This window comes from Herbidospora solisilvae, assembly GCF_009901565.1.
In the GTDB taxonomy this organism is placed as follows: domain Bacteria; phylum Actinomycetota; class Actinomycetes; order Streptosporangiales; family Streptosporangiaceae; genus Herbidospora; species Herbidospora solisilvae.
The window spans coordinates 1-56,516 of the sequence record NZ_WXEW01000008.1; the positions used below are offsets into that span (position 1 = coordinate 1).

Sequence of the window (56,516 nt, forward strand, 5' to 3'; positions counted from 1 at the left end):
TCGACGCCGTTGGAGCTGGGGCTGCGGCCCTGGTAGAGCAGCTGCAGGTTGCACGGGTCGACCGTCATGGTCTGGTCGGCGCTGGTGCGCAGGAGCTCACCGTGGCTGATGTCGTTGGTCCAGGTCGCGCCACTGTTGGCCTTGCCCGCGAACGGGTTGGACTCGGTGGTGGCGTTCGGGGTCCACGTGCCGCCCAGGCTGGTGGCGGTGAAGGAGCGGAAGTAGCGGCCCTGCGAGCCGATCGCCTCGACGATCATCAGGTAACGCTGCTGGCCGGCCAGCTTGTAGACCTGGACCGCCTCGAACAGGTTGTTCGTGGTGTCGGTCATGATGGTCTGGTAGCTGGTGCCGAAGCTGCCCGGGAAGTTGCCGATCGGCATGCTGGCCCGGTAGATGCGGCCGTTGTCACCGGCGAAGAACAGGTACATGTTCTGGTCGTCGCCGATGAGCGCCTGGTCGATCGGACCGGTCTGCGAGTTGGAGATGCTGCCCGAGAACAGCGTCTGCGGCGAGGACCAGCCGTTGGCGTTGGTCGGGTTGGAGGAGGTCCGGTAGGAGAACGCCGGGCCACCCCACTGGTAGGCCAGCACCCAGATGCTCTTGGGCGCGAAGTAGAACAACGACGGCGCGACCGTGCCCGAGGTCATCGCGTTCTGGCTCGCCGAGGCCATCTGCGAGTAGTTGGTGAACAGCCCGAAGTTCATCGAACCCCAGCTCGACCCGAAGTCGTGCGTGGTGGCGTACACGAGCTGCTGCCCGTTGTAGGGCGCGACGGTGAAGTCCTTCAGCGACACCCAGCCCGAACGCGGCTGCGCCAGCGCGCCGGTGGACGTCCACCGGTAGGTCGTGGGCAGGTTGCAGCCGCCGGTGGGCGAGGGCGACGGCGAGGGCGACGGGCTGGGGTTGCCGCCGCCGACCTGGACGAGCTGCCACTGCTGGTTGTTGCCGCCCCAGTCGTCGTACTGGACGATGTTGGCGTTGTCGGCCGTGGACGCGCCCTGCACCTCAAGCGCCTTGTTGCTGTGGCGCGCGATGAAGCGCACGTAGCCGCCCGCGCTGTCGGCCAGGCGCCACTGCTGGTTGGTGCCGTTGCCGTCGCTCCACTGGATGATCGCCGCGCCGTTGGCGGTGGAGACGCCGGAGACGTCGAGCACCTTGCCGCTGTGGCGGGACTTGATCCGGTAGTAGCCGCCGCCGGAGTCGACGAACTGCCACTGCTGCTGGTTCTGGTCGTTGCGGGTCCACTGGGTGATGCGGGCGCCGTCGTTGGTCGCCAGGTTGTAGACGTCGAGGGCCTTGCCGCTGTTGCGGTTGACCAGGACGTACCAGGCGTTGGTGTCGACGGTGGCCGCGTTGGCCGACGGTAAGGCCACGAACAGCGCCGCCACCAGAGCGGCGATGACGGCAATGGGTTTGAACTTCACTCTTTACTCCGATTTCATCCGACTTGGACGAGTTGCCACTGCTGGTTGGCGCCGTTCCAGTCGTCGTACTGGACGATGTTGGCGCCGTCGGCCGTGGAGGCTCCCTGAACCTCCAGGACCTTGTTGCTGTGCCGGCTGACGAGGCGGACGTATCCGCCGCTGTCGGCCACACGCCACTGCTGGTTCGTGCCGTTGAGGTCGGTCCACTGGACGATCGCCCCGCCGTTGGCGGTGGAGAAGCCGGAGACGTCCAGCACCTTGTTGCTCAGGCGGGACTTGAGCCGGTACCAGCCGCTTCCGGAGTCCACGAACTGCCACTGCTGGTTGGTGCCGTTGTTGCGGGTCCACTGGGTGATGCGGGCGCCGTCGGCCGTGGACAGGCCGTAGACGTCGAGCGCCTTGCCGCTGGTGCGGTTGAGCAGCACGTACCACGCGTTGGTGTTGATCGGCCCGCCCGGCGTCGGGGTGGGCGTCGGGGACGGGGTGCTGCCGTTGTTGAGCGCACTCAGGACCGAGTTGTACGCGGCCTTCTTGTTGCCCGAGGAGTCGAACAGCAGCGGGTTCTCGCCGGTTCGCCAGGAGTCGCTGTCGCGGATGCCCCACACCGTGATGCCGTTGCACCGCGCCACGTTCAGGCAGGCACGGGTCACCGTCGCGAAGATGTTGGCCTGGTTGGAGCCCTGCGCGACGTCCAGTTCGGTGATCTGGACGTCGACGCCGAGGTCGGCGAAGCGCTGGAGGTTGGCCTGGTAGTCACCGGAGATCGAGGTGCCCAGGTGGGACTGGAAGCCGACGCAGTCGATCGGGACGCCGCGCTGCTTGAAGTCGCGCACCATGTTGTAGATGCCGGTGCTCTTGGCGTTGATCCCGTCGGTGTTGTAGTCGTTGTAGCAGAGCTTGGCCCCGGGGTCGGCCGCCCGCGCGGCCCGGAAGGCCGCCTCGATCCAGTCGTTGCCGGTGCGCTGGAGGTTGGAGTCGCGGCGTCCGCCGCTGCCGCCGTCGGCGAAGGCCTCGTTGACGACGTCCCAGGAGTGGATCTTGCCCCGGTAGTAGGTGGCGACCCGCGTGACGTGGTTGATCATCGCGCTGCGCAGGTCGGAGCCCTCCATCCCGCGCGCCCAGGTCGGCTCCTGCTGGTGCCAGAGCAGGGCGTGGCCGCGGATCTTCATGCCGCGCGAGATCGCGTGGTTGGCGATCCGGTCGCCATTGCTGAAGTTGAAGCTGTTGCGCGACGGCTCGGTCGCGTCCCACTTCATCTCGTTCTCGGCGGTGACCTGGTTGAACTCCCGGTTCAGGATGTTCATGTACGTCGAGTCGCCCATCCGGCCCGCGGCGATGGCCGCGCCGAAGTAGCGCCCGCCGCGTTCGGCCGCCGAGGCGCCCAGTGTCGAGGCGGCGTCGGCCGGCCCGGTGAGCGTCACCGACAGGCCGGCGCCGAGCAGCGCCGCGGTGACCAAGGACAAGATTCGTTTCATGAACGGGGTCGCCTTTCTTGGGTAGGTGGTCGCCCGGTCGCCCGGTCCGTCGTCCTGCCACGAACGGACCGGGCGGCTGAGAACGGCTAGGGAGTGGTGAGGTCGAAGCGGTTCACGGTCACCGCTCCGCCGAGCGCGCTGGTGGCGTAGTTGAAGATGCCGAACCGGTAGCCCATGAAGAACTGCCAGGCGTTGTTCAACGTGAAGGCCGGGCCGAGCGTGGTGAAGTTCGTCCCGTCGGTGCTGTAGGAGAAGCGGGCGGTGCGTCCGGAACCCGGCCGGATGTCGGCGTTCACCCGCAACCAGATCTTGCCGCCCGAGATGTTCGCGCCCGCCTGTTCGCTGCCGGTGCCGGTGGTCGCCCAGCTGCTGTTCATCGTCAGCCCGTTGGTCATCGAGACCCGGTAGGCGCCGTTGTCGCGTCTGACCCCGATCCAGGCCGACTGGTCACGCAGCATCGCCAGGCCGGCCCGGTCGCCGTTGGCCATCTGCGAGTAGTCGAGCTCGATCGTCGCCGTGGACGTCGGTCCCTGGATGCGGTGGGTCAGCGTGTTGCGGGCGTTGTAGAGGTCGTTGGTCACGGTCGCGGTCTGCAGGCGCAGGCCGTTGCCGGTGGAGAAGCGGCTCGTGTCGGGGTTGTGGTTCCACTCCCACCGGTGGCCGAGGCTGCTCCCGGAGAAGGTGTCCGGGCCGATCATCGAGGCGACCGTGCGGTTGGTCTGGATGTTCGGCTTGGGGTAGTTCACGCCCCAGCCGCCGTTCACCGTCTGGATCACCGGCCAGTCGTTCACCCAGTTGATCGGCGCGAGCGCCGGCACCCGGCCGCCCGGGTAGGCGTCGACGAAGGACATGTAGTACCAGGCGCCGCTCTGGGTCTGGACCAGCCCGCCCTGGTGCGGCGTGCCGCCGCCGGAGATCGGGCTGGGCATGTTGAGCAGGACCTGCTGCATCGTGTACGGGCCCCACGGCGAGGTGGAGCGCAGCACGTACTGGCCGTTGGCGGGGCGGGTGAGCCAGATGTAGTAGTAGTTGCCGCGCTTGTAGAAGCGCGCGCCCTCCAGGGTGCCCACGCTGCTCGGGGTCTGGAAGACCTGCTGGGCGCGCACCTGGCTGAGGCCGTCGGCCGAGAGCTGGGCGACGCTGATCGTCCCGTTGCCGTAGGCGACGTACATCGTGTCGTTGGTGTCGATCAGCAGGCCGGCGTCGTAGTAGCACTGGTTCATCCGGGCCCGCTTGGTCCACGTGCCGTCGACGGCCGAGGCGGTGTAGACGTAGGTGCGGTTGAACTCGGTGCAGCCGTACCAGTAATAGGTGCTGTTACTGGGCCGGTAGTTCAGCGTCGAGGCCCAGATGCCCTTCACGTACGCGCGCCCGCCGTTGAGGTCGTAGGCGTTCGAGTCGAAGTCGAGGCGCGGGACCGAGTGGCCCGCGTACTCCCAGTCGACCAGGTTGTAGGAGCGCAGGATCGGCGCGCCCGGCGAGTAGTGCATGGTCGAGGCGGAGTAGTAGTAGGCGTCGCCGACCCGGATGATGTCGCCGTCGGCGAAGTCCTGCCAGACCACCGGGTTGGTGTAGTTGCCGCCGGGGTTGGGCGTGGGAGTGGGCGTGGGGGTCGGGGTGGCACCGCCGACCGGCACGAACTGCCACTGCTGGTTGGCGCCGCCCCAGTCGTCGTACTGGACGATGTTGCCGCCGTCGGCCGTGGAGGCGCTCTGCACTTCCAGGGCCTTGTTGCTGTGCCGCGCGATCAGCCGGACGTAGCCGTCGGGGGAGTCGGCGAGCCGCCACTGCTGGTTGGTGCCGTTGAGGTCGGTCCACTGGACGACGGCCGCGCCGTTGGCGGTGGAGACGCCGGAGACGTCGAGCACCTTGCCGCTGAGGCGCGACTTCACGCGGTAGTAGCCGCCGCCGGAGTCGACGAACTGCCACTGCTGCTGGTTGCCGTTGTTGCGGGTCCACTGGGTGATGCGGGCCCCGTCGTTGGTCGCCAGGTTGTAGACGTCGAGGGCCTTGCCGCTGTTGCGGTTGATCAGCACGTACCACGCGTTGGTGTCGACCGTCGCGGCCGACGCCTGCTGGGTGGTGATGAACGCACCCACCAGCAGTAACGAGGAGAGGATCGCCAGCAGGCGTCTCACAGGAACCTCCAGAGGTTGTTGGCCGAGCCGTTGTCGTCCGAGAGCACGACTTGTGCGCCCTGCGCCGTCCCGCTGAGGCCGAGGACCCGGCCGCCGTTGGCGCACTGGATGCGGAAGGCGGCGTTGGACCCGTACCGCAGGCGCCAGCGGTGGTCGCTGGTGCCGTTGTCGGCCCACTGCACGACGCGGGAGCCGGCGGCGGTGGCGGCGTTCTCCACGCCGAGCACCTTCTGGCTGTTGGAGTTGCGCAGGCGCAGGTAGCCGCCGGTGTCGACGATCGCCGTCCACAGGTGGTCGGCGGTGCCGGTGTCGCCCCACTGCACGACGAGCGCGCCGTCGGCGGTGGACATGTTCGTGACGCCCAGGACCATGCCGGTGCCGACGTTCTGGATGCGCCGCGCGCCGTTCGGCACGAACCGCCACAGGTTGTCGCCGCTGCCGTTGTCGGAGTCCTGGACGGCCTGCGCGCCGTTGGCCGTGGAGCCGTTCTGGGTGCCGAGCAGCTTGGAGCTGTTCACGTTGCGGATCTTGACCGCGCCGTCGCCGTTGTCGGTGATCGTCCAGCGGTGGTCGGCGGTGCCGTTGTCGGCCCACTGGAGCACGCGGGCGTTGTCGGCCGTCGACATGTTCTCGACGCCCAGCACCTTGTTGCTGTTGACGTTGCGGAAGCGCAGGGCGTTGCCGTCGACGATGGGCACCCAGTCGTGGTCGGCGGTGCCGTTGTCGGTCCACTGCAACGCGAGGCCGCCGTCGGCGGTGGACATGTTCTGGATGCCGAGCGCCAGGCCGCTGGCCGCGTTGATCAGGCGGAAGCTGGCCGAGCCGCCGCCACCCCCGCCGCTGGTGGCGAAGTAGACGACGTAGTTGTGGTTGTGCGCGTCGTAGAACGGGCCGAGGTTGATCGAGCCGTTGGCGGTGAACGCCAGCGACGACGTGCTCGTGCGGGTGATCGTCGAGGGGGTCAGGGCCGGGGCCGCCGACAGGGAGGTGTTGCCGTAGTTGCCCGACAACACGACCGGGCCGTACACGATCGCCTGGAGGTTCGGGTTGTCGTTGGCGGCCTTCATGACCACGCGCATCGGGAGCTGCACGGTCACGGTGTCGCCCGAGGTCCAGGTGCGGGTCAGGGCCGCGTAGGTGCCCGGGGTGGTGGTGATGTTCTGCTGCACCCCGTTGACGCTGATCGTCGCGCCCAGGGTCCAGCCCGGGATGCGGATCTGCATCGTCCACGAGCCGCTCACGTTGCCGGTGACCTGCAACGACGTGGTGTCGGTGACCGGGTAGGAGGTGGTCTGGGTGACCGTGATGCCGCGCTGCGACCAGTTGAGCGTCGAGGGCTGGAACAGGTTCACGAACAGCGTGGTGCCGTTGTGGAAGTAGATCGAGTCCATCAGCTTGGTGTTGGTCTCGATGCCGGTGCCCTGGCAGCACCACATGGAGTTGTAGTCGGTGCTCCAGGTGCCGCCGCCCCAGGCCGGGCCGACGCCGCGCCGCCCGCCGGGGTTGAGCGGGGTGAAGTAGGTGACGTGGCCGCGTGCGTCGGCCGGGTTCTGCTGCCCGATCAGGTGATTGATCAGCGCGTTCTCGTAGAAGTCGAAGTAGTCGGCCCGCGACGGGTTGAGCTGCCAGAGCTCCCGGGTGAGCTTGAGCATGTTGTAGGTGTTGCACGCCTCCCCGGTGTCGCGGCTCAGGTAGCCGGCGATGGCGTTGGGGGCGCGGAAGTGCTCGGCCTGGCTGTTGGAGCCGTTGACGTAGCTGTGCGCGTTGACGGTCATGGTCCAGGCGTTGGACGCGATGTCGCGGTAACGCGTCGTGCCGGTGGCCTTGTACTCGCGGGCCGCGCCGATCCACTTGGGCACCTGCGTGTTGGCGTGCAGGCCGTTGAGCTGGTCCTGGTTGTTGGCCAGCGGGTTGAAGACGGCGGCGTGGTCGAACCGCTGGGCGGTGGCCAGCCAGCGGGAGTCGCCGGTCATCTGGTAGATGTCGGTCAGCACGGCGTTCATGCCGCCGAACTCGGTGCCGAGCATCGACTGCATCTGGCTCGACGACAACCGCGCGGTCCGGGTGTCGACCCAGCCGGCCAGGTTCAGCAGCACCGTCCTGGCCTCGGTGTTGCCGATCAGCCGCCACACGTCCAGCAGCCCGGCGAGCGTCTTGTGGATGCAGTAGTAGGGCACGTTGCCGTTCGACAGCGTGCGGTTCTCCACCGCGGTGATGTCCGACTCGGGGAAGCCCGACAGGTAGCCGTTGGACGCCTGGCACTTGGCCAGCTCGGCGACCATGTAGTTGGCCTTGTCCCGGCAGGTCGTGTCGCCGAGCACGGCGTAGGCCTGCGCCCAGGCGGTCAGGAAGTGGCCCTGCATGTGGGAGCGGAAGGGGAAGTTCGGGGCGTCCCACCCGCCGTTGGACGCGGCCCCGTTCGTGGATCGGCCGTGGTTGGCGCGGAAGACGTACAGCAACCGGTCGACGTCGACGAACCGCAGGTAGGCGAGGGTACGGTTCTGGTTGTCGAGCCAGCGGCCGGAGGTGAGCCGCACCTGGCCGAGGTCGAATTCGTAGGCGGACACGCCGATGTCGGCGCGCGCCCAGGGAAGTGCGGCCTGGGCGGCGGAGGCACCGATCACCTGGCCGGCGGCCGAGAACGCGACGGTCGCGCCCGCGGCCTGGAAGAGCTGGCGACGGCTCAAGGACATGGGGGAGCTCCTCGGGTATGGGGTGAGACGACCGGCGGGTTGGTGGTCCTCACAACCGGTCATCGGCTTTCACCTGGTCAGGCCGGGTGACGGCCGGTGAATTCTGTTAGCGATAACATTCAGCGCCGGAAAGCGCCCGGCGGAATATTGCCGTTCGTGCGGTGCTCAGACGGGGAAGCGCCTGCACCGGTGGGGTGCGAACGTGGCCGGCGCGGCCGCGTCGCGCTCGGGGACCGTCTCGGGGCCGGCCTCGGCGGCGGCCTGGTGTGCGTCCGCCGAGTCGCCCCGCCTGTCTGTGGCGGGGGTGGCGCGGACATAACCGCCGTTCGGCGGGGTGGTCGCCGGGACGCCGGCCTTGCGGGCGTGGACGACGGCGAGGACGGGGGTTCGTCGGGAAGAGGGCGCGATGGTCAGGATCGCGGTGGGGAGCATGCCGGTTCCTTGGGGGGTGAGGAGTCAGCAGGTAGGGCGGTCGGGACGACGCAGATGATCACTGAAAATCTGTTATCGCTAACATTCGTGATCTCAGAGATCCATGGTCTGCTCCTGCGGGGGTTCGCGGGTCGCCTGAGTACACCCAACTGCCGATTCGGCGTCAACAGTGCCGCCACCCTCGCTGAGCTGGGCATTACCGGCAAGACAGCGCCCGGCCTGCTCATTCGCCCCGAGGGGGGCCGCACCTTTCGGTCCGTGCATGTGAAAATTTCATAGAAGTTACCAGTTGGCAACCGTAGATTTCCGCGAGGGTTCGGACGGATGTCAGGGAGGGTCCGGGCAGGTCGCTAAAAAGTTTCAGACAAATTGCGAAAAGTTTCGGCCGCCGGGCCGCGCCGCGATGGGAACGGTTGGCGCCAGCAGCGCAAACGACGCCGCGTGACGTCCGAAAACACCCATAGAATTCCGCTATGACCTCGACCGACGATGCCCCCCACGCCGGTCCGGCGTCCTCCGAAGCCCTGACTCTCTCACAACTCGCCGAGATGGCCGGCGTCTCGGTCGCCACCGTCTCCAAAGTCGTCAACGGACGGTCCGAGGTCGGCTCCGACACCCGGGCGTTGGTCGAGGGCCTCATCAGGGAACACGGGTTCCGGCGGCAGCGCCGCCGGGTGAAGCCCGCCGGCCTGATCGAGCTCGTCTTCCACGAACTGGCGGGCGACTATCCGATAGAGATCGTCAAGGGCGTGAAGTCGGTGGCCGGGCAACACGGCCTGAGCGTGGTGGTCTCCGAGCTCGGCGGCCGGCACGTCCCCGGTCAGCAGTGGATCCAGGACGTGCTCAGCCGCCGTCCCGCCGGAGTCATCACGGTCTTCTCCGGGCCGACCGAGGAACAGCGTGTGCTGCTCGCGACCCGTGAGGTCCCGCTGGTCGTGCTCGACCCGGCCGGAGACCCCGGCCGGGGGGTGCCGTCGGTGGGCGCCACCAACTGGAGCGGCGGGCTTGAGGCCACCCGCCACCTCCTCGAACTGGGGCACCGGCGGATCGCCATGATCACCGGCCCCGGCTTCGCCCTCTCCAGCCGGGCCCGCCTCGACGGCTACCGCGCCGCCCTCGACGCCGCCGGAGTGCCCGTCGATCCCGACCTGATCTGCCATGGCGACTTCCAGGTCGAGGACGGCGTCGTGCACACCGAGCGGCTGATGGAGCTGCCGCAGCCGCCCACCGCGATCTTCACCGCCAACGACGGGCAGGCGATCGGCGTCTACCACGCCGCCCACCGGCTGGGCCTGCGCATCCCCGACGACCTCAGCGTGGTCGGTTTCGACGACATGCCTCCGTGGAGGTGGGCCATCCCGCCGCTCACGACCGTGCGCCAGCCGTTGACCGAGATGGCGGCGACGGCGGCGCTCATGCTGATCCACCTCGCCGAGGGGGAGCCCCTCCTCCAGCGGCGGGTGGAACTCGGCACCGAACTGGTGGTCCGGGGGAGCACCGCCCCGCGCCGGGGCTGAGCACACGTCACTTCCGCAACGACGACCAGGCGCCGTGGCCGGCCACGCGGAGCACGGCCGACAGGCCGGCCTCGTCGAAGGCGGTCTCCACCTCGGCCCGGCCCTCGGTGAAGTGCGTCCACCCGTCGTAGTGGGCGGGGATCACCACGTCGACGTCCAGCACGGCGGCGGTCGCGGCGACCCGCCGGGCGTCCATCGACACCGGGCGTTCCCGGAACTTGCCCGTCACCCGCGCCGCCCCCGCGTTCAGCACCGCGGCGTCGATCTCCGGCACGCGGCGGGCGATCTCGCCCACGGTGCGCATCGAGGCGTTGTCGCCGCTCACGTAGACCGTCGGCAGGCCCCGGCCCGACAACACGAAGCCGGTCACCTCGCAGTTGACGAAGCCGTCGGCGTCGCGTTCGCCGTCCTCCGGGCCGTGGACGGCCGGCACCGCCAGCACGAACAGGTCGCCGCCGCCGTCGGGACGCGGCACGGTGAAGGTCGTCCAGGGCGCGAGGCCGGTCGCGCCCAGCCGGGCGGCGGCGCCCGGCGTCGTCAGCGTGAGGACCGCCTCGGAGGCGAAGGCGCGGCCCCGGTCGTCAAGGTTGTCAGGATGCGCGTCATGGCTGACCAGCACCATGTCGACGAAACCCAGTCCCGTCTCATCGACCACAGGGGGAAGGGTTTTGGTCAGGTAGCCGTGCGGTCCGGGAGCGTCGAAAGTGGGATCCACGACTATCCGCAGGCCACCCATGTCGATGACGGTCGTGGGACCGCCCAGAACCGTCGCCGCGCACTCTTGCCTCGGCAGGTTCTGCTCATTACCTCGCTCGCTCACGGTCCAATGCTGCCGGTCGGCGCGTCCCCCCAGCGGCCGACACACCGCCCTGGTCGACCACCGAACCGCAGGTGGAAGGCCATTTATCAGCTAAAGCGCGCGGCGTCCCAATCTGGACAGCCCACTTGGCAATATCTCATCTAGCGGGACAAATAAGAGCTAACTAAACTCCCTGACAGATCGGAACGTTCTAAGCCGAACGGTCCGGTTATCGTCAACCAACCGGGGAGGGTTGCAGCCCTTTTGCGCGTCCATTTTCGGACGCTGCCCGGGGGGTGGCGCGATTCCTCCTTGTGCGGTGACGAGTCCCCCAGCACCCATGGAGGTTTCGTGTCAAGGTTAAGACTGACCGTCGCCACGGCCGCCGCAGTCGGCCTGGTGGCTGCGTTGGTCCCGGCGGGTTCGGCGATCGCCGAACCCACCCCGACTCCCACGCCCTCGTTCACCGCCGTCCCGCTGACCGACCCCGAGGTGGTCACCGGGGCCAAGTCGCTGACCGGCCAGCTCGCCAAGAGCGACGAAGCGCTGCTCAAGGCGACCTCGACGAAACCGGTGAACGTCGTCGTCAAGCTCGACTACGACTCGCTCGCCGCCTACAAGGGCGGGGTCAGCGGATACGCCGCGACCAGCCCCAGCGCCACCGGCAAGGGGCTCGACCCCGAGAGCGCCGCGGCCGAGAAGTACGTGAAGCACATCGAGGGCATCGAGAACAAGTTCCTGGCCGCGCTGCCGGGCGAGGTCGCGGGAGCCAAGGTCGGCCAGAAGCTCCGCACCGTCTACGGCGGCGTCGCGCTGACCGTCCCGGAGAACGAGGCCAAGGACCTGCTGAAGCTGCCCGGTGTGGCGGCCGTGCAGCGGGACGGCCTGGAGCAGCCGCTGTCGACCGACGAGAGCGAGGCCATCGACGCCACGCCGGTCTACAACAGCCTCGGCGGTGCGCCGAATTCGGGCAAGGGCGTCATCGTCGGCATCCTCGACTCAGGCCTCTGGCCGGAGCACCCCATGATGGCCGACACGCCCGGCCTCCCGACGCCCCCGGCCAAGGCCGACGGCACCCCGCGGACCTGTGACTTCGGCGACAACCCGCTGACCCCGGCGGCCGACGTCTTCGTCTGCAACAACAAGCTGATCGGCGGCCAGCCGTTCCTGGACACGTACAACCTCGTGGTCGGCGGCGACGTCTACCCCGACTCGGCGCGTGACTCCAACGGCCACGGCACCCACACCGCCACCACCGCCGCCGGCGGCCCGGTCGCGGACGCCAACCCGCTCGGCATCTCCCGCGGCGCGACCCACGGCATCGCCCCGGCCGCGCACGTCTCCGTCTACAAGGTCTGCGGCGCCGAGGGCTGCTACCAGACCGACTCGGCCGCGGCCGTCGGCCAGGCCATCCTCGACGGCGTCGACGTGATCAACTTCTCGATCTCCGGTGGCGCGAACCCGTACACCGACCCGGTCGAGCTCGCGTTCCTCGACGCCTACGCCGCGGGCGTGTTCGTCGCCGCCTCGGCCGGCAACGCCGGTCCCGGCGCGGCCACGACCGACCACCGCTCGCCGTGGGTGACCACCGTCGCGGCCAACACCCAGAAGCGCACCTTCGAGTCCACCATCACCTTCAGCGGTGGCGGCCCGACCATCAAGGGCGCCTCGATCACCGCCGGCGTCCCCTCGGCGACCCCCGTGGTGCTGGCCTCGGCGCCGCCGTACAGCGACGCGCTCTGCCTCACCCCCGCGCCTCCCGGCCTGTTCAGCGGGAAGATCGTGGCGTGTGAGCGCGGCCCGAACCGGGTGCTCAAGGGCTTCAACGTGAAGCAGGGCGGCGCGGTCGGCATGATCCTTTACAACAGCACGCCGCTCGACATCATGACCGACAACCACTGGCTGCCGACCGTCCACATCGACAAGCCGGCGACCGACGTCCTGCTCGCCCACCTCGCCGCCACTCCGGGGGCGACGGCGACCTTCACGCAGGGCACCAAGACCAACTGGCAGCGCGACGTCATCACCACGTTCTCCTCGCGCGGCCCCGGCGGCGACTTCCTCAAGCCCGACGTCACCGCGCCCGGTCTGCACATCCTCGCCGGTCACACCCCGACCCCCGAGTCCCCGCTGGAGGGCCCGCCCGGGAACCTCTACCAGGTGATCGCCGGCACCTCGATGTCGTCCCCGCACGTCGCGGGCGCGGCGGCGCTGGTGTTCGCGGCCAACCCCGGCTGGACCCCCGGCCAGGTCAAGTCGGCCCTGGAGACCACCGCCCGCACCAACGTCACCAAGCAGGACCGGGTCACCCCGGCCGACCCGTTCGACATGGGCGGCGGTCGCATCGACCTGAGCCAGGCGTACAACTCGGTGCTGACCATCGACGAGAGCGCGGCCGACTTCGCGATCTCCGCCGACGACCCGCTGAACCGCATCGACCTGAACATCCCGTCGGTGAACGCGCCCACGATGCCGGGCCAGATCACCACCACGCGCACCGTCAAGAACGTCACGGGCGAAGAGGTCGAGTACACCTCGCGCGGCAAGACCACCACCGCCGGCACGCACATCACCGTCACGCCGGAGCGTTTCACCGTCCCCGCGGGCGGCACCAAGGAGCTGACCATCACGATCAGCGCCCCCGACGTCCCGGACGGCCAGTACTTCGGTGAGATCGACCTCCGCCAGGAGGACGGCAACAAGGACCACCGCATCCCGGTGGCCTTCTACCGCCAGGAGGGCGCGATCCCGGTCGACCAGACCTGCGCCCCCTCGACCATCGCCAAGAACGCCGAGTCGACCTGCACCGTCACCGTCTCGAACGGCACCCTGAACGACACCGAGGTCACCGCCACCAGCGTGCTCGACGGCCGCCTGCGGCTGAACAGCGTGACCGGCGCGACCCAGGTGAACAGCCAGGAGGCCACGGTCACCACCACGCTCGACGGCCGCCAGCCCGACGCGCCGGTGATCACCCCGGGCGGTCTGTTCGGCTACCTCCCGCTCGACGCCTTCGGCACCGCCCCGACGCCGGTCGGCGACGAGCAGGCCGTGAACTACAACGTCCCGGCCTACCGGTTCGCCGGTCAGACGTTCACCCGGATCGGCATCACGTCCAACGGCTACCTCGTGGCCGGCGGCACCAACGGCTCGGCGGACATCCAGTTCAGCCCGCAGACGCTGCCCGACGACACCCGCCCGAACGGCGTGCTCGCGCCGTTCTGGACCGACCTCGACGGCACCGGCGCCCCCGGTGTCTACGCGACCACGCTGACCGACGGCGTGTCCGACTGGATCGTGGTCGAGTGGCGCCTGCGCCTCTACGGCACCAACACGCTCCGCACCTTCCAGGCGTGGATCGGCGTCAACGGCGTCGAGGACATCAGCTTCGCCTACCCGGGCCCGCTGCCCTACCCGGGTGACGCCTACGGCCTGACCGTGGGCGCGGAGAACTCCGACGGCACCGCCGGCAGCCAGATCCCGGCGGGCACCGGAGTGACGTCCGACTACACCATCACCAGCACGCCCGGCGCCCCGGGCGAGACCCTCACCTACACGATGAAGGTCAAGGGCGCCATCACCGGCGTCGGCTCGGTGACGACCTCGGTCGTCACCGACCAGGTCAAGGGCGTCACCGTGGAAGTCGACAAGATCACCGTCCAGTAGCACCGGAGCGGTGGGCGGGCCCGGCGGTTCTCCGCCGGGCCCGTTTCCCTTGCAGGGGCGCATCGTAGAGTCCTGCTATGACTTCCACCCGGTATGCACCAAACGGCATGGTTTGCACCATTGACCACCTCGCGTCGGCCGCGGGTCTGGTCGTACTGGAGAAGGGCGGGAGCGCCGCCGACGCGGCGGTGGCGGCGAACGCGGTGCTGGCGGTCACCGCGCCGCACATGTGCGGCCTGGGGGGTGACCTGTTCGCCCTCGTCCACGACGGATCGGGGGTGCACGCCCTGAACGCCTCGGGACGCGCCGGCAGCGGCGCGGACCCCGCCCGGTTGCGGGCGGAGGGGCATGACCGGATGCCGCACCTGTACGACATCAGATCGGTCCCCGTGCCCGGATGCGTCGACGGCTGGCTCGCCCTGCACGGCAGATTCGGCCGGTTGCCACTCGCCGAGGTGCTGGCCCCGGCGATCCGCCTGGCGGCCGACGGCTTCCCGGCCTCGCCGCTGCTGGCCCCCGGCGCCTCGTTCATCGGCACGATGCAGGGCGACTACGCCTACGTGCGGAACGTCGGCGACCCGATCAGGAGGCCGGGCGCGGCCCGGGTGCTGGAGGCCGTCGCCGCGACGGGCCGGGCGGGCTTCTACCAGGGCGAGTTCGGCCAGGGCCTGCTGAAGCTGGGTGGCGGCGAATACACCCCCGACGACCTCGCGCGGGACCAGGCCGAATGGGTGACGCCGCTGTCGGCGAGCGTCTTCGGCCACGGCGTCCACACCATTCCGCCCAACTCCCAGGGGTACCTGCTGCCGCTCGCCCTCAAGATCCTGGAGGGCCTCGACGTCCCGGCCGACCCCGCCGACCCGGCCTGGGCCGCTCTGCTGATCGACGTGGCCGTGGCCGCGGGGCACGACCGGCTCGACGTCCTGTACGAGAACGCCACCGCCCCCCTCGACACCGCCGAGGCCCGCCGGGCCCTGGTCGGCACCCCCGGCCTGACCGCTCCGGCGAAGAAGGGCGACACCACCTACCTCTGCGCCGTCGACGCGGACGGCATGGGCGTCTCGCTGATCCAGTCGAACGCGGCCGGGTTCGGCAGCCTCCTGTTCGAACCGTCGACCGGGATCAACCTGCACAACCGCGGCATCGGCTTCTCCCTGACCGAAGGCCACCCGGCCGAATACGGCCCCGGACGCCGCCCGCCGCACACCCTCGCCCCCGCCCTGATCACCCGCCCGGACGGCTCGCTGCGCACCGTCATCGGCACCATGGGCGGCGACGCCCAGCCGCAGATCCTCCTGCAACTGGTGACGCGCCTGCTCGTCCACGACCAGACCCCCGGCGAGATCATCGGCGCCCCGCGCTGGGTGCTCGGCTCGGAGACCGGCTTCGAGACCTGGCGGAGCACCGAGCACGTCGTCGAGGTCGAGGACGGCGCCCCCTGGGAGGCGGGCCTGGGCGAGCGGGGGCACCGGACCGTGCGGGAGAACTACGGCGACGGGTTCGGGCACGCCCACCTGATCGACGTGCTGCCCTCCGGCGTGCTGGCGGGGGCGGCCGACCCCCGGGCGAAGATCGGCGCGGCCCTCGGGCGGTGAAACAGGGATGATCCGTGAGGTTCGTGGCGTTCGCGTTGTCGACGCCACTTACCCCGCGTACACGGAGAACCCCACTCATGACCGACCAGGCGACCAAGACCCTGCGTTCCACCTTCGACGAGCTCGCCGCGCAGGTCCGCGCCTTCGCGCCGGAGGACCTCGTCCGCCAGTCGGGTGCCTCCGACTGGGACGTCTCCCAGGTGCTCAGCCACCTCGGCAGCGGCGCCGAGATCAACCTCGCCGCCCTCGAAGGCGCCCTGGACGGCACCGGCGCCCCGGAGAACGACACGATCCGCGCCATCTGGGCCCGCTGGGACGCGATGTCGCCCGCGGAGCGCGCGAACGCCTTCCTCGACGCCAACGAGAACCACATCGCCCGCCTGGAGGGCCTCGACCCGGCGACCCGCGAGAGCCTGCGCATCGCCCTGTGGTTCCCGATCGACCCGCTCGACGTCGAGACCTTCGCCAAGTTCCGGCTGAGCGAGCTCGCCCTGCACGCCTGGGACGTCCAGGTCACCTTCGACCAGGCCGCCGGGTTGCGCCCGGACGCCACCGACATTTTGCTCGACCGGATCGGCGGCATGCTGGGCTGGACCGCCAAGCCCGACCGGCTGGGCCGCGCGGCCACGCTGGCCGTCCACGTGACCGCGCCCGAGCGGTCGTTCGGACTGGTGATCGGGGAGCAGGCCGAGATCGTGGACGTCCCGGCCGAGCCCGACGCGGTGCTGACCGCGCCGGCCGAATGGTGGTTGCGGCTGGTGACCGGGCGGCACGCGCCCGAGCACACCCCGCCCGTGGTCGAACTCACCGGTTCGATCACTTTGGCGGAACTCCGTCAGGTTTTCCCCGGCTTTTGATCATTAGAGCGGGCCCGGCGAAACTTGTGACACCTGTGACTCCACTGACAGGATGGTCAAGGTGGAGATCAGATATGCGGTGGGCGCGTTGTTCGTGGCCGCCAGTGGTGTTTTAGTCGCCGGGCCCGCTCAGGCTGCGCCGACCGGCCCGGGGATGGTGAAATGCCCGCCCGCGACGAAGACCGTGGGCACCGCGAGCCAGCTCAAGACCGCGCTCGCCAAGGCCCGCCCGGGTGAGGTGATCAAATTGCGGCCCGGCCTCTACCGGGGCAATTTCGTCGCCCAGAAATCGGGCACGCAGAGCCGCCCCATTTTCGTCTGCGGCACCGCCGGATCGGTCATCGAAGGCGGCGGCCCGAAGGGCGGCTACGGTTTCCACATCAACAAGGGGAACTACTGGCGCCTGATCGGTTTCACCGTCAGGAACAGCCAGAAAGGCGTGATGGCCGACCGCACCCGCGGTTCGGTCATCCAGTCGCTGACCGTGCACTCCATCGGCGACGAGGCCATTCACCTGCGCGATTTCAGCACTAAGAACATCGTCCAGTACAACCGCATTTACAACACCGGTCTGCGTAAGCCGAAATTCGGCGAGGGCGTCTACATCGGCACCGCCGAGTCGAACTGGAAGAAATACACCGGCGGCCGGATGGACCGCAGCGACGGCAACTGGGTGCGCGGCAACGAGATCAAATCGACCGCCGAGGCGATCGACGTCAAAGAGGGCACCAGCGGCGGCTGGATCGTCGGCAACGTCTTCGACGGTTCCGCGCTGGTGAACGACGGCACCAACGATTCCTGGGTCGACGTCAAGGGCAACGGCTACGTCATCGAGAACAACCGGGGCCGCCGGACGCCGCTCGACGGATTCCAGACCCACGAGATCGTCGACGGCTGGGGAACCGGAAACGTCTTCCGGCGGAACGTCATCAACCTCTCCGGCGCGAAGGGTGTCGGAATCAACGACACCGTCGGCGGAAACACCATCGCGTGTGACAACAAGGTGACCGGCGGGCCACTACTCAAAAAGGGTGCATGTTCGTAATGGACACTTACGATCGGGTTCGGGAGGTTGCATGAACCTGATCGAAGTGGAAGTCCCGGACTTCCGGGGCATGCAGGCACTCAACGCATGGCTGGTGGGTCACGACGCGGGCGTTCTCCTGATCGGCCCGTCCCCCGACGGCCCCGAATCGGTCATGCACGGCATCGTGACCAGACAGGAACCACTCCCCGGCGCCCGGGTGTCGCGCTGGGACACCGTCAAGGTGTGGATGAGAGACGGCGGTGGCGGCTCGGCGGGAGTCCGTGAACCGCGCACCCCGAAACCGCCGGCCGGCGGACTGGCAGAGGAACTACCGGACCACTGAGACGACCAAGACGGGGAGCCTCGGCTCCCCGTCTGTTTCAGCCCAGACCGTCGTAATAGGGCTTCATCGCCGGGTAGTAGTCGGCGAAATCCGGTGCGGGCGCCCCTTCGCGGGCCGCCACCAGGCAGTCGAGGTAGTACTCCCAGCCCGGCCCCACCTCCCCGGCGCTCGCCGGGTCGATCCTCTGGTGCACGAACAGCAACTCGCTCACCCCGTCGGTCTCGGTGACGGTCAGCTCCACGTGCCAGGCGCCGTGTTCGTCGAGCGACGAGAGGGCCAGCCGCCGGGGCGGCTCACAGGCCTCGACCCGCACGTCGACCCAGGGCGCCCCCTCCTCGGAGGTGAGCTGGATCTGGATCATCGGGTCGGCGTCGCCCCGCCAGGGGCCGAACCAGCGGGCGGTGCGCTCCGATTCGGTGATGCTCGCCCACACGTCGGCGGCCGGGGCCTTGAAGGTGCGGATCAGCTGAAGGTCGGCGCCGAGAAGGCGGCCGGTCGGGTTCACGCGGTCTCCCTGTTGTCGCGGCGGGCCCGGTAGACCTCGGTCTCCAGCGCGTCGAGGCGCTGCTCCCAGCCCGCGGGTGTCATGAGGTCGGTCAACCATCGGTGCAGTTCGGTGAGGCCCTCGGGGTTGAGCGAGTAGTAGCGGTGCCGGCCGGACAGATCGTCGTCGACCAGCCCGCTCTCCCGGAGCACCCGCAGGTGCCGGCTGACGGCGGGCCGGCTGACGGGGAACCGGGCCGCGATCTCACCGGCGGTGAGCCGCTCGTCACGCACCATGCGCAGAATCGCCCGTCTGATCGGGTCGGCGATCGCCTCCGCGGCCTGGTCCATACGAGAAAGCGTAACCCATAGGTTACGCGTTACATAACCCTCGCAGAGGGGGTAGGGGACCGCCATGGGCCGGACATTCGGGGTCGAAGAAGAGTTCCTGCTGGTCGACGGGGTGACGGGAGAACCCGCCCCCGAGGTCGAGAAGGTGCTGGCCGACGCGGGCCCCCATCCCGGCCCCGGCGGGACCTTCAGCGCGGAGTTGTTCCAGACCCAGGTCGAGGCGGCCACCGGCGTCTGCGCCGACCTCCCCGCCCTGCGCGCCCAGTTGTCGGGCGCCCGCACCCGCCTGGCCGAGGCCGCCCACGCCCACGGCCTGCGCCTGGTCTCGGTCGGCACCCCCGTGCTCCCCGGCTCCACGCCGCCCGTCTCCGAGGGCGACCGTTACGCCGACATCGTCGAGGTCCACCGGGCGACGATCAGCGACTACCAGTGCTGCGGATGCCACGTCCACGTGGGCGTGCCCGACCGGGAGACCGGGGTGGCGGTGCTCAACCACGTCCGTCCGTGGTTGCCCACGCTCGTGGCTCTGGGGGCCAACTCCCCGTACGACAAGGGCCGCGACTCCGGCTTCGCGAGCTGGCGGATCGCCGAACAGCTGAGATTCCCCGGCGCCGGCCTGCCGCCCCGCTTCACCGACCTCGCCCACTACGACGAGACCGTCGCCCAGTTCGTCGAGTGCGGCGTCCTGGTCGACCCGGCCATGACGTTCTGGGTGGCCCGCCTGGGCGTCCGCACCCCGACCATCGAAATCCGCGCCGCCGACGCGGCCGGTGCCGTGGACGACGCCGTTGTGCAGGCGCTACTGACCCGAGCCCTGGTGACGACCGCGCTGACCGACCTGGCGGCCGGCCGGGAGGGCCCCGACCTGCCCGAGCCCGTCTGCACGGCGGCCCTGTTCAACGCCGCCCGCAACGGGCTGGCCGGCGCCGGTATCTGCCCGGCCGAGGGGCGCGAGGTCCCGGCGACGGAACTGGTCGACCGGCTGCTGGTCCACGTACGGGACGCGCTGGAGGAGTCGGGGGAGATCGGCGAGGCGCGGCGGCTGCTGGGGTGGATCCGGCGGGAGGGCACGGGAGCCGACCGGCAGCGGCGGGCGGGACGGCGGGGACCGAAGGCGGTCGTCGAGATGCTGGCCCGGCAGACGACGTATTCATAATGTCGGACGCATATTCCTGAGATATCGTCATCCGGTCGAAGCTGCGGCCCGACGGGCTTTCTCTTCTGAGGACACGCCCCCATACCGCACGAAGTCATTTCGTGCTGCCTGGGGGAAATCGTGGCGAGCGTTCCGGCTCCCGCCGAGCGGTTGTCTGCCAAGAGTCTCTATGACCTGATGCTTCAGCAGCGGTCCGTGGTCGAGCGGACTTTCGTCGCGGCTCTCGCGGTGAAGGTGAAGGAGACGACCGGCCGCGTCGCCCGGGAATCCGAGAAACGCGCCTGGGTCAACAGCCTGACCGATCTCTCGCGGTCGCTGATGGACGCGGACCGGGGCAGGCTGGAGGTCTTCCTCGAATTCCCGATGCCGGGCAACAAACGCAGCTCGGCCGACGTCGTCCTGGCCGGATACGATTCCGCCGGCCGGGTGACCTATGTGGTCGTGGAACTCAAGCAGTGGAGCGAGGCCACCCTTTTCGAGGGCAACGACACACTCGTCGACGTGCCGGGGATGCGCCCGCACCAGAGTCATCCGGCCGTACAGGCGAAGGGCTACCGCGACCAGCTGCGATCGACCTGCTCGGCGCTCGACGGCCGCCCCGAGGCGGTGAGCGCCGTCGTCTACCTGCAGAACGCGCGGCGGGACGACATCCGCGACCTCTACCAGAGATCGGTGACCGAGGAGGTGCCGCTCTTCTGCCGAAGCGAACGCGGCGCCTTCGTCCAGTACCTGCGACGGCGGTTCTCCGACGAGCCCGGTCAGTCCGCCGGTGACATCCTGGAGAACGGGGCGATGGTGCCGACCGGCGAACTGCTCGACCGGGCCGCCGACGTGCTGCGCGGACGCGACCAGTTCGTGCTGCTCGACGAGCAGCAGGAGGCCCTCCAACTGGTGCGCCACGACATCCGGACCGCCTTCGAGGCCAACACCAAACGGGTCGTCATCATCACCGGCGGCCCCGGCAGCGGGAAGACCGCGATCGCGCTCTCGTTGCTCCGCGAGTTCGCCGAGGCCCGCGACCGAGTCGCGTATGTCACCGGTTCTCGCACGCTCACCAGGACCTTCCGCCGCGCGATCGGCGGCCGCGACAAGGACGTCGCCGGGCTCTTCCAGTACTACAACGACTACGCCAACGCGCCCAGGAACCGGCTCGACATGATCATCGTGGACGAGGCCCACCGGGTGCGGGCGAAGTCGCAGGACCGCTTCAACGCGGCCCGGCGCAGCGATCGCCCGCAGATCGAGAGCCTGATGGAGGCGGCCCGGGTGCCGGTCTTCCTCCTCGACGAACACCAGGTCGTCAAGCCCGGCGAGGTCGGGACCGTGGCGGCGATCGAGGCGCAGGCCCAGGCACTGAACATCAGGTATCACCGGGTCGACCTCGACGGGCAGTGGCGCAGCGGTGGCAGCGCCGTCTACGACGCCTGGGTCCGCGGCCTGCTCAACCTCGGCGCCGCCGACAGCCAGTGGGACGGCGACTCCCAGGCCTGGCCCTGGCCGGGCGACGAGCACTTCGAGGTGCGGCTCGCCGACTCGCCCGCCCAGATGGAGGAGTTCCTGCGCGCCCGCATGGTCGAGGGCGACACCGCACGGATGACCGCCGGCTACTGCTGGCCGTGGAGCGACCCGAACGACGACAAGACCCTGGTCGACGACGTCGTGATCGGCGACTGGGCCCGGCCCTGGAACGCCAACGGTGACGGTGTCCGCGTCGGCAAGGCGCCCACCAGCCAGTTCTGGGCCACCCTTCCGGGCGGGTTCGACCAGATCGGCTGTATCTACACCGCTCAAGGACTGGAGTTCGACTGGGCCGGGGTCATCGTCGGCCCGGATCTGATCGCCCGCGGCGGTGGGCTCCGCACGGTCCGCGAGGCGAACAGGGACGGCGACCTGGTCAAGCGTTCGGTCACCGACGAGCAGTTCGACCGGCTGGTCCGCAACACCTACAAAGTGTTGTTGACGCGCGGCCTCAAGGGGGTCGTCATCTACGCCTGCGACGACCAGACGAGGGAGCACCTCAGGGCACTAGTTCCGCCAGTAACTCCCTGACGGCGGGGTCCACCGCGTACAGGACGGTTCCGCGCATCCCTCTGGTCAGCAGCACCTTGTAGACGTTCCGGACGAGCTGGTCGAACTCGGCGTCCGGGACGCTCTTGGCGCTCTTGAAGGCGGGGTCGCGGTTGGCGTTCCGCACGGTCGCCAGCGCGCCGTCGCGGACGGTCAGGTCGGGCCCGAGGATGACCCCGGCCCAGTCGTACTCGAAGCCCTGGGCCGTGTAGACGCAGCCGACCTGGCCGAACCCGGCGGGCTCGGTGGCCCACAACATGCTGGGCGGGGCGTCGCCGACGGCCCGGTCCTTCTTGACGTTCCAGGGCCGGGCCCAGTCGCCGATCACCACGTCGTCGACCAGGGTCAGGTCGGAGTTCGGGTTGCTCCACGGCCAGCAGTATCCGGCGGTCATCCGGGCGGTGCCGGGTTTCCCGCGCAGGATCGACTCGAGGTCCCCGGGGCTGCCCGCGAGACGCACCTCGAAGTCGGGGTCGCCCGTCCACGGCGACGGGTTTCGGCCCGACAGGCCCATGAGGTCGAGCACCCAGCGTTCGTAGACTCTGCTGCCGCCGCAGCGGAACTGCTCGTCGAGGCTGACGTGGCTGACGGCATACCCCTTGGATCGGGCGAAGGCCTCGATCGCCTGGACGGTGCCGAGTTCGCCCGGCCGTACGACCTGGCGCTCGTCCAGCAGGAAGACGGGTACCCGGGCGGCGCTCAGCAGCTCGTCGAGCTGCGGGCGGCCGGTCCTCTTGGCGGCCGGGGTGTAGCGGTACGACGAGGTCTCCCTGATGCGGTGGGCCTCGTCGCAGACAAGCACATCGAGCGCGTCGGGCTTGGCGTCGGTGAGGCTGTTGAAGTAGACGAACAGATTCTTGATCCGGCTGCTGCCCTTGCCCGGGTAGCGCCGCATGGTCTCGGTGAACGACTGTGAGCCGGTCGCGTGCAGGGCGGTGCGGCCCTGCCGGAACAGCTCGCCCAGCAGCGACAGGGCGATGACGCTCTTCCCGCTGCCCGGACCGCCGGTGACGATGACGACCCGCTTCTCCTCGGTGTCGACGGCCCGCATCACCAGTTCGAACGCGACCTGCTGCTCGTCGAGGAGGGTGAACTGCTCGCGCTCCCGGATCTCCTTGGCGGCGTGTGCCATGAGCTGGCGGCTCGGCGCGACCGGGCTGCTCAACAGCCGCTCGGCGGCCGCGTCGCCGGGCTCCGGAGCGAGCCTCGACCGCAGGAAGGACCGGAACTTCCCGCGCCGGCTCATGGTGAAGACGTCACCGAGATCGGCGACGTCGAGATCCATGGCGTCGTGCAGGTAGGCGGTCGTGGCGACCGACTCGGGGCTGAGCACGTCGAGGAAGTCGACGAGATACTCGCCGTAGCGGCGTGCCTGCTCGGCCGGGTGGAGGACCTCCCGGCCACCGGTCAGCACGAGATGGCCGCCGAGCTCGGACAGTTCGGCCTGGGTCCACTGCTTCAACTCGACCACGACATACGAGTCGGCGCGGGTCTCCGGATGCACCCCCGCCAGCACGACATCGACGCGGCGGCTGGTGAGCGGCAGTTTGTACTCGGCGAGCAGGGTGACCTCGCCCAGCCCGGCCTGGAGGAGATCCTCCGCCAGCACGGGCAGGCTGTTGCGCCACGATAGCACCTCGGACTTCGACGGCCCCCGGCCGGTGGTGGCCCTCACATGGTCGGCCAGCGCTTCGGCGAACGCCGTCTCAGCAGGGGAAAGCAGGTTCTCGACTGACAGCCGAATCGCCGACACGGGCGTCCCCCAGGCAGCACGAAGTCACTCGTGCGGGTGGGGGCGTATCCGGTCGCCGGAAGCCCGTCGGGCCGCATCACATGGTCATCTTGAGGTTAGCGGAGGGTAGCGTTTGTCGACCTCGTCGATTTTGGCGTGGATCGCGTCGATCAGGTCGACGCCGAGGACGTCGGCCAGCCGGATCAGGTAGGTCGCCACGTCGGCCATCTCCGACTTCACCCGGCCCAGTTCCTCCTCGCCCAGCGACGCCGACTCCTCCGGCGTGAGCCACTGGAACTCGGCGAGCAGTTCGCCCGCCTCGCCCGCCAGCGCCATCGCGAGGTTCTTCGGCGTGTGGAAGGACTCCCAGTCGCGGGCCGCCGCGAAGGCCCGCAGGCGGGCTGCCACCTGTTCGATCTCCGTCACGCCACCAGGCTAGGGCCGGTCGGAATCGGGCCAGACATAGGGGAGATCGTCGGGTTCGTCGCCGAACAGCGGGCGGTAGAAGAGCGGGTCCTTGCGCAGCAGAGCCGACCGGTGGCTCAGGTGGAAACCCGGGTCGCCGAGCCATGGGGGCAGCTCGCCGGCTTCGGCCAGGGCGGCCTGGGAGCGGATGGTCTCGACGCCGGTGAAGCGGACGAGGTCCTGCCGCAGGGTGGCGGCGCAGGTGTCGGCCCGGCCGGTCGAGCACCATCGGTCGCAGATCTCCAGGCCGTACCGGACCAGCGCCTCCTCGTAGCCCCGCCACATCCTGGCCGCCGGGTGGTGCCGCCAGCCGTAGTCGTCGATGGACGTCGCGCGCAGCACCTGGATGGCCTCGACCCGCTGTTTGCCCAGGCGGCGGTCGTCCAGGACCTCGGCGGTCGCGGTGAAGTCGGCGTAGGGCAGGAAGGTCTGCACCGGGTTCACGCTAGAACGAGATGAGTAGGGGGTTACTCAAGCGCGCCGAGGGAGACGGCGCCGACCATGGCGGGCATGGCCAAGAAGAAGGTCGGCGAGATTCGGATCAGCAAGCGGATCGTGCGGATCGGGCACGAGGTGTATCCGCTGGCGAACATCTCCCGTGTGCAGACGCTGCGGATCGTCTACAAGGGGCGGCTCTCCACCTTCCATCCCCTCGGTCAGCTCGTGGTCGTGGCGGCGCTGGCGGCCGCGGCGGCGTTCGTGGCCGAGGAGGTGTTCCCCGAGGCGCGGGAGTACCTGCCCGTCGCGCTCGCCGTCGCCGGGGTCTGTGGCGGGCTGCTGGCGATTCAGTTCCTCTACCGGCTGATCTTCCGGCGGAACAGGTACGCGCTGACGATCGAGACCGCCGGGACGCAGTACACCGCCCTGTGGGGCACCGACCTGGAGGAGATCCGCCGCATCGAGGGTCTCGTCGTGGCCGCGATCGAGGACCCGCCGCCCACGGAGAGGTCGTACACGTTCAACAGTCCCGTGTACGTCGGCAACACCTTCGGGCGGGACACCTTCAACGTCAGCGGCAGTGGCCGTGCGACCGTCAACAACTAGGAGCCGGGGATGGGCGACACCTACTACGGTCGCGACACCTTCAACGTTCACGACCAGGGCAATGTGACCGTCAACAACGGCTCGGTCGACGTGACCGCGGCGGTGGCCGAGTTGCGGGCGCTGATCGCCGAGCTCGGCCGGGCCGGAGCCATCGCCCCCGACGGGTCGGTCGCCGACCCGGGGGCCGTGGTGGCGGCCGTACAGGAGCAGCCGGGACGGCTGAGAGCGCTCGCGACGGCGGTCGCGGGCGGCGCGAAGGACGCCGTGTTGTCGATCGTGCAGGGGGGCGTGGCGTCGCTGATCGTGGCGCTGGTGTCGCGGGCTACGGGGTAGGGCGGTAGAGCGCGGCCACCTCGGCCGCCAGCCGGGCCACCTCTTCCCGCAGTTCGCGGGGTTCGAGCACCTCGACCGACGGGCCCTGCGACAGGAAGTGGCGGGCCGCCTTCGGGATCGACTCGATCGGGACGGTCCGCTCGGCGCCGTCGACCCGGACGACGGCCTCGCCCTGCTGCAGGAAGGCGTGGAACCGTTCCTGGTGGTCGCGCCAGTAGGCCGGGAGGTCGAAGTCGTCCGGCGGCTCGAACTCCTCGGCCGAGGTGCGCAGCGCGAGGATCTGGTCGACCCGGTAGGTACGCGGCCCCGGCCCGGCCACCAGGTACCAGCGGCCGGCCTTCAACACGAGCCCGTACGGCTCCAGCACCCGGTCGACCTCTTCTGGTGCCTTCCACCTGCGGTAACGCACGTAGAGCAGGCGTCCGCGCCAGACGGCGTCGGCGACCGCGCCGAGGAACGGGACCGAGGTGTCCCTGGCGTACCACCCGGGCGCGTCGAGGTGGAAGCGGGCCCGCATGCGGTCGGCCTGGGCGCGCAGGTCGGGCGGCAGGGCGGCGCGCAGCTTGAGCTGGGCCCCGGCCAGCGCGTCGCCCATGCCGAGTTCGCCCGCCGGGCCGGGCAGTCCCGACAGGAACAGCGCCTCCGCCTCGGCCGGGTTCAGGCCGGTCAGGTGGGTGCGGTAGCCGGCGACGAGCTGGTAGCCGCCCTGGTGGCCGGCGTCTCCGTAGATCGGGACGCCCGCGGCGTGCAGGGCCTCGACGTCGCGGTAGACGGTGCGCACCGAGACGTCGAGCTCCTCTGCGAGCTGGGCGGCGGTGCGGCGGCCCTTCGTCTGGAGCAGCAGCACCATCGCGAGCAGTCGGCTCGACTTCACTGACACACCTTGGCAGTGGAGCCTCCTTATCGTCCAGGCATGGCTTTCGCGGAGAAGATCCTCACCGTGCCGCCGCCGATCGAGGTCGGCGGACGCCACGTCAAGCGCTACCACGTGGGCTCCCCGGAACCCCACGTGGAGAGGGCCGCCTACGCGCTGCTGCCGGACCTGCTGCCCGAACCCGACGGCACCCCGCCCGCCTCGTTCGTGGTGCTGCACCGGGGCGGCGACACCGGCGCCTATCTGAACGTCTACTCCTGGGCCTGGGACAACGCCCTGCGCTTCACCGGCGCGGCGGGGGGCCAGCGCTTCCTCGGCTGCCCCGACGACGACCCGGCCCACTTCGTGCGGCTGGCCCCCGACTTCATCGGCTGCGTCTACGAACTGCCGCCGATCACCCATGAGCGCGACGCCTGGGTACGGCACGTGCTCGCCCCCGAACGGCCCGACCTGGCCGCCTACCTGACCGACTCGCTCCCCGAAGGGATGACCGGATGACCGGCTTCGACTTCCTCATCGGCGACTGGACCGTCGCCAACCGCCGCCGCCTGAACTACGTCGACCCCGGCAGCGCATGGGAGGAGTTCACCGGCCACTCGACCTGCCGCCCGCTGTTCGACGGCTCGGCCAACATCGAGGAGATGGTCTGCCCGACCTTCAGCGGCATCACGCTGCGCCTGTTCGACGTCGAGAAGAAGGAGTGGTCCCTCTACTGGTCGAACTCCCGGTACGGCGTGCTCCAGCCCCCCGTCGTCGGCACCTTCACCGGCGGAGTGGGCGAGTTCTTCGGCCGCGACCACTACGCCGGCGAGGAGATCGACGCCCGGTTCATCTGGAACGCCATAACCCCCGAGTCGGCCCACTGGGAGCAGGCCTTCTCCCGGGACGGCGGCGAGACCTGGCTGACCAACTGGACCATGGACTTCACCCGCCGTTAGATCATCGACGGGTAACGTGGATCATGTGACTGAGGTTCGGGAACTGCGGCTGGTCGTGACGGCCGAGAACTACGACGAGGCCCTTCACTTCTACCGCGACGTGCTCGGCCTCCACGAGATCGCCGACTTCTCCTCCGACGACGGCCGGGTCCGCCTGCTGTCGGCGGGCCGGGCCACCGTGGAGATCGTCGACGTCCGCCAGGCGCAGTTCATCGACCGCGTCGAGGTCGGCCGGCGGGTGGCCGGGCACATCAGGGTCGCCCTGGAGGTCCCCGACGCCGAGTCGACGGCGGCGCTGCTGGAGGAGCACGGCGCCGACGTGCTCGCGCCGCCCACCCGCACCCCGTGGAACTCGCTCAACGCCCGGCTGACCGCCCCCGACGGGCTGCAACTCACCCTGTTCGAGGAGCTCGGATGAAAGCGATCAGCCAGGACACGCTGGGCGGGCCCGAGGTCCTGCACGCCGTCGACCTGCCCAAACCGGTCCCCGGAACGACCGAGGTGCTGGTCAGGGTGCACGCCGCCGGGCTCAACCCGACCGACTGGAAACACCGCTCGACCGGCTATCTGATCGGCGAACCGCCGTTCGTCCTCGGCTGGGACGTCTCCGGGGTCGTCGAGGCGGTCGGCAGAGGGGTGGCGATCTACAAGCCGGGCGACGAGGTCTTCGGCATGTTGCGCTACCCCGTCGGACACGGCGCCTTCGCCGAGTACGTCGCCGCGCCGGCCCGCACCTTCGCCCCCAAACCGGCCGCGCTCGACCACGTCCAGGCGGCCGGGGTGCCGCTGGCCGGCCTGACCGCCTGGCAGGCGCTGGTCGACGTCGCCAAGGTCCGCGAGGGCGACGAGGTGCTGGTGCACGCCGCGGCCGGCGGGGTCGGGCACCTGGCGGTGCAGATCGCCAAGGCCCGCGGCGCCTACGTCTACGGCACCGCCAGCACGGCCAAGCACGACTTCCTGCGCCACCTCGGCGTCGACGAGGTGATCGACTACCGGTCGACCGACTTCACCACCGTGTGCGACGGGCTCGACGCCGTCATCGACACCATCGGCGGCGACTACGGGCCGAGATCGCTCACGGTGCTGCGGCCCGGCGGTGTCCTGGTCTCCCTGGTCGCCTCCATGGAGGTCGCCGGCCTGCGGGATCAGGCCGTCGACCAGGGTGTGCGGGTCGAGTCGATGATCTGCGAACCCGACCTGTCGGCGCTGAAGAGCCTCGCGGCGCTGATCGACGCCGGGCGGCTGCGGGTCGCGATCGCGGCGGTCTTCCCTCTGGACGAACTCGGCAGGGCCATGGAACTGGGCGAGTCCGGCCGCACCACGGGGAAGATCGTTCTCACCGTGCCCTGATCTGGCGCGCGGCGATTCCAGGGCCGACACTGGCGGACATGGTCACCCAGCCGTCCGCCCGACGACCGGAACTCGATCTGATCCGGACCGTCGTGGTCTTCGGGCTGATCTTCGGCCACGCGGCGCTGGTGTTCGACGCCGACGACGACTTCTACGTGAAGAACGCCGACACCACCTCCATCACGACGATCCTGGCCGGGTTCGTGGTCATCTGGGCGATGCCGGCGCTCTTCCTCGTCTCGGGTGTGGCGGCCTTCCACTCGCTGCGCAAACGCGGCGCGGGCGGCTTCGTGAAAGACCGGTTACTGCGCCTCGGCCTGCCGCTCGTCGTCGCCGTCGTGACGATCGTGCCGATCCCGCAATGGATCAGGTCCGGGATGACCCAGAGCTACTGGGCGTTCCTGCCGGAGTTCTTCGACGTCCACCTGAACCTCGCCGACTTTCCCTTCGTGCTGGACGGCGAGCACTTCGAGGTCGGCCACCTCTGGTTCGTGGTCATGCTGGTCGCCTGGTCGCTCATCCTGGCCGCGACCGCGCGCTGGATCCCCTCCGACTACGGTTTCCTCGCGCGCCGGGGCTTCGTCCTGCTGCCATTCGTGCCGATCACACTGATCTGCGCCCTCTTCGGCCTGGAGCAGGAGTTCGCGGCCTGGAGCCGGTGGGCCTACCTGCTGTTCTTCCTGTACGGCTACGTCGTCGCCGCCGACGACCGGCTGAGGGCGGCCATGCGGCGAGACGCCCCTCTCGCCGCCCTGATCGGCGGCGTCCTCTTCCCCGTGGGGGCGATCGGCTTCCTGCTCGTCCCCGGCGATCCGATGACCGACATGGTGCCGGCCCACGTCGCCGCCAGGGCGCTCTACGGCGCGGCCTCCTGGTGCCTGTGCGTGGCCATCCTGGGTTTCCTCGACCGGCGCACCTGGACCGAACAGGGCGGCTACCTGATGGCCGCCGCCCTGTTCGTCTACATCGTCCACCAGCCCGTCGTGGTGGTGGCCGCCTACCACGTGGTGCGGTGGCAGGCGCCGATCCCCGTCAAGTACGCCGCCATCGTCGCGGTGTCGTTCGCGGTGACGCTGGCGGCGTACGAGATCGTGCGGCGGGTTCCCTACCTGCGGGAGCTGTTCGGGGTGCGTCAGGCCGGGCGGGCGTAGAAGGCGATGTGCTCGTACGTCCACCCGTCGGCGACCGCCGCGTCGCGGGCCTGCGGGCCGACGACGTAGTTGTGGAAGGCGCCCTTCCTGAGGCGGTAGACGGCGATCGTGCCCGGGGTGTTCTGGTTGACGGCGTAGAAGGTGACGCCCTCGTAGACGTAGCCCGAGCGGTTCACCGCGTTGTCGCGTTCGACGGTGTTGCGGGCGAACAGGCGGTCACCCGTGGTCGGGTGGACCAGCCGGTGGATGGGCACCAGGCCGGTGGCCGCGCGCCCGGAGACGAACAGCGTCACCCCCTGGTCGACGTAGCCGTAGCGGGCCACGGCCTTGTCGGCCTCGCCTCTGCTCAGGGTCAGCAGCGAGTGGCCCTCGGTGGGGTGCGTGACGATGTACAACTGCCTGCGCAGCAGATCCAGCACCGGCGCGACCGTCTGCGACGGCGACGGGGAAGGCGTCGGCGAGGGAGAAGGCGTCGGCGAGGGCGACTTCGACGGCGTGACGGACGGACTGGCGCTCGGCGAAGCGGTAGGCGACTTCGTGGGCGTGGCAGTGGGAGTGGGCGGCGGGGGCGTGGTCTCCACGCTCGGGCCGCGTAACGCGCCCAACGGGACCTTCTTGCCCGGGTCGACGCCGATCGCCGCGGCGACGTCCTCGGGCAGCGGGGCGCCGGCCGAGGCCGCCGGGGAGCCCGACTTCAGCTTGTAGTCGCCGCCGGTGAAGAAGCCCTCCGTGCCCTCCTGGTAGTGGGCGTTGCCCTCGCGGCCGGTCGACCTGAGCTGGGTCAGGCTGGTGAACGCCTGGTCGTTGCCGGCCGGGAGCGCCCACTTCGCCACCTGGGAGGCGGTCGTCGGGCGGTAGTAGCCGTTGTTGTCCATCTGCCCGGCCGGGATCATCTTCGCCGCGCCGACCCGCTTGCCGGACGACGCGCTGTTGGCGTCCACCGTGTCCACGAGGGCGCCCCCGCCGGAACGGCCGGAGAAGATGTTGTTGATCAGGGTCACGTCGGCGGTGTCCCAGGTCACCCCGCGCGCCACCGCGTCGGGGGCGGGGCAGTTGTCGGCGTTGCAGCGGTCGAGGTGGGGCCGGGGGTCCTCGGCGACCTGGATGGGCGAGGCGTTGTCGGCCATGGTGTTGTTATAGACGCGGACCTTGTTCGAGCCGCTGATCTTGAGCCCGAACTGCCCGTTCCCGGCGAGCAGGTTCGAGGCGATCAGCGCGCGTGAGGACACCTCGTAGTACATGCCGTGCTTGGCGTTGCCCCGGGCCACGTTCCGGACCAGCCGCACGTTCTCGCACGACAGGTCGCACCAGAACCCGGCGCCCTGGTTGCCGTCGAACACGTTGTCGCGGATGTTGGCGTTGACGAGGAAGGTCGCCTTCATCCCGGCCCCGGCGAGGCTGGAGACCGCCACCAGGCCGATCTTCTCGGTGTTGTTGCCCGAGACGACGTTGCCGTACATCGTGAGGTTGGCGGCCTTGTGGGAGCTGACGCCCGTGAAGCCGTTGCCGATGATCGTGTTCCCGGCCAGGCGCATGTCGTTCGCGAGCGCCGACACCCCGGCCGCCGCGTTGAGGGTGATCGTGTTGTCCTCCAGCACGACGCCCCTGGCCTGGGAGATGATCGCGGCCGGCTTCTTGCGGTAGTCCTGGCTGGTCGCGTAGTGGGCGAAGCCCAGGCCGCGCAGCACGGAGTTCTCCGAACCGGGCAGGAAGTGCACGGCGTACGGGATGGAGGCCAGTTCGACCCGCGCGCGGGCGGGGTCGCTGCCGAGATAGACGGTGCCGCGGCCGTCCCAGTAGAACGTGCCGTCGGTTACGGCCGCGCGGGAGGTCACCTGCTGGAGCGGCTTGCCGCCGTAGAAGGCCATCTCCGGGTCGCCGCCGACGGTGTTGCCCGTGGTGATGTCGGGCGGGTACACGCAGGCGCTCCGGCAGATCTGCGGGTTCCAGCCGTCGAGGCGCCAGGCGGTGCCGTCGCGGACGAACTTGGCGGCCGGGATGTCGGTGCTGCCCTTGAACCAGGCCTGCTCCCCGGGCGACGACTGGATCGTCACCGGCTTGGCGATGCTGCCCAGGGACTCCCGGTACTCGCCGCCACGGAGGATGATGGTCGTCATCACCCCGCCCTTGGCGCGCTTGAGGGCGGCGGCGACGGTTCGCAGCGGCGCACCCTCGGTTCCCGGGTTGGCGTCGTCGCCCGTGCTCGCCGACACGTGGATCGCGTCTGAGGCGGGCGGGGCCGCGATCGCCTGAGTGGCCACGTCGACTCCGATCGCGCCGCTGACGGCAAGCGAACAGATGACGAATCTTCTATAACGAAGAGGCATAGGCCCTTTCATACCGAGAGGGTCGTGATCGTGTACACAGAAGTTACAAAAACGGCCTGAGTCCCTCAGGTCACAGCGAATGCCTGTATTAACGAGGATTAACCGAGCCGTGCACGACGATCTTCTCCGGGCCGTCATGGCCGCTGCCAGCGCCTTTTCCGAGGCCGGTCGCGACCTTTACCTCGACTTCCATCCCGACGTCCGGCGCTGGTCGCCGATCACCGATCTCGTGGGCACGGTGCGCCTCGGGGTTTCGTACACCCTTCCCGACGGCCGCGAACTGGTCTGTGAGGTGCGGCTTCGCCCCGACGGTCCCGATTGGACCGTGGACGGGACGGTCGACCTCGACGGCGAGGAGTTACTTCTGTTACCCGAAGGTCCGGCGGACCTGCTCGGCGACTACACCGAGCAGGTGCTCGAACCGGCACGACGGCATCTCGACGAGGCCCTCAGAGGGCTCGCAAACCCTGGATGACCTCGCGCAGGATCCGCTCCTCCGGCAACTGGGCCACGGTGGCCTGCGCGCGGGCGCTGATGATGTTCCGGTCGCGCAGACCGCTCAGTAGGATCCTGACCACGTTCAGCGACAGGCCCATGTCGGAGGCGAGGTCGGCGACCGACGAGGGCGACTGGCAGATCCGGACGATCCGGAGCTCCTCCGGGGTGAGCCCCCCGAGCGGCGCTCCCGGCACCGCCCGGATGATCGTCATCAGCTCGAACTCCGGCCCGGTGGGCCGGGTCCGCCCCCGGGTGAGGGTGTACGGGCGCAGCAGAGGTGGTTCTTCGGTCACGCTTCGTCTTCCTCCGCTCGGCGCCAACCGGCCTGGAAGGAAGAGTACAAGTCAGACTTGCCCTGCTCCTCCCGCAGTTGCGGCGCCAGATTCGCCTGCCGGACCCGCCGGGGCAGGTCGGTCTCGGCCGTCGTCGGGGCGCCCGGCGAGTGCCGGCCCGACACGGGCGACAACACCGGTCCCTCGGTCGGCTGGGCCGGCACCAGGCGCTCGGCCGCCGCGATCTGCGCGGGGTCGGGCACGACCACCATCTCGGCCGGGATCAGCACGATGGCCGTGGTGCCGCCGTACGGCGACGGCCGCAGGTTGACCGTGATGTCGTGCCGCTTGGCCAGCCGTCCGACGACGAACAGGCCGAGGCGGTCGCTGTCGGCCAGGTCGAACTCCGGCGGATCGACCAGCCGCTCGTTGATGGCGGCCATCTCCTCGGAGCTCAGCCCGAGCCCCCGGTCCTCGATCTCCAGGACGAACCCGCGCGCCGCCAGGTCGCCGTGGACGGTGACCCGGGTGTGCGGCGGGGAGTAGATCGTCGCGTTCTCGACCAGTTCGGCGATCAGGTGGATGGCGTCGGTGACGGCCGGGCCGACCAGCTTGGCGTGGTGCGGCACGTTGACGTCCACCCGCAGATAGTCCTCGACCTCCTCGACCGAGGCGCGGACCACGTCGAACAGGGCGACCGGTTCCCGCCAGCCGCGCCCCGGGACCGCGCCCGACAGGATGATGAGGCCCTCGGCGTGCCGGCGCATGCGGGTGGTCAGGTGGTCGAGGCCGAAGAGCTGCTCCAGCAGGTTGGGGTCCTCGGTCTGCCGCTCCAGGCCGTCGAGGATGCCGAGCTGCCGGTGCAACAGCGATTGGTTTCTGCGGGCCAGGTTCAGGAACACCTTGTTGACGCCCTGCCGCAGCTGCGCCTGGCCAACCGCCGCTTGGACGGCGGTCGACTGCACCGACGTGAAGGCGTTGGTGACCGTGGCGACCTCGGCGGTGTTGCCGGGCACCTCGACCGGCGGGGTCTCGGCCTTGACGTCGACGTCGTCACCCCGGCTGAGCCGCCGCACGATGTCGGGCAGCCGCCGGTCCGACAGGTCGACGGCCGCGTTCTGCAGCGCGCCGAGCTCGGCGGAGATCCGGCGGCCGAACCTGACCGACACCAGCAGCGTGACCACGAGGGCGATCAACCCGACGACGGCGAGCACGCCGAGCCGGATGAGCACGTTCATGACGGCCGGCTGCATGCGGTTGCCGATCTCGACGCTGGCCTGGCCGCCCAGCTTGTCGAGGGTGATCGAGAGGGCCTCGGTGGTGGCCTGCCAGCGGCCCGCCTCCGGCGGCAGCGGCGTCTCGGGCCGGATCTTGTCGCGGACCGCCCCTTCGAGCTTCACGAAGTCGAGGTAGGCCGGGGACCCGTTCAGCTTGACGTACGGGTCGCGCATCGAGCCTTCGAGGCCGCTGAAGCCGAGGCTGTAGAGCAGCGAGCGCTTGGCGGCCATCTCGACGAACACCTCTTGCTCGCGTTCGCTCATCCGGCCGGTGCCCAGGGTGCCGGCGAGCAGCGCCGACTGCTGGCTGACGATCTCGCGGGCCCGCCCGACCAGCACGACCGCCTTCGTCTGGCCGATCAGGTCGAGGTCGGGGGCGATCATCATGCGGTCGTACACCTGCCAGCCGACCTCGGCGATCTCGCTGTACTGCGTGAGGGCGTCGAGGCGGCCGATCTCCCGGTTCTCCACCTGACTGCGCAGCCCGTCGAGCCGGTCGAGCTGCCGGAGCAGTTCCTGTACGCGGTCCCAGAGCGCCGGCGGCGCGTACTCGCGCCCGGAGACGGCGTGCCCGGCGAGGCCGGCCGCGATCTCGTCGGTGCGCTTCTGCTGGGCGTCGAGGTCGGCGTGGAAGGAGGAGCCGCCACCGAGGTAGGTGACCGACATCAGGCGCTCGTGCTGTAACTCGGTCAGCACGGCGCGTGAGGGCAGGACGATGTGCTCATAGACCATCCCGACGCGGAGGTATTCCCGGCCGGATGTGAGGGTTATAGCCGCGGTCAACGCCCAGATGACCGCGAGAGCGGTCACGGGGGCGAGCAAGACCGCGAAGATCTTGAACCGGATGGAGCGTTTGCGGCCAGCCATGGGACCTCAGCAGAGGGCGAACACATGCGTTAATAGTGGCGAAACAATAGCAACGCGTGAGCTGTGGAACTAGGTGGCGTTCGCAACAAAATGGGGGCTATTCAGGTTTGACACCGATTCGCGGCTTTCCGTGTCGGGGTACCGACTGAAGTTCCGGTCGACGATGACGCTCCGTCGTCCTCGAATCCGTTCGCCACCTGCGCCGATAAGAAATCGATGCCCATTGAGGGTGACGGCGGTCACACTCCGCTGTGTGACCCGCCGGTTGCGAATGTGAGGTAGAACACCACCCGAAAGCAACGTTTCGGTCTACGTGATGGGCGCATGTGGTCAGCGGCGACCCCCGGATGGCCGTCTGCCCGGCGATCTGGTCAGTTGTCGAGCATGACCACCGTGAGGGTGGCGTCGCCCTTGGTGCCGTCGCTGGCGGCGTCCGAGAGGACGGAGCCGAGCCCGTCGTAGGCCGTCGCGTCGATCTTGCGGAGGACCGACGGCCGCGACCAGATGAGGACGTGCTCGCCCGGCGACAACCATGACAGGTCCGTCAGGTGGTCGTAGAGGGAATCGAGGTAGTGACCGAAACCTGGCGGAAAATCGAGGGCGCGGGCGATGGCTTCGAAGGCGGCGGCGGAGGTGACCATTTCGGCGCCGTCGAGGGGGTGGGGGATGCCTCCCCGCTCCTTGACCTCGGCGATGGCGGTGGCGACCCCGACGGTCCGGGGCGCCCGTACAAACCGACTCAACATGGTTGCGGTCTTCCCCGAGAGAGGCGCTTCCCACGTCTCCGGGAATCTTCCGGGTAAAAACAACGGTTCCCATTAACTTATGCACCGCATTTTCGGTGCATTGTCATTGGCCCTGGCCTGGAAAGTCAATGATTCCTGTCAGATCTTTACTGCGCGTCATCAATGCCAGTCGGCGGCAAATCGCTTGCGATCCTGTGTCTAGTTGTCAGACAATCTGACGCATGCACATCTCAGGGCGTCCCGGATCATCCCGGACAGACCGGCCCAGACCCGCTTCAGGCAGTCCTCGTCTCGTGTCTGGTCGGGCGGGTTCACCGTGCGGGCCACGGTCGGTTTTCGGCCGTCTGTGTCTGCTTGGTGCCGGGGCGGGCTCATGAGCGGGGCTCGGGCGGGTTTCGGCGATCCGCCTCTCGCGCTGTTCGTCGTGCTCGCCGCCGTGCTCTGGGGGACCGCCGGCACCGCCGGGACCTTCGCGGCCGCCGGGGCGGTCGCGCTGGCCGCCGCGCGGCTGGTCATCGGCGGCTCGGCGCTGGCCGGGTTCGTGCTGCTCAGAGCCGGGGGGAGGGTCCGGCCCAGCCCAACGCTGTTGCTCGGCGGGTTGTGCGTGGCCCTCTACCAGCTCTGCTTCTTCGTCGCCGTGAACCTGACCGGCGTCGCGATCGGCACCGTCATCCTGATCGGCAGCGGTCCCGTCTTCACCGGCCTGCTGTCGTGGGCGCTCGACCGGCGGGCGCCCTCCCGCCAGTGGATGTGGGGCACCGCCGCGGCGATCGTGGGCTGCGCCGTGCTGCTGCTGCCCGGCGGCGGCACCGTCGACCCGCTCGGCGTCGGCCTCGCCCTGGTCGGGGGCTTCATCTACGCCTCGTACGCCGTCATCGCCGCCCGCGCCATCGTCGCCGGTCACCCCAGCGACGCCGTCATGGCCGTCATGTTCGGCGTCTCGGCCCTGATCATGCTCCCGGTCCTGCTGACCGGCGACCTCTCCTGGCTCGCCGACCCCGCCGGCCTGGCCACGATCCTCTACCTGGGCCTGGCCACGACGGCCCTGTCCTATGTCCTGTACGGCCGGGGCCTGCGCGGCACCCCCGTCGCCACCGCCAGCACCCTGGCCCTCGCCGAACCGGCCGTCGCGGCCCTGCTGGGCGTCGCGGTCCTGGGCGAGACCCTGAGCCCCACGTCATGGGCCGGTCTGGCCATGCTCGCGGTCAGTCTGATCGTGGTGGCCCGGCCGGAAAAAGTAGGCTCTCCGGCGTGAAGCTGCGCCCCGTCTCCACCGTGGAAGCCCTCGCGGACGCCCTGCGCACCCGCATCCTGTCGGGTGACGTCGCCCCGGGCACCCAGTTCCCCGAACAGGAGATCTCGGCGACCTACGGCGTGGCCCGCCCCACGGTCAGGGAGGCCATCGCGGCCCTCGTCCACGAGGGCATCCTGCGACGGGAGCGCAACAAGTCGGCGTACGTGCCCGACTTCACCCGCGACGATCTCGACGACCTCCTCTATGTACGCCGCCCGCTGGAGGACCTCGTCGGCGCCGCCGTGGCCGGGCGGCGGATCGAGGAGGCCCGCCGGGCCCTCGACACCATGGCCGCGCTCCCCGACGACGCCCCCTGGGCCGGCATCGTCGCCCAGCACATGGCCCTCCACGAGGCCCTCGCCAGAGCCGCCGGGAGCCCTCGGCTGCTGCGCCTCTACCTGTCGTTGTCGGCCGAGACCCGTCTCGGGGTGGTGCGCCTCCGGGAGGCGTACCCAGATCGAGATGAAATGGTGACAGAGCACCGCGAACTGCTCGAACGACTGGAAGCGGGAACCCCGCAGGCAGCGGCGAAAGCCGCCCGCGACCACCTCGTCTGGCGCATCTGAGCAAGCCGCGGCCGGCCGGGGCGGCAGGCCATCTTGCCGGACCACCCAAAGCCCGACACAATCGCGCCCATGCACGTGCCGGATACCTACGTGTACGTCACCGAAGAAGGCGTGACCCGCCACTACGCCGACGGCTCCGTCGAGGCGCTGGCGTGGGAGGACGTCATAGAGGTCAGGGTCGGCGGCGTCACCGAGTCCGACGTGCTCATCGTCCTGGAAGACCGCGCCGGCGAGAACTGCGTGGTGCCCCGTTCGGCCACCGACGCGACTTTTCTGGCCCGCCTCCGCTACCTCCCCGACTTCGACCTCGAACGCCTCTCGTGGGCCGTCGAGAACGCCGACGACGGCTTCGTCGTGGTCTGGCGCAGCCCTGATCCACCCCATCCGCTTCCAGATTTGGAATACGACTAGCCAAGATCGCCCCTGAATCCGACATAGAGTGACAAAGAGCGTCTGTTGTCACCTGGGTTTGGATTCAGATCATGAACGGCGATCTGCGCAGTCTCATCGCACGCGTCTGGGAACCGGCCGGCGACGTCGTCCGCGTCACCACGGGAGAGATCCCGCCGGGCTACCGAGAGGCCGAACGCTACTCCTACACCGGCGGAAAACTCCGTCCACGCGGCGTGTTCGCCCTCCACCCGGTGGTCGTCAGCGTCCGCGCCGACGCCGACCCCGGCGAGACGCTGCTCGTCTCCTGGCTCACCGGCCTCCTCGGCCGCGGCCCGCTGCGGGCGACGTTCTCCCTGCGCCCCGACCGCCCGTACGTGTGGCTGCACTCCCGGGGCCGCGCCGTCGCCCGCGCGACGGTCGGCTGGAACACCGCGACGAGCGTCCTGGCCGTCAACGAGGCCGTGACCGTGTCGGCCCTGACCGGCCACCGGCTGGCCCCCCGCCTGCTCGCCGAGTCGCAGTGGCAGGGCCACCCGGTGACCGTGACCTCGTGGACCGGCCGCCCCCACCGCCAGGGCGACCCCGCCCCGGCACCCCAGATCATCAGGGACATCGCCTTCAGCGGCCCCCGCAGCCGGGTGATCCTCGGCGAGTCGGCGTACTGGAGACGCCTGCGCGGCGAGATCATCGCCCTGCGCGACGCCCCCCGCCTGGCCACCGTCGCCGACCGCCTGGCCGACCGCCTGGAACGCTGCTACGGCGACGTCCCCCTGACCTTCGGCCGCTGGCACGGCGACCTGATCCCGGACAACGTCCTGTGGTCGGCCGGCCGACCACACCTCGACGGCTGGGGCCACAGCGCCCCGGACGTGCCCCTGGGCTTCGACATCCTCCACTGGCACTTCCACGCCGCCCTGACGGCACGGGGCGCGTCGTTGCACGAGGCGTCGTCGGCGGCGGGCGTCGCGGCGGTGCGACTGCTGGGCGAACTGGGCGTGCCGAGAGAGGCCCGCCCGCTGGTGGCCTGGCTGTTCCTCCTGGAGACGGCCCTGCGCGCCCACCGCGAACGACTCGACGGATCGGCGTGGAGCCCGGCGATCTACCCCGCGATCATCCACGTGCTCTCAGAGGGCGGCGTCTACGCCGCCCCCTGATGGGGTGCGATTCGGCCCTGTCCACCGATGATCCCTGCTATAGATCTCATAAATAGAGGTCTAGGGGTTGTCTATGTACGTCGCTTGGGGAGACGAATCAGGGTCGGACGCTCGGCTTGATCCCGGCACGTACCTGATGGCCGTTGCCGTCGGCGAGGCCCATGTGGTCCCGCATGTCCGTGAGCAGATGAGAGGGCTTCTGCTGCGGGGTCAGCGCAAAGTCCACTGGCGGGACGAGTCTCACGATCGCCGGCTCAAACTGGTCGACGCGATCGCGGACCTCCCCGTCGAGGGCTTCGTCGTCGTCCGGGTGGCCGGGGAGGCCGATCGGCCGGAACGCCGTCGTCGGAAGTGCCTTGAGACGTTATTCCGGGAGCTGAGCGTCTTGGAATGCGGTGAGCTAGTACTGGAATCGAGAGGTCCGGCCGACGACCGGCGTGACCGCGAGATGCTGGAACACCTGCGGCGTCGGCGAAGCCTCACAGCTCCGTTGCGCCTCTTCCACGAACCTGGTCCCAGCGAACCGATGTTGTGGATCCCCGACGTCCTGTGCGGGGCGGTCGGCCACTCTCGCACGGGAGCCGGGGAGTACCTGGAACGGCTCGCTTCTCGGGTGACCGTGCACCTGGTCCGGGCAGATCACCAAGGTGAGAAATGACGCAAGCCCCGGGCCCTGTCGTCCGGCAGGATCTCCCGAGGCTCACTTCCGGGTCTCACCGCAGTGGACCGTCACTGAATGTAAGGCTAGCCGCAGAAATCGCCCGAGGTCAATTCGTTCGGATAGGTGCGGTCGTGTAGGTGGAGCCACAGATCTACTGGGCGCCGCTCTCCAGCTCCGGATAGCGGTTCTCGCAGGACGGGCAGGCCCATTTCTCGTCGCGGACCTCACACCCGCCCAGCACGAGCCGCTTCTCCTCAAGGGCCCGCTTCAGTTCGTCGGTGAAGTGCGGGTATCCGTACGCGATCGGAACCAGGCGGCTCGTGCCGCACCCCGGGCACAACGGTGGCGAGATCATGTAGGGGTAGACGCCCCGGACACCCCCGAAGTTCGTGTCCGTATGATCACAAAGAGTGACATAAGGGGGTTGTGGTGGCCGGAAGGCTGGTTCTCGTCCCAGGGTCGCGGGGCCTCGGGCGCAAGGTCCTGGAGCGGTTGCACCGCATGGACGTGCCCGTCCGGGCCATGGTGCGCCACAACGACCAGCGCGCCGCGGATCTGCGCGCCCTCGGCGTCGAGGTCGTCATCGGCGACCTGACCAGGCCCGAGACGGTCGCCGCGGCGCTCGACGGCGTCTCGCGGATGTACTTCGGGATGGCCGTCTCGCCCGACCATCTCCTCGCGGCGGCCGTCGTGGCGTCGGTGGCCAAGGACATGCGGGTGCTCGACGGGTTGGTCGACCTGTCGCAGATGACGGTGTCGCAGATGACCGCCACCAGCACCGCCGAGTCGGACCAGCAGCGCCTCCACTACCTGGCCGAGCGGGTCTTCGACTGGTCGGGCCTGCCGGTGACCCACGTCAGGCCGACCGTCTTCCTCGACAACCCGCTGTTCACCACCCTGGCCGCGCGGTCGATCCGCGAGAACGGCACCATCGCGCTCCCGTTCGGCTCGGGCCGCACCTCACCCATCGCCTCCGACGACGTCGCCCGCGTGGTCGCGATGATCCTGCGCGACCCGTCCCCGCACGTCGGTGAGGTCTACCAGCTCACCGGCCCGCACACCTTCGACATGCACGGCGTGGCCGAGGAGTTCGCCAAGGCGCTCGACCGTTCGGTCACCTACCGCGACGTCCCGCTCGACCAGTGGATCGCCGACGTCCTGCCGAAGACGGGCCTGCCGCCGCACACCCAGCAGCACGTCGCCACGATGGCCCGGCTCCACCGCGAGAACCGCTATGACCGCGCCACCGACGACGTCTTCCGCGTCACCCGGCAGCCGGCGCAGACGGTCGAGCGGTTCGTGGCGGAGCACAGATCCATTTTCTCTCAGTAATCGATTGATTTCTTATGGTAAACATCGGTGGTGCTTTCTACGCAGGATCCCTGGGATGAGCTGCGCACACCCCAAGGCGCCCCCTACGGCACCATGCATATGACCCACTGCAAAGAGCAGTTCAGTCTCGCGTTCGTCCACGCGATCACCGCGGCCGCCCGGTGCAAGATCTCAGACCTGCGGGTGGATGACGAACGCGTCGACTTCACGGTCCGCCAGACGGATGAAATGCACCGAGCAGGACGTGCTCAAGGACGACGGCGTTCACTGGCGGCTCAGCCGCGACCACTACGACGCGCTGCGGGACCCGCATACCTACAACCGCAAAATCCTGGTGGTCCTTCTCGTGCCGTCGCGGCTCGGGGAGTGGCTTGAAGTGAGCGACGAAGGCATGCTGCTCCGCAGAAGCGCCTACTGGACGTGCCTCGAGGGCGGTGCCTCGACCGACACCGACTCGAAGACCGTCGTCCTCCCCAGGGAGCGTGTCTTCACGGTCGGACAACTATTGGCGATACTGCAGCGCATAGGTGACGGAGGGGCGCCATGACCACAGCCCGGGACTTCGCGGCCCGGCCCTTGGTGGGGGTGGACGACCTGTCCCCCGCAGCGGTCGAGACGTTTCTCCGAGTGAGGGGATGGCTGCGTACCGACTGGCGGGAGAACCTCTACTCCATCTGGGAGAGCACCACCGAACGGGCCAGTCTGATGCTCCCCTTCGACCGCTCCTACCGAGACTTCCCGGCCCGCCTCCGCGACGCTCTCACGACGATCGCCGACGTCTACGAACTCAGGAACGACGAGGATCTCGCACTGGAGATAGCCGGTGCCCGGAGCGACATCCTGCTCGTCCGGGCCGACCAGGCGACGGTCGACGGGTCGATTCCCCTGGCCGAGGCCCAGGACCTGCTGACAGGGATCAACCAGATGCTGTCGGCGGCGGCCTGCAGTGCCATCCGTCCCCGAGCCTTCAACCAGGGCCGTCGGCCGGACGCGGTGAAGGAGTTCCTGGCCGAGGAGGTACGCATGGGGCACACCCTGCGTGGCAGCTTCGTGCTCACGATCCTCGCCCGGCACGACGAGGAGATGTCGGAGGAACTGCCCGTCCAGAGCGGTTCCGACACGGCTGCCATCGGCACCTACACGCGACGAGTGATGACCACACTGGCAACGGGGCTCGCCGCCTCGCGAGACCTGCTGGAAGAAGATCAGCCGATCGAACTCGACGAGGCCGTGCAGAACGGCGCCAGCGCCGAACTGATCGACTCCATCGACCGGATGAGCCAGTTCCCCGGCCTGCGTGCCTTGGACGTCTCCTTCCGGTGGTCGCCGAGTCAGCCGCAGCCCGCCGAGGCGGCGAGCCGCGTCGTGCTGCGACGCCCCCACCCCGAGCGAGTACAACTCGTACGCGAGGCCCTGCGGCGACGGCCCGTCGTTGAACAGGACGACGTCGTCGGGCAGGTCGTCCGCTTGGAGCGGGCGGAAGGGCAGGATGAAGGGGTCGTCGTCGTCGACGGGTCACTGGGCCGGACCCGGCGCCGCGTGAAGATGCGGCTGGCGGGCGACGACTACCGGCTCGCGCTTCGGGCCCACGACGAAAGACGGCCTGTGGTCGCCTCGGGCGTCGTCGTGTTGGAGAAGCGTTCATGGTGGCTGGAGCCACCGGTGCGGATCCGGGCCGTCAGTTGACCTGCTTGGTGTTCGACGTGCCGCCGTGGTCCTCGAAGTACTGATCCAGCTTGTCGTCCCTGATCGCCGCGTACATGGTCTTGGCCGCCTTCTCGTCGAGGCGGACGATGCTCGCGCCCTTGACCGTGTCGGTCCCGGCCAAGGGCACGGTCGAGGCCACCAGGCTGTGGCCGCGGATGTCGCGTAGCTCGATCGCCAGGTCGCGCAGGGTGCCGATGGACACCCCGGAGTCGACGCTGATGGATTTGGTCAGGGCGCCGAGGAAGTCGTTCAGGGCGAACGGGTCGGTCAGCACGCCGCCGTTGATGAGTTTGTCGGCGACCGCGCGGAGGAAGGCCTGCTGGCGTTTGATGCGGTCGAAGTCGCCGCCCGGCAGGCCGTAGCGCTGGCGGACGAACAACAGTGCCTTCTCGCCTTCCAGGTGCACCGTTCCCTGTGGCCAGGTGATCTTGTTGGCCGAGTCGTAGGTCTCCTTCGAGACCTCGACCTCCACTCCGCCGATGGCCTTGCTCATGGCGATGAAACCGCTGAAGTCGAGTGCGGCGAAATGGTCGACGCGCACTCCGGTGAGCTTTTCCAGGGTCGAGATGAGCAGTTTGGGGCCGCCATAGGCGTACGCGGAATTGATCTTGTCGGTGCCGTGGCCGGGGATCGGGACATAGGAGTCGCGCGGGACGCCGATGAAGAAGACCTGGGCCCGGTCGGCGGGCAGGTGCACCAGCATGATCGAGTCGGCGCGGTTGAAGCCCTTCTCCCCAGGGCGGGCGTCGGAGCCGATGAGCAGCCAGTTCTGGGCGTCGCCCACGGGTTTGGCGGGGCGTTCCGGCTCGGCCGGGAAGACGTCGTCGATGCGGGTGATGTTGCGGTCGTAGGTGTACTGCCGCTCCATCGCGATGGTGAAGAGTGCGGCCAGCGGAAGTGACAGAACCAGTAAGGAAACAATGAAAATGTTACGTCTGCGTGTAGAACGCTTTTTCGGTACTGGCTCGTCTGTGGTTTGGCTCACGTCAGGACGTCCCGGGTGGAGAGCTGCGAAGATGCCGAAAATATCCAGGTCGAAGCGTGTATGAGCGCAGCTGTCCAGAGCCGCGCCTGAAGTATAAATGGCCTTATGTGGACATTCAGATGAACTTTCCTCTATGTTGCGGCGATCTTACGATCGTTCCACCGCTCACAGACTTCAAGGTCAACAAGATCGGTCAGTGATCTAGGTAAACCAACGGTACAGGTGGGGCGTCCGTCAGGTAACAAGTGTGGGGGAAAGGCGCATCTGCGACATGGATGTTGCTCTTGAAGAGGTGGTTCGTTCCGGGGTCAGTGATCCCGGCTGGTCACGGCGCTACATCCGCGCCGCTGTCGCCATGGACACCGTCAGTGGTGCCGTGGCCATTCAGGGCGTCCTGCTGGCGCGGTTCGCGCTGGGGGAAGCCCATCCCATCGAGGTGCCGCTCGGGCTGGCCATCGCCACCGCCTGGCCGCTCACGGTGGGGCTCGTCGGGGGGTACGACCGCCGCCACATCGGCGACGGCGCCGACGAGTACCGCAAGATCATCCACTCCGCGGCCATCCTCGCGTCGGTCGTCGCGATCAGCGCGTACGTCACCCAGACGTCGATCGCCCGTTCCTACGTCATGGCCGGCATCCCGATCTGCGCGCTGCTCACGCTCGGCGTCCATTACGCCCTGCGCAAGCGGCTGCACCACCGCCGTCGCAACGGCGAGTGCCTGCGGCGGGTGGTCGTGGTCGGCCACTGGACGTCGGTGCTCGACCTGCACGCGCAGTTCTCCCGCGAACGCCACCACGGCATGCGGATCGTGGCCGCGTGCGTGCCGCCCGACCAGGCCGGGCAGTTGCCCGCGCAGGTCGACGGGTTCCCGGTGCTGGGAGACTTCGGCAACGTGCCGGAAGTGGTCGTGGCGTCGCAGGCCGACAGCGTGGCCGTGCTCGCCTGTCCCGAACTCGACGGCCACGCGCTGCGGCGGCTGGCCTGGCAGCTGGAGGAGCGCGGCACCGAGCTGCTCGTCGCGACGGCGCTGATGGAGGTGGCCGGGCCGCGCATCAACATCCGGCCGGTCGCCGGGCTCGCGCTGCTGCACGTCGAACACCCCGACATCAGGGGCATGCGGCAGGCCGTGAAGAGCGTGTTCGACCGGGTCGTGGCGAGCGTGGTGCTGCTGATGCTGCTGCCGTTCATGCTGGTCATCGCGGCGGCGGTCAGGGTGAGCAGCCCGGGGCCGGCGCTGTTCCGGCAGGCTCGGGTCGGCAAGGACGGCGAGCTGTTCACCGTCTACAAGTTCCGCACGATGACGGTCGACGCCGAACACCGCAAGATCACGTTACGAACGTTCGGCGACGACGGCAACGGGGTGCTCTTCAAGCTGAGGAACGATCCAAGGGTCACCCCGCTCGGAACGTGGCTCCGGCGCTACTCCCTCGACGAGCTCACCCAGCTCATCAACGTCATCAAGGGGGAGATGTCCCTCGTGGGCCCACGCCCGCCGCTGCCCGAGGAGGTCGCCCAGTACGGCGACGACGTCCGGCGGCGGCTGCTGGTCAAGCCCGGCATGACGGGCCTGTGGCAGGTCAGCGGCCGGTCCGACCTGACGTGGGAGGAGTCCGTGCGGCTCGACCTGCGGTATGTCGAGAACTGGTCGCTCACCCTCGACGTGCTCATTCTTTGGAAGACGTGGTCGGCCGTGTTCGGCGGGCGGGGAGCGTACTGACACCATGAAGGCCCTGGTTCTTGCGGGGGGCTCGGGCACCCGCCTGCGTCCCATCACGCACACGTCGGCCAAGCAGCTCGTACCGGTGGCGAACAAACCGGTGCTCTTCTACGGCCTGGAGGCCATCGCCGACGCGGGCGTCGGCGACGTCGGCATCGTCGTGGGCGACACCCACGCCGAGATCGAGGCGGCGGTCGGCGACGGCTCACGCTTCGGGCTGAACGTCACCTACCTGCGGCAGGAGGCGCCGCTCGGGCTCGCGCACGCGGTGAAGATCGCGCGCGACTTCCTGGGCGGCGACGACTTCGTCATGTACCTGGGCGACAACTTCATCGTCGGCGGCATCCGCTCGCTGGTCGCCCGGTTCGAACACGACCGCCCGGCCGCGCAGATCATGCTCACGCAGGTCCCCGACCCGACGCAGTTCGGCGTGGCCGAACTCGACCCCCAGGGCCGGGTGGTGGCGCTCGAAGAGAAGCCGCGGCAGCCCAAGAGCGACCTGGCGCTGGTCGGCGTCTACCTGTTCACCGCCGCCGTGCACGAGGCGGTGGCCGAGCTCAAGCCGTCGGCGCGCGGCGAACTGGAGATCACCGACGCGATCCAGTGGCTCATCGACGACGGCCGCCGCGTCGAGTCGACGGTCATCTCCGGCTACTGGAAGGACACCGGCAACGTCGCCGACATGCTGGAGGTCAACCGCCTCGTCCTGGAATCCCTCACCCCGGCGGTACGGGGTGAGGTCGACGCCGCCTCCGAGCTCATCGGGCGCGTGGTCGTCGAGGAGGGCGCGGTCGTGACCGGGTCGCGCATCGTCGGGCCGGTCGTCGTCGGGCCGGGCGCGCTCGTGCGCGACTCCTATGTCGGGCCGTTCACCTCGGTGGCGGCCGGTTGCGTCATCGCCGACAGCGAGATCGAATATTCGATCCTGCTGGCGCGTTCGTCCATCACCGGGGTGCGCCGGGTCGAGGCGTCGCTGATCGGCCACGACGTCGAGGTCACTCCGGCTCCCAACACGCCCCGGGCCCACCGGCTGGTGCTCGGCGACCACAGTAAGGTGCAGATCTCCGCATGACACGTGTCCTGGTCACCGGCGGCGCCGGGTTCATCGGCTCCCATTTCGTGCGCACGCTGCCCGACGCGAAGATCACCGTCCTCGACAAGCTGACCTACGCCGGCAACCGCGCCAATATCGAGGGCGTCGACCACGACTTCGTCCACGGCGACATCTGCGACCCCGATCTGCTGGCGGAGGTCGTGCCGGGCCACGACCTGGTGGTGAACTTCGCCGCCGAGAGCCACGTCGACCGGTCGATCGACGGCGCGGCCGACTTCGTGCGCACCAACGTGCTGGGCGCCCAGACCCTCATGCAGGCCTGCCTCGACGCCGGGGTGCCGAAGGTCGTGCAGGTCTCCACCGACGAGGTCTACGGCACGATCGAGTCCGGCTCCTGGGACGAGAGCGCCGCGGTGAACCCGCGCTCGCCCTACTCGGCGGCCAAGGCCGGCGGCGACATGATCGCGCGGGCCTACGCGGTCACCCACGGCCTCAACGTCTCGATCACCCGCTGCGGCAACAACTACGGCCCCTACCAGTACCCCGAGAAGGTCATCCCGCTGTTCGTGACCAACCTGCTCGAAGGCCGGCGGGTCCCGCTCTACGGCGACGGCGGCAACATCCGTGACTGGGTGCACGTCGACGACCACTGCCAGGGCATCCGGCTGGTGGCCGAACGCGGGGAGCCGGGCGAGGTCTACCACATCGCCGGCACGGCCGAGATGTCCAACCGCGAGCTCACCGGCCACCTGCTCGCCGCGTGCGGCGCGACCTGGGACAGCGTCGACTTCGTCGACGACCGCAAGGGCCACGACCGCCGCTACAGCCTCGACGACTCGCGGTTGAGAGCCCTCGGTTACGCCCCCCGCTGGACCTTCGACGAAGGCCTGGCCGAGACGGTCGCCTGGTACCGCGACAACGCGACCTGGTGGAAGCCGCTGCGGGGCTGGGCGTGACCCGCTGGCTCGTCACCGGCGGCGGGGGCATGCTCGCCTCCGATCTGGTACGCGTCCTCGACGGCGCGGAGGTCCGTGCCCCCACCCGGGCCGAACTCGACATCACCGACGCCGCCGCCCTCTCGGAGGCCGTGGACTGGGCCGACGTGGTCGTTAACTGCGCGGCCTGGACCGCGGTCGACGACGCGGAGACCAACGAGGAGGCGGCCCTCCGGGTCAACGCGCCGCACGCGCTCGCCGAGAGGGCGGGCCGCAAGCTCGTCCACCTCTCCACCGACTACGTCTTCTCCGGCGAGCGCGCCGAGCCCTGGCCGGAAGACGCCCCGACCGGCCCGATCAACGCCTACGGCCGCACCAAGCTGGCCGGGGAGCAGGTGGTCCTCGCCCACCACGGGACGGTCGTCAGAACCGCCTGGTTGTACGGCGCCCACGGCCCCAGCTTCGTGCGCACGATGGCCCGCCTCGAACGGTCCCACGAGGTCGTCACCGTCGTCGACGACCAGCACGGCCAGCCCACCTGGACCAACGACCTGGCCCGCCGGATCGTCGACCTGGTCGGCTCGGGCGCCCACGGCGTCTTCCACGGCACCAACTCCGGCGCCACCACCTGGCACGGCCTGGCCCAGGAGGTCTTCCGCCTGCTGGGCGCCAATCCGGCGCGGGTGCGGCCGGTCGCCTCGGACGCCTTCCCCCGCCCGGCGCCCCGGCCGAAGAACAGCGTGCTGGCCCACGGCGCGTGGGCGTCGGCGGGCCTCAAGCCGATGCGCGACTGGCGAGAGGCCCTGCACGAGGCCTGGCCCGAGCTCTAGAGGGCGCCGGCCTTCTCGGCCGGTACGACGATCACGTCCCGGGAGCCGTAGCGCGGCAGCGGCTCCTCGGAGGCCAGTTCGGCGTCGGTGATGACGTGCAGCGCGTCGTGGCCGATGGCGCGGATCTCGTAGTCCTCCGCGCGCAGGTCGCGCAGCACCTGGCGGAGCGCGGGAACGTTCCTGAGCACCTCGACGACGATCGTGGGCCGGGAGGCCAGCAACTGCGGCCAGACCGCGCGCAGCACGCCGGCCTCGTAGCCCTCGATGTCGAGCTTGATGAGGTCGACGCCCTCGACCAGGTCCGACATCCTCACCGTCTGGACGGTGATCGTCCGGGAGGCCGGGCGGTTGCTGATGCCCTCGCCGCCCTCCGACAGGTAGGCCCCGGTGGGGGCGACGTAGCTCTCCTGGTCGGGCAGCGACAACTCCAGCGTGGCGGGGGCGTCGTCGGGCACCACGGCGGCCTGGATCACCTTCACGTTGGCGAGCCCGTTGAGGTCGGCGTTGCGCGACACGATCGCCGCCGCCTCGGGGTTGGCCTCCACCGCGACGTACGGGGTGGTCCCGGCCGCCTCGGCGCCCTGGACGGTGTAGTAGCCGATGTTGGCGCCCAGTTCCAGGATGGAGGTCGCCTTGGCGCACAGGTCGCGCCAGCAGGCCGTCTCCATGCCCTCGTAGCCGCGCTCGCCGTACCAGAACAGGATGCGCACCAGCCGCGACTCGACGGCGGCCAGCCGGATGCGGGGGTTGTCCGGCAGGGCGAAGTCGGTGACGAAGCCCAGCGGGCGGTGCCGCAGCACCTTCACCACCTGTCCGAGCAGGGTGCGTGAGACCCCGGAGGAGGAGTGGAATCCCGAGCGGGTCTTCATCGTCACTCCGGGCGGCACCACGACGAGGGCGCGGGAGAGCAGTTCCCGGGCCCGCATCCGGGCGCGTAATACGGGTGAGAGCTTTTCGGCCATGGACTTCTCTCGAATCGGGGCAAAAGGTGTCGACCCACAATAAGGGTGACCATGGTCACTTTTGGGGGCCCAATTCGATCAGAAGAACTCGGACCCGCCCCTCCCTCCAGGGCGGGTCCGCCCCGTCGTCAGCGCGCCCGCAGGCGCAGGTCGAAACTGATGTCGCTGGAGTCGGGCCGGTCCTGGTGGATCTCCACGGTGATCGTGTTCTGGCCTTGCTGAAGCTGGCCGGGCGACAACGACACGTCGGTCCACTGCGACTCGGCCGTGCCCGAGACGGTGGACAGCGCCCGGGTGGCGGAGGTGACCGTGCCGGTCGGCAGGTTGTCGCGCCAGATCTCGTTCCCGTTGAGGTAGACGACCGCGCCGTCGTCGCGGATCACGCTCATGGTGACCTGGCTGAACGCGGCGGCGACGCCGAAGGTCGTGCGGAAGTAGTAGGTGATCCGGCCCGGCGCGACCTGCTGCCGCTCGTCGCCGTCGCCGAACCCGAACTGGGCCAGGCCCTGCGGCCAGCCGGAGTCGTCGAACCCGGCCGCCCGCCAGGCCGTGCCCTGGTCGCTGCCGTCGTCGAGGTAGCGCCACGAGGAACCCGCCGGCACCAGCGTCACGTCGCCCGACGGCGGGATGAGCGGGAACTCCGTGTAGTTGGGCCGGGAGACCCCGTTGAGCTGGCTGTAGCCGCCGCCCGCGCGCAGCGCGTCGGGTCCGGCGTGCAACGCGAACACCTGGCCGTTGGCCGTGGGCGCGAAGTCGGTGTCGACCGCGCCGGTCCCGGCGTCGACGGCTGCGAAGTCACACCGCTGGAAGCCGGCGAAGTCGGGGCAGAAGTGGCCGGCGGCGTACACGTAGGAGCCGCGCACCGCGACCGATTCCACGTCTCCGTCGGCGGTGCGCTCCCAGCGGCGCGACCCGTTGCTCAGGCGGTAGGCGGCCAGCCGTCCGCCGACTCCGGCGATGGCGGCGTAGACGCTGTCGGTGTCGGCGGCCAGATCGAGCACCCAGCACTGGTTGCTCGGCAGGTCGCAACTCGGGGGCGGGGCCCAGCCGGTGACCGTGCCGTTGAGGCCGACCGACCCGAGGAACAGCCGCGTCGCGCCGCCGAGAGTGCGGAACTGCCCGCCGACGATCACGCTCCCGCCGTCGGGCGCCGCCGCCATGGCCATGATCGTGTTGTTGGCTCCCGGGTTCCAGGAGCGCAGCGCGCCGCTGCCCAGGTCGACGGCCGCCAGCCGGGTCCGGTTCTGCCCGGCGACCTGCGTGAACGCTCCCCCTGCGTAGAGGGTGTCGCCGATCACGGCCAGCCCGCGCACCGTGCTGTTCGCGGCGGGTGTCCAGCCGCCGACGACGTTGCCGGTGGCCAGGTCGATCGCCGCGAGCCGGGTGCGGCCCTGCCCGGCCACGGTGGTGAAGTCGCCGCCGAGGAACACCCGGCCGTTCGCGACCGCGAGAACGTGCACCGCGCCGTTCACCGCGGGCGACCAGGTGCGGATCAGGTCGCCGCCGGCGGCGTCGAGCAGAGCGACACGCTGACGGCCGACGGTCTCGCCGGTCGTGGAGTGACGCAGGCTGGTGAACTCACCCGCGATCACCACCCGGTCGCCCGTATGGGCGATGGCCAGGACCCGGCCGTTCGGCAGCCAGCCGGCGCGCGGCTGGGCCGAGTAGTCGGCCGCCCACGCCGGGGCCGCCAGCAGCCCGGTCAGCAGGAACGTGAGGGATAACACGGCCAGGATCGTGCGTTTGCGCATGGCCGGAGTATGAACCTGATTACCGCCTCAGTCGACGGATGGCCGCACCTGCTCCGATCAGCACCACGAGCCCGGCCACGCCGCCCAGCATGAACTGCGGCAACCGCGACGGCTCCTTGGCCCTGGCGGTCTGCTGGATCGCGTTCGGGTCGGGCTGCGGCCCGGGTTTGCGGATCGGGCCGGTCACCAGTTCCTTCGGCAGCGCCCACGCGAACACCGCGCTCTTCTCGCCCTCGCTGCCGACGAGCAGCGTCTTGCCGTCGGCGCTGAGCGCCATCGACTCGCCCTGCGGTTGCTTCGGCGCGTCGATCGTCTGCACCACGTGACCGGTCACGTCGGTGAAGATGCGGATCTTGTTGAGGCCGCGCAGGTACATGCGGCCGTCGTAGCCGATCAGGCCGTCGGAGATGACGTGGGGGACGGCCACCAGCCGTTCCAGCCGGTTGGCCACATCGGGCACCAGCGAGGCGGGCGCGCCGTAGACGGCGCCGCCGGTCGGGGTCTTGCTGACGAAGTAGAGGTTGCCGTTGGCCGGGTTGATCAGCACGGCCTCGGCGTCCTGCGGGCCGTCGGGGTAGACGATCGGATAGCGCTCGGCGGTCACCGTCGTGTCGGCCAGGACCTTCGGCTCCGGGAGGACGAACAGGGTCACCCCCGCCTGGCGGGTCTTGTCGTTGTCGCCGGTGTCGGCCAGGTAGATGAGGGCGTTGCCGCGCTGGTCGACGAAGCCGCCCATGGCCTCGGTGTCGACGGCCGCCGCGCCCTCGATGGTGACCGTCGCCACGGTCGAGCCGTCGGGGCCGATGGCGTAGAGGGTGGCCGGTCCGGCGCCGTCGTTGTGGGTCCAGACGACGCCGGGGTGGAGCGGGGAGGCGTACAGGCCGCTAGATTCGGTGATCTTCGGGTTGTCGATGACCCGGTCCTGCTTCCAGGCGGCCTTGAGCGGCGCCGGAGGGGCCGGCTCGGCGAACGCGGGCACCGCCGCCGTCAGGGCGAACGCCAGAACGGCGCTACTCAGCAGCGTGCGTCTCATGGGGGATCTCATTCCGTGACGGGACGGGGGCCGTGCGGCGAAGGTGCCACCATAGGAGGAATCCCGAGGCCAGGCCGCCGAAACCGATGCAGTAGGGCGCCAGGTGGGCCAGCTCGGGCGCGACCGCGAGCACGACCAGCATGGCCGCCAGGCCGATGGCGGTCTCGGCCGCCCTGACCATGAACACCAGGCGGGACAGGGTGTAGGCGGCCGCCATCATCGACAGCGGCAGAGTGGCCGAGAAGCTGACCGTGTAGGCCACCCAGCCGCCCACGGTCACCGCGTCGAGGGTGAAGGCCCCGCCGGTGATGAGCGGGCCGACGTACCCGAGGACCGCGATGGCGGCGACCCCGCAGGCGAGCGTGCCGGCGATGAGCACCAGCGAGGCGGCCAGCGCGTTGCGCGGCCGGATCGGCACCCCCGCGTCACGCCGCCGCACGAACGTCGGCAGCAGATAGGAGCCCGCGCCCTGGACGACCGTCAGCGCCGGCGACATCAGCAACCGCCCGGCCTCGACGGCGGCCAGCACCGTACGCGACGCGAACGTGTCGATCGCCACCCGCATGACCAGCAGCGCGACCGGCCGCAGCGACGCCTGCGCCGACCGCCACGCGGCGAAGGAGGTCACCTCGCCGAGCCCGGCCAGGCTCGGGCGCGGCAGCCGGTACTCCGCCGACGGCAGCAGCGCCAGCGTCATCCCCAGCGACACGAACTGCCCGGCGCACATCGCGCCCAGGATCCACGTCAGCGTGAACGGGGCGCCGGTCAGCCAGAGCCCGGCGAGGATCGCCAGCGTCACCCCGACGTAGACGACGTCGTTGAGCACCAGCCGGCCGAACTCCAGCCGCGCGTTGAGCAGCCGTCGCGCGCTCTCCTGCGGCAACCACAACACCGTGAGCAGCGCGAACGCCACGACACCCGGTGTGTCGGCCAGGTGGAGCGCCAGCGCGAACACCACGCCGACGACGGTCCCGGCGGCGGTCAGCCCGAGGATCGAGGCGCACAACGCGGCCCGCACGCGCGGATTGAAACGGTCCAACACGGTGAGCGAGTCGCCCACCCACGAGGAGAAGACGGTGGTGACCGCGACGAGCACGGCCATCATGATCGCGTAGGCGCCGAACGCCTCGGGCCCGAGGAACCGGACCGCGATCAGCTGTAAGACGACGCTGCCGCCCGCGGTGACGGCCTGCGAGGTGACGGAGCCGCCCGCCCGTGCGACGAGCCTGCGGAGGGAACCGGCCATCAGGAGGCGGCGCCGGTGTCGATCGTCACCACGGGCTCGGCGTCGTCGTCGGGCGGATCGGCGGGCGTCGTGGGCGCGGGTTTCCTGGACGCGGGCGTCTTGGCGGGCGTCTTGGCGGGCGCCTTGGTGGGCGGCGGTTCGGGCCAGCTCCGGATCGGCGGCGGCGCGGGCTTCTCCGCCGGCGCCTTCTCGATCGCGGGGGTCGCGGGCTCCGGCGTCTTGGCGGGCAGGCTGATGCGCTCGAAGGCGGCGGTCGGGCGGTCGTCGTATTCGGCCTTGACCGGGGCCGTGCCGTTGATCTCGGGCCGGGACGGCACCGGACGGCGCGACTGGGCGGGCTTGTGGCGCTGGCCGGTCGGGGTGGTGACCTCGCGGATCGTGCCGATCGGGTTGGTGGCGCGCAGGAACGCGATGACGATGGCCAGCAGCGCGCCGACCGCGAGGCCGATCGCGATGTTGGTCGGCACCTTGCTCGGCGTGATCTTCAGCGGGTTGGCCTGGTCGACGAATCGGACACCGCCGCCGAACTGGGCGAGGTCGATCGTCGCCTCCGACTCCTTCAGCTGAAGCTGCACCAGCGCCTCGGTGAGCGACGACTCGGTGGCGCTGCCGTCGGGGGCCCGCTTCAGGTCGTCTTGCACGCGGGTGCGGGTGGACCGCACGCTCTTGAGCAGCTTCTCCTGCTCACGCTGGGCGTCGGCCTCGGTGAGGATCTGGTAGGCCGCGACGACCGAGTTGGCCATCTGCGCGGCCAGTTTGTCGGTCTTGGCAGTCGCGGTGACCACGACGATGCCGCCGGCGGTGCCGGGCGAGGCGGTGACGCTCTGCCGCAGGGTCTCCAGGTCGACGACGACCTTCTGCTCGTTCTCCAGTAGCTGCCGGGCCCGGTCGAGCACGCCCGCCGACTGGGCGAACGCGGCCCGCTGGGCGGTGTAGGCGATATAGCTGCTGTCGGAGGACACGCCCATGCGCAGGTAGGTGGTGCTGCGCGGGTCGACGACCGCGAAGCGGGCGGTCGCCTCGACGTTGCCGAAGACGAAGAACGTCGCCGCCCCCGCGGCGACCGCGGCGACGAGGATCAGGGCGAGCGACGACCACCGATAGCGCCACACGGCCTCAAGAAGACCGACCTCGGGGGTCTCGTCACGTTGGTCTGTGGCCACGAATGCCTGTTCTCCCCGCTGTGCATTTCCTCTTCACGTAAAGAAGTGGTCGATTCACAGTTTAGACATCTGCGTCCGGCCCGAGAATCGCCCGCTCCATCGCCGTCGTGTAACGCAATAGGCTGAATCTGGACACGGCGTCGTCGTAAGCCCTGTTCGCGAGGGCTTTCGCGGCGGCCCAGTCGTTAAGCAGAGTTTCGACGGCGTCGGCCAGCGCGACCGGGTCGCCCGGCGTCACGAGCAGGCCGTTCTTCCCGTCATTGACGATTTCGGCCAAGCCCTGCACCTCGCTGGCGACCACCGGGCGGCGGGCCAGCATGCCCTCGACGGCGACCAGGCCGAAGGGCTCGACCCGCGACGGGACCAGCACGACGTCGGCCGTGGCCAGAAGCGGCCACACCGGGTCGGTGAACCCGGCGAAGACCACCTCGGCCCCGGCCTCCGCCGCCTTGGCGCGGAGGTCGGTCTCGTACCACTCGTAGCCGGGGAAGATGGTGCCGGCCAGCGTCAGCCTGATCGTGTGACCCCGGCCGACCAGGAGTTTCGCCGCCTCGACGGCGACGTCGTTGCCCTTGCGGGGAGACAGGCGGCCGACCAGGACAAGGTGGCCCCCGTGCTCCGGGCGGGGGTCGGTGGGCGGGGGACCGGCGACGCCGTTGTGGATGACGGTCGTTTTGCCGTCAGGGCCGCCGTCGGCCACGATTCGGTCGCGCACGCTGTGGCTGATCGCGATGATCGTGTGCGCGAGCCGCAGCGGCAGGGCCAGCGCCCGCCTGATCGGCCCGGGGACCCCTTCTTCCGCCTCGTGTACGTGGCACACCACCTTCGGCACCCGCGCGAGCCGCCCGGCCAGCAACCACCAGGGGATGGTGACCGTGTTGACGTACAGCACGGAAGGACGGTCGCGGCGCAGGTAGGACACCATGCGGGGGAGTGTGGTGGCCAGCGCCCAGGCCAGTTTCACCAGCCCGGCCGGCTTCAGGTAAGCCTTGCGGAGCACCGGCACGGGCAGGATCTCGACCTTCGCCCCGGCCTCGCGAATCAAAACGGACAAAGGGCCGTCAGTAGGCAGAGTGACCGTGATTTCGGCCTTTTCGGCCAGGGCCCGGACCGATTCCACGAGCATGCGGTCGGAGCCGTAGAGATCGGGCGACGGGTGGGCCATCACCACTCGAACCATGGTTGCCGCATCCAAATGTTTGATTACCGTTTACGGTTGGATGTTCATCTTGTCATCCATCGAAGGGGACGCATGCGGATCGCCATGATCGGGACTCGCGGGGTGCCGGCCCGTTACGGGGGCTTCGAGACCGCCGTCGAGGAGATCGGGGCACGCCTGGCCGACGCCGGGCACGACGTCCGGGTCTACTGCCGGGGGGCGGTGGAGAAGATCCCGGCGTACAAGGGGATGACGCTCGTCCATCTGCCCGCCGTGCGGCACAAGATCATGGAGACGCTCAGCCACACGGCGTTGTCGGTCGGCCATGTGCTGCTGCACCGCACCGACGTCGCGCTGGTGTTCAACGCGGCCAACGCGCCCTTGTTGCCGTTCCTGAAGCTGGCGCGCATCCCGGTGGCCACCCACGTCGACGGCCTGGAGTGGAAGCGCGCCAAATGGAACGGTGCAGGGCAGCGCTATTACCTGGCGGTCGAGAAGTTGTCGGTCCGCTGGTCGAAGCAGATCATCGCCGACGCCGTCGCGATCCAGGACTACTACCGCGAGACCTACGCCGCCGGCAGCGTCATGATCCCCTACGGCGCGCCCATCCAGGAGCGCTGCGACGACGACCTGTTGAGAGCCGAAGGCTATGAGCCCGGCGGCTACCACCTGGTGGT

General features: G+C 69.6%; 53 protein-coding genes (1 of these 53 running past the window's edge). 29 read left to right on the forward strand and 24 right to left on the reverse strand.

Annotation, left to right across the window (positions count from 1 at the left end; genetic code table 11):
• From GT755_RS25855 to GT755_RS25875, 5 genes are all read right to left on the reverse strand, one after another.
• Positions 1-1,424: non-reducing end alpha-L-arabinofuranosidase family hydrolase (locus GT755_RS25855; RefSeq protein ID WP_161482236.1), on the reverse strand; the 1,424-nt coding region annotated here is incomplete at its 3' end.
• A gap of 14 nt (positions 1,425-1,438) precedes the next feature.
• On the reverse strand, positions 1,439-2,899 hold the full coding sequence (locus GT755_RS25860) for an endo-1,4-beta-xylanase (RefSeq protein WP_161482237.1): 1,461 nt from the start codon (positions 2,897-2,899) through the stop codon (positions 1,439-1,441).
• Between the two features lie 86 nt (positions 2,900-2,985).
• Positions 2,986-5,037, reverse strand: coding sequence for a family 43 glycosylhydrolase (locus tag GT755_RS25865; protein ID WP_202610542.1), 2,052 nt, complete (start codon positions 5,035-5,037; stop codon positions 2,986-2,988).
• The gene (locus GT755_RS25870; protein WP_161482238.1) at positions 5,034-7,730 is read right to left on the reverse strand and encodes a beta-L-arabinofuranosidase domain-containing protein; all 2,697 of its coding nucleotides are present in this window, start codon (positions 7,728-7,730) and stop codon (positions 5,034-5,036) included. The genes GT755_RS25865 and GT755_RS25870 overlap by 4 nt, the downstream gene beginning before the upstream one ends.
• Positions 7,731-7,895: 165 nt before the next feature.
• Positions 7,896-8,162, reverse strand: a complete 267-nt coding sequence (locus GT755_RS25875; RefSeq protein WP_161482239.1) for a hypothetical protein — start codon at positions 8,160-8,162, stop codon at positions 7,896-7,898.
• 473 nt (positions 8,163-8,635) lie between these two features.
• Here GT755_RS25875 and GT755_RS25880 point away from each other — a divergent pair, with 473 nt between their 5' ends.
• Positions 8,636-9,679, forward strand: a complete 1,044-nt coding sequence (locus tag GT755_RS25880; protein WP_161482240.1) for a LacI family DNA-binding transcriptional regulator — start codon at positions 8,636-8,638, stop codon at positions 9,677-9,679.
• A gap of 7 nt (positions 9,680-9,686) precedes the next feature.
• On the opposite strand, the gene GT755_RS25885 is transcribed toward GT755_RS25880, so the two are convergent.
• Positions 9,687-10,499: an MBL fold metallo-hydrolase gene (locus tag GT755_RS25885; RefSeq protein ID WP_328794499.1), complete on the reverse strand. Its 813-nt coding sequence runs from the start codon at positions 10,497-10,499 to the stop codon at positions 9,687-9,689.
• 330 nt (positions 10,500-10,829) lie between these two features.
• Between GT755_RS25885 and GT755_RS41285 the strand changes: the two genes are divergently transcribed.
• The 5 genes from GT755_RS41285 to GT755_RS25910 all read left to right on the forward strand — a co-directional run bounded on the left by GT755_RS41285 (position 10,830) and on the right by GT755_RS25910 (position 17,966).
• On the forward strand, positions 10,830-14,144 hold the full coding sequence (locus GT755_RS41285) for a S8 family serine peptidase (RefSeq protein ID WP_328794500.1): 3,315 nt from the start codon (positions 10,830-10,832) through the stop codon (positions 14,142-14,144).
• A gap of 107 nt (positions 14,145-14,251) precedes the next feature.
• Positions 14,252-15,739, forward strand: coding sequence for a gamma-glutamyltransferase family protein (locus GT755_RS25895; RefSeq protein WP_235967372.1), 1,488 nt, complete (start codon positions 14,252-14,254; stop codon positions 15,737-15,739).
• 77 nt (positions 15,740-15,816) lie between these two features.
• Positions 15,817-16,596 carry a maleylpyruvate isomerase family mycothiol-dependent enzyme gene (locus GT755_RS25900; protein ID WP_161482242.1) on the forward strand — a complete coding sequence of 260 codons (780 nt, stop codon included), beginning with the start codon at positions 15,817-15,819 and terminating at the stop codon, positions 16,594-16,596.
• A gap of 52 nt (positions 16,597-16,648) precedes the next feature.
• On the forward strand, positions 16,649-17,641 hold the full coding sequence (locus GT755_RS25905; protein ID WP_161482243.1) for a right-handed parallel beta-helix repeat-containing protein: 993 nt from the start codon (positions 16,649-16,651) through the stop codon (positions 17,639-17,641).
• 31 nt (positions 17,642-17,672) lie between these two features.
• Positions 17,673-17,966, forward strand: coding sequence for a PASTA domain-containing protein (locus GT755_RS25910; RefSeq protein WP_161482244.1), 294 nt, complete (start codon positions 17,673-17,675; stop codon positions 17,964-17,966).
• Between the two features lie 37 nt (positions 17,967-18,003).
• Here GT755_RS25910 and GT755_RS25915 read toward each other — a convergent pair whose 3' ends face one another.
• Together GT755_RS25915 and GT755_RS25920 are read right to left on the reverse strand one after the other, a co-directional pair.
• A complete protein-coding gene (locus GT755_RS25915; protein WP_328794501.1) occupies positions 18,004-18,471 on the reverse strand; it encodes an SRPBCC family protein in 468 nt (155 codons plus the stop codon).
• Complete coding sequence (locus GT755_RS25920) at positions 18,468-18,800, reverse strand: metalloregulator ArsR/SmtB family transcription factor (RefSeq protein WP_161482246.1); 333 nt, start codon at positions 18,798-18,800, stop codon at positions 18,468-18,470. Before GT755_RS25920 ends, GT755_RS25915 begins: the two co-directional genes overlap by 4 nt.
• Before the next feature lie 64 nt (positions 18,801-18,864).
• Between GT755_RS25920 and GT755_RS25925 the strand changes: the two genes are divergently transcribed.
• Positions 18,865-19,956 (forward strand): carboxylate-amine ligase, encoded by a 1,092-nt coding sequence (locus tag GT755_RS25925; protein WP_161482247.1) that lies wholly within the window; start codon positions 18,865-18,867, stop codon positions 19,954-19,956.
• A 195-nt stretch (positions 19,957-20,151) separates the two neighbouring features.
• Positions 20,152-22,005, forward strand: a complete 1,854-nt coding sequence (locus tag GT755_RS25930) for a DNA/RNA helicase domain-containing protein (protein WP_202610543.1) — start codon at positions 20,152-20,154, stop codon at positions 22,003-22,005.
• Here the strand turns inward: GT755_RS25930 and GT755_RS41290 are convergent.
• The 3 genes from GT755_RS41290 to GT755_RS25945 form a co-directional block, all read right to left on the reverse strand.
• Positions 21,974-23,776, reverse strand: a complete 1,803-nt coding sequence (locus GT755_RS41290) for a DNA/RNA helicase domain-containing protein (RefSeq protein WP_202610544.1) — start codon at positions 23,774-23,776, stop codon at positions 21,974-21,976. The genes GT755_RS25930 and GT755_RS41290 overlap by 32 nt on opposite strands.
• 84 nt (positions 23,777-23,860) lie before the next feature.
• The gene (locus GT755_RS25940; RefSeq protein ID WP_062338503.1) at positions 23,861-24,181 is read right to left on the reverse strand and encodes a nucleotide pyrophosphohydrolase; all 321 of its coding nucleotides are present in this window, start codon (positions 24,179-24,181) and stop codon (positions 23,861-23,863) included.
• Between the two features lie 9 nt (positions 24,182-24,190).
• A complete protein-coding gene (locus GT755_RS25945) occupies positions 24,191-24,664 on the reverse strand; it encodes an MSMEG_6728 family protein (RefSeq protein ID WP_285585823.1) in 474 nt (157 codons plus the stop codon).
• A 66-nt stretch (positions 24,665-24,730) separates the two neighbouring features.
• On the opposite strand from GT755_RS25945, the gene GT755_RS25950 reads away from it, so the two are divergent.
• Both GT755_RS25950 and GT755_RS25955 read left to right on the forward strand, forming a co-directional pair.
• The gene (locus tag GT755_RS25950; protein ID WP_161482248.1) at positions 24,731-25,264 is read left to right on the forward strand and encodes a DUF6232 family protein; all 534 of its coding nucleotides are present in this window, start codon (positions 24,731-24,733) and stop codon (positions 25,262-25,264) included.
• 9 nt (positions 25,265-25,273) lie between these two features.
• On the forward strand, positions 25,274-25,597 hold the full coding sequence (locus GT755_RS25955) for a hypothetical protein (RefSeq protein WP_161482249.1): 324 nt from the start codon (positions 25,274-25,276) through the stop codon (positions 25,595-25,597).
• Here GT755_RS25955 and GT755_RS25960 read toward each other — a convergent pair.
• Positions 25,587-26,471: a helix-turn-helix transcriptional regulator gene (locus GT755_RS25960; protein WP_161482250.1), complete on the reverse strand. Its 885-nt coding sequence runs from the start codon at positions 26,469-26,471 to the stop codon at positions 25,587-25,589. The genes GT755_RS25955 and GT755_RS25960 overlap by 11 nt on opposite strands.
• A 39-nt stretch (positions 26,472-26,510) precedes the next feature.
• On the opposite strand from GT755_RS25960, the gene GT755_RS25965 reads away from it, so the two are divergent.
• From GT755_RS25965 to GT755_RS25985, 5 genes are read left to right on the forward strand one after another with little or no spacing between them, the layout of a single operon-like run.
• Complete coding sequence (locus GT755_RS25965; protein WP_161482251.1) at positions 26,511-26,969, forward strand: hypothetical protein; 459 nt, start codon at positions 26,511-26,513, stop codon at positions 26,967-26,969.
• Complete coding sequence (locus GT755_RS25970) at positions 26,966-27,409, forward strand: hypothetical protein (protein WP_161482252.1); 444 nt, start codon at positions 26,966-26,968, stop codon at positions 27,407-27,409. Before GT755_RS25965 ends, GT755_RS25970 begins: the two co-directional genes overlap by 4 nt.
• Before the next feature lie 25 nt (positions 27,410-27,434).
• Positions 27,435-27,827 carry a VOC family protein gene (locus GT755_RS25975; RefSeq protein ID WP_328794502.1) on the forward strand — a complete coding sequence of 131 codons (393 nt, stop codon included), beginning with the start codon at positions 27,435-27,437 and terminating at the stop codon, positions 27,825-27,827.
• On the forward strand, positions 27,824-28,759 hold the full coding sequence (locus GT755_RS25980; RefSeq protein WP_161482254.1) for an NADP-dependent oxidoreductase: 936 nt from the start codon (positions 27,824-27,826) through the stop codon (positions 28,757-28,759). Before GT755_RS25975 ends, GT755_RS25980 begins: the two co-directional genes overlap by 4 nt.
• A 38-nt stretch (positions 28,760-28,797) precedes the next feature.
• Positions 28,798-29,910: an acyltransferase family protein gene (locus tag GT755_RS25985; protein WP_161482255.1), complete on the forward strand. Its 1,113-nt coding sequence runs from the start codon at positions 28,798-28,800 to the stop codon at positions 29,908-29,910.
• Here the strand turns inward: GT755_RS25985 and GT755_RS25990 are convergent.
• Positions 29,892-32,171, reverse strand: coding sequence for a right-handed parallel beta-helix repeat-containing protein (locus tag GT755_RS25990; protein ID WP_161482256.1), 2,280 nt, complete (start codon positions 32,169-32,171; stop codon positions 29,892-29,894). The genes GT755_RS25985 and GT755_RS25990 overlap by 19 nt on opposite strands.
• 175 nt (positions 32,172-32,346) lie before the next feature.
• Between GT755_RS25990 and GT755_RS25995 the strand changes: the two genes are divergently transcribed.
• A complete protein-coding gene (locus GT755_RS25995) occupies positions 32,347-32,712 on the forward strand; it encodes a hypothetical protein (protein WP_161482257.1) in 366 nt (121 codons plus the stop codon).
• Here the strand turns inward: GT755_RS25995 and GT755_RS26000 are convergent.
• From GT755_RS26000 to GT755_RS26010, 3 genes are all read right to left on the reverse strand, one after another.
• Positions 32,687-33,028 (reverse strand): DUF742 domain-containing protein, encoded by a 342-nt coding sequence (locus GT755_RS26000; protein WP_161482258.1) that lies wholly within the window; start codon positions 33,026-33,028, stop codon positions 32,687-32,689. The genes GT755_RS25995 and GT755_RS26000 overlap by 26 nt on opposite strands.
• A complete protein-coding gene (locus GT755_RS26005) occupies positions 33,025-35,151 on the reverse strand; it encodes a sensor histidine kinase (RefSeq protein ID WP_161482259.1) in 2,127 nt (708 codons plus the stop codon). Before GT755_RS26005 ends, GT755_RS26000 begins: the two co-directional genes overlap by 4 nt.
• A 371-nt stretch (positions 35,152-35,522) precedes the next feature.
• The gene (locus tag GT755_RS26010; RefSeq protein WP_161482260.1) at positions 35,523-35,897 is read right to left on the reverse strand and encodes a barstar family protein; all 375 of its coding nucleotides are present in this window, start codon (positions 35,895-35,897) and stop codon (positions 35,523-35,525) included.
• Between the two features lie 373 nt (positions 35,898-36,270).
• Here GT755_RS26010 and GT755_RS26015 point away from each other — a divergent pair, with 373 nt between their 5' ends.
• The 5 genes from GT755_RS26015 to GT755_RS26035 all read left to right on the forward strand — a co-directional run bounded on the left by GT755_RS26015 (position 36,271) and on the right by GT755_RS26035 (position 39,962).
• Complete coding sequence (locus GT755_RS26015; protein WP_161482261.1) at positions 36,271-37,152, forward strand: EamA family transporter; 882 nt, start codon at positions 36,271-36,273, stop codon at positions 37,150-37,152.
• Positions 37,149-37,757 (forward strand): GntR family transcriptional regulator, encoded by a 609-nt coding sequence (locus GT755_RS26020; RefSeq protein ID WP_328794503.1) that lies wholly within the window; start codon positions 37,149-37,151, stop codon positions 37,755-37,757. The genes GT755_RS26015 and GT755_RS26020 overlap by 4 nt, the downstream gene beginning before the upstream one ends.
• 69 nt (positions 37,758-37,826) lie before the next feature.
• Positions 37,827-38,168, forward strand: a complete 342-nt coding sequence (locus GT755_RS26025; protein WP_161482263.1) for a hypothetical protein — start codon at positions 37,827-37,829, stop codon at positions 38,166-38,168.
• Between the two features lie 71 nt (positions 38,169-38,239).
• A complete protein-coding gene (locus GT755_RS26030) occupies positions 38,240-39,304 on the forward strand; it encodes an aminoglycoside phosphotransferase/kinase family protein (protein ID WP_161482264.1) in 1,065 nt (354 codons plus the stop codon).
• Between the two features lie 73 nt (positions 39,305-39,377).
• Positions 39,378-39,962 carry a hypothetical protein gene (locus GT755_RS26035; protein WP_161482265.1) on the forward strand — a complete coding sequence of 195 codons (585 nt, stop codon included), beginning with the start codon at positions 39,378-39,380 and terminating at the stop codon, positions 39,960-39,962.
• Positions 39,963-40,116: 154 nt separating this feature from the next.
• On the opposite strand, the gene GT755_RS26040 is transcribed toward GT755_RS26035, so the two are convergent.
• The gene (locus GT755_RS26040) at positions 40,117-40,320 is read right to left on the reverse strand and encodes a hypothetical protein (RefSeq protein WP_161482266.1); all 204 of its coding nucleotides are present in this window, start codon (positions 40,318-40,320) and stop codon (positions 40,117-40,119) included.
• A gap of 74 nt (positions 40,321-40,394) precedes the next feature.
• On the opposite strand from GT755_RS26040, the gene GT755_RS26045 reads away from it, so the two are divergent.
• The 3 genes from GT755_RS26045 to GT755_RS26055 all read left to right on the forward strand — a co-directional run bounded on the left by GT755_RS26045 (position 40,395) and on the right by GT755_RS26055 (position 42,983).
• Entirely contained in the window at positions 40,395-41,297 is a 903-nt protein-coding gene (locus GT755_RS26045) for an NAD(P)H-binding protein (protein ID WP_202610546.1), read from the forward strand.
• A 223-nt stretch (positions 41,298-41,520) separates the two neighbouring features.
• Complete coding sequence (locus GT755_RS26050) at positions 41,521-41,844, forward strand: DUF4365 domain-containing protein (protein WP_235967377.1); 324 nt, start codon at positions 41,521-41,523, stop codon at positions 41,842-41,844.
• Positions 41,841-42,983, forward strand: coding sequence for a hypothetical protein (locus GT755_RS26055; RefSeq protein ID WP_161482269.1), 1,143 nt, complete (start codon positions 41,841-41,843; stop codon positions 42,981-42,983). Before GT755_RS26050 ends, GT755_RS26055 begins: the two co-directional genes overlap by 4 nt.
• Here the strand turns inward: GT755_RS26055 and GT755_RS26060 are convergent.
• Positions 42,976-43,872: an LCP family protein gene (locus GT755_RS26060; RefSeq protein ID WP_161482270.1), complete on the reverse strand. Its 897-nt coding sequence runs from the start codon at positions 43,870-43,872 to the stop codon at positions 42,976-42,978. The two genes, GT755_RS26055 and GT755_RS26060, sit on opposite strands and share 8 nt — an antisense overlap.
• A gap of 388 nt (positions 43,873-44,260) precedes the next feature.
• On the opposite strand from GT755_RS26060, the gene GT755_RS26065 reads away from it, so the two are divergent.
• The 4 genes from GT755_RS26065 to rfbD are packed head-to-tail and all read left to right on the forward strand — an operon-like array spanning position 44,261 to position 48,525.
• Positions 44,261-45,706, forward strand: a complete 1,446-nt coding sequence (locus GT755_RS26065; protein WP_161482271.1) for a sugar transferase — start codon at positions 44,261-44,263, stop codon at positions 45,704-45,706.
• Between the two features lie 4 nt (positions 45,707-45,710).
• Positions 45,711-46,778, forward strand: coding sequence for a glucose-1-phosphate thymidylyltransferase (locus GT755_RS26070; RefSeq protein WP_161482272.1), 1,068 nt, complete (start codon positions 45,711-45,713; stop codon positions 46,776-46,778).
• Positions 46,775-47,716: a dTDP-glucose 4,6-dehydratase gene (gene rfbB, locus GT755_RS26075; RefSeq protein ID WP_161482273.1), complete on the forward strand. Its 942-nt coding sequence runs from the start codon at positions 46,775-46,777 to the stop codon at positions 47,714-47,716. Before GT755_RS26070 ends, rfbB begins: the two co-directional genes overlap by 4 nt.
• Entirely contained in the window at positions 47,689-48,525 is an 837-nt protein-coding gene (gene rfbD / locus GT755_RS26080; protein WP_328794504.1) for a dTDP-4-dehydrorhamnose reductase, read from the forward strand. The genes rfbB and rfbD overlap by 28 nt, the downstream gene beginning before the upstream one ends.
• On the opposite strand, the gene GT755_RS26085 is transcribed toward rfbD, so the two are convergent.
• The 6 genes from GT755_RS26085 to GT755_RS26110 form a co-directional block, all read right to left on the reverse strand.
• Positions 48,522-49,487, reverse strand: coding sequence for an FkbM family methyltransferase (locus tag GT755_RS26085; RefSeq protein WP_161482274.1), 966 nt, complete (start codon positions 49,485-49,487; stop codon positions 48,522-48,524). The two genes, rfbD and GT755_RS26085, sit on opposite strands and share 4 nt — an antisense overlap.
• Before the next feature lie 128 nt (positions 49,488-49,615).
• Entirely contained in the window at positions 49,616-51,238 is a 1,623-nt protein-coding gene (locus GT755_RS26090) for an outer membrane protein assembly factor BamB family protein (protein WP_161482275.1), read from the reverse strand.
• A 19-nt stretch (positions 51,239-51,257) separates the two neighbouring features.
• The gene (locus GT755_RS26095) at positions 51,258-52,271 is read right to left on the reverse strand and encodes a YncE family protein (RefSeq protein ID WP_161482276.1); all 1,014 of its coding nucleotides are present in this window, start codon (positions 52,269-52,271) and stop codon (positions 51,258-51,260) included.
• Complete coding sequence (locus GT755_RS26100) at positions 52,249-53,517, reverse strand: MATE family efflux transporter (RefSeq protein WP_161482277.1); 1,269 nt, start codon at positions 53,515-53,517, stop codon at positions 52,249-52,251. Before GT755_RS26100 ends, GT755_RS26095 begins: the two co-directional genes overlap by 23 nt.
• Complete coding sequence (locus GT755_RS26105; RefSeq protein WP_161482278.1) at positions 53,517-54,680, reverse strand: GumC domain-containing protein; 1,164 nt, start codon at positions 54,678-54,680, stop codon at positions 53,517-53,519. Before GT755_RS26105 ends, GT755_RS26100 begins: the two co-directional genes overlap by 1 nt.
• A 61-nt stretch (positions 54,681-54,741) precedes the next feature.
• Positions 54,742-55,860: a glycosyltransferase family 4 protein gene (locus GT755_RS26110; protein ID WP_202610547.1), complete on the reverse strand. Its 1,119-nt coding sequence runs from the start codon at positions 55,858-55,860 to the stop codon at positions 54,742-54,744.
• A 72-nt stretch (positions 55,861-55,932) separates the two neighbouring features.
• Between GT755_RS26110 and GT755_RS26115 the strand changes: the two genes are divergently transcribed.
• A protein-coding gene (locus GT755_RS26115; protein WP_161482279.1) for a DUF1972 domain-containing protein crosses the window boundary here: on the forward strand, positions 55,933-56,516 show its 5' portion. The gene runs 508 nt beyond the window's last position; 584 of the gene's 1,092 nt are visible here — the first part of the coding sequence; the start codon lies at positions 55,933-55,935; the stop codon falls past the right edge of the window.

What these genes read in the sequence shown, in the direction of transcription:
- GT755_RS25860 (WP_161482237.1), bottom strand. Translation starts at nt 2,899, where the DNA reads ATGAAACGAATCTTGTCCTTGGTCACCGCGGCGCTGCTCGGCGCCGGC.
- GT755_RS25870 (WP_161482238.1), bottom strand. Translation starts at nt 7,730, where the DNA reads ATGTCCTTGAGCCGTCGCCAGCTCTTCCAGGCCGCGGGCGCGACCGTC.
- GT755_RS25875 (WP_161482239.1), bottom strand. Translation starts at nt 8,162, where the DNA reads ATGCTCCCCACCGCGATCCTGACCATCGCGCCCTCTTCCCGACGAACC.
- GT755_RS25880 (WP_161482240.1), top strand. Translation starts at nt 8,636, where the DNA reads ATGACCTCGACCGACGATGCCCCCCACGCCGGTCCGGCGTCCTCCGAA.
- GT755_RS25895 (WP_235967372.1), top strand. Translation starts at nt 14,252, where the DNA reads ATGGTTTGCACCATTGACCACCTCGCGTCGGCCGCGGGTCTGGTCGTA.
- GT755_RS25900 (WP_161482242.1), top strand. Translation starts at nt 15,817, where the DNA reads ATGACCGACCAGGCGACCAAGACCCTGCGTTCCACCTTCGACGAGCTC.
- GT755_RS25905 (WP_161482243.1), top strand. Translation starts at nt 16,649, where the DNA reads ATGGTCAAGGTGGAGATCAGATATGCGGTGGGCGCGTTGTTCGTGGCC.
- GT755_RS25910 (WP_161482244.1), top strand. Translation starts at nt 17,673, where the DNA reads ATGAACCTGATCGAAGTGGAAGTCCCGGACTTCCGGGGCATGCAGGCA.
- GT755_RS25920 (WP_161482246.1), bottom strand. Translation starts at nt 18,800, where the DNA reads ATGGACCAGGCCGCGGAGGCGATCGCCGACCCGATCAGACGGGCGATT.
- GT755_RS25925 (WP_161482247.1), top strand. Translation starts at nt 18,865, where the DNA reads ATGGGCCGGACATTCGGGGTCGAAGAAGAGTTCCTGCTGGTCGACGGG.
- GT755_RS25950 (WP_161482248.1), top strand. Translation starts at nt 24,731, where the DNA reads ATGGCCAAGAAGAAGGTCGGCGAGATTCGGATCAGCAAGCGGATCGTG.
- GT755_RS25955 (WP_161482249.1), top strand. Translation starts at nt 25,274, where the DNA reads ATGGGCGACACCTACTACGGTCGCGACACCTTCAACGTTCACGACCAG.
- GT755_RS25965 (WP_161482251.1), top strand. Translation starts at nt 26,511, where the DNA reads ATGGCTTTCGCGGAGAAGATCCTCACCGTGCCGCCGCCGATCGAGGTC.
- GT755_RS25970 (WP_161482252.1), top strand. Translation starts at nt 26,966, where the DNA reads ATGACCGGCTTCGACTTCCTCATCGGCGACTGGACCGTCGCCAACCGC.
- GT755_RS25980 (WP_161482254.1), top strand. Translation starts at nt 27,824, where the DNA reads ATGAAAGCGATCAGCCAGGACACGCTGGGCGGGCCCGAGGTCCTGCAC.
- GT755_RS25985 (WP_161482255.1), top strand. Translation starts at nt 28,798, where the DNA reads ATGGTCACCCAGCCGTCCGCCCGACGACCGGAACTCGATCTGATCCGG.
- GT755_RS26005 (WP_161482259.1), bottom strand. Translation starts at nt 35,151, where the DNA reads ATGGCTGGCCGCAAACGCTCCATCCGGTTCAAGATCTTCGCGGTCTTG.
- GT755_RS26010 (WP_161482260.1), bottom strand. Translation starts at nt 35,897, where the DNA reads ATGTTGAGTCGGTTTGTACGGGCGCCCCGGACCGTCGGGGTCGCCACC.
- GT755_RS26015 (WP_161482261.1), top strand. Translation starts at nt 36,271, where the DNA reads ATGAGCGGGGCTCGGGCGGGTTTCGGCGATCCGCCTCTCGCGCTGTTC.
- GT755_RS26025 (WP_161482263.1), top strand. Translation starts at nt 37,827, where the DNA reads ATGCACGTGCCGGATACCTACGTGTACGTCACCGAAGAAGGCGTGACC.
- GT755_RS26030 (WP_161482264.1), top strand. Translation starts at nt 38,240, where the DNA reads ATGAACGGCGATCTGCGCAGTCTCATCGCACGCGTCTGGGAACCGGCC.
- GT755_RS26035 (WP_161482265.1), top strand. Translation starts at nt 39,378, where the DNA reads ATGTACGTCGCTTGGGGAGACGAATCAGGGTCGGACGCTCGGCTTGAT.
- GT755_RS26040 (WP_161482266.1), bottom strand. Translation starts at nt 40,320, where the DNA reads ATGATCTCGCCACCGTTGTGCCCGGGGTGCGGCACGAGCCGCCTGGTT.
- GT755_RS26050 (WP_235967377.1), top strand. Translation starts at nt 41,521, where the DNA reads ATGAAATGCACCGAGCAGGACGTGCTCAAGGACGACGGCGTTCACTGG.
- GT755_RS26055 (WP_161482269.1), top strand. Translation starts at nt 41,841, where the DNA reads ATGACCACAGCCCGGGACTTCGCGGCCCGGCCCTTGGTGGGGGTGGAC.
- GT755_RS26060 (WP_161482270.1), bottom strand. Translation starts at nt 43,872, where the DNA reads ATGGAGCGGCAGTACACCTACGACCGCAACATCACCCGCATCGACGAC.
- GT755_RS26065 (WP_161482271.1), top strand. Translation starts at nt 44,261, where the DNA reads ATGGATGTTGCTCTTGAAGAGGTGGTTCGTTCCGGGGTCAGTGATCCC.
- GT755_RS26070 (WP_161482272.1), top strand. Translation starts at nt 45,711, where the DNA reads ATGAAGGCCCTGGTTCTTGCGGGGGGCTCGGGCACCCGCCTGCGTCCC.
- rfbB (WP_161482273.1), top strand. Translation starts at nt 46,775, where the DNA reads ATGACACGTGTCCTGGTCACCGGCGGCGCCGGGTTCATCGGCTCCCAT.
- GT755_RS26085 (WP_161482274.1), bottom strand. Translation starts at nt 49,487, where the DNA reads ATGGCCGAAAAGCTCTCACCCGTATTACGCGCCCGGATGCGGGCCCGG.
- GT755_RS26090 (WP_161482275.1), bottom strand. Translation starts at nt 51,238, where the DNA reads ATGCGCAAACGCACGATCCTGGCCGTGTTATCCCTCACGTTCCTGCTG.
- GT755_RS26095 (WP_161482276.1), bottom strand. Translation starts at nt 52,271, where the DNA reads ATGAGACGCACGCTGCTGAGTAGCGCCGTTCTGGCGTTCGCCCTGACG.
- GT755_RS26100 (WP_161482277.1), bottom strand. Translation starts at nt 53,517, where the DNA reads ATGGCCGGTTCCCTCCGCAGGCTCGTCGCACGGGCGGGCGGCTCCGTC.
- GT755_RS26110 (WP_202610547.1), bottom strand. Translation starts at nt 55,860, where the DNA reads ATGGTTCGAGTGGTGATGGCCCACCCGTCGCCCGATCTCTACGGCTCC.